Annotated in this window: 49 protein-coding genes and 2 pseudogenes (1 of these 51 running past the window's edge); 26 read left to right on the forward strand and 25 right to left on the reverse strand. The window is 62.2% G+C overall.

Features of this window, described 5'->3' with window-relative positions:
* Positions 1-28: 28 nt before the first annotated feature.
* On the reverse strand, positions 29-490 hold the full coding sequence (gene trmL / locus ACTJJN_RS00500; RefSeq protein ID WP_003249209.1) for a tRNA (uridine(34)/cytosine(34)/5-carboxymethylaminomethyluridine(34)-2'-O)-methyltransferase TrmL: 462 nt from the start codon (positions 488-490) through the stop codon (positions 29-31).
* Between trmL and ACTJJN_RS00505 the strand changes: the two genes are divergently transcribed.
* On the forward strand, positions 489-926 hold the full coding sequence (locus ACTJJN_RS00505; protein ID WP_003249211.1) for a hypothetical protein: 438 nt from the start codon (positions 489-491) through the stop codon (positions 924-926). The genes trmL and ACTJJN_RS00505 overlap by 2 nt on opposite strands.
* 416 nt (positions 927-1,342) lie before the next feature.
* On the opposite strand, the gene ntrC is transcribed toward ACTJJN_RS00505, so the two are convergent.
* The 4 genes from ntrC to glnA form a co-directional block, all read right to left on the reverse strand.
* The gene (gene ntrC, locus ACTJJN_RS00510) at positions 1,343-2,779 is read right to left on the reverse strand and encodes a nitrogen regulation protein NR(I) (RefSeq protein ID WP_003249213.1); all 1,437 of its coding nucleotides are present in this window, start codon (positions 2,777-2,779) and stop codon (positions 1,343-1,345) included.
* Positions 2,776-3,861: a nitrogen regulation protein NR(II) gene (gene glnL / locus ACTJJN_RS00515; RefSeq protein ID WP_003249215.1), complete on the reverse strand. Its 1,086-nt coding sequence runs from the start codon at positions 3,859-3,861 to the stop codon at positions 2,776-2,778. Before glnL ends, ntrC begins: the two co-directional genes overlap by 4 nt.
* A 267-nt stretch (positions 3,862-4,128) precedes the next feature.
* On the reverse strand, positions 4,129-4,671 hold the full coding sequence (gene aroQ / locus ACTJJN_RS00520) for a gamma subclass chorismate mutase AroQ (protein WP_012053934.1): 543 nt from the start codon (positions 4,669-4,671) through the stop codon (positions 4,129-4,131).
* A gap of 148 nt (positions 4,672-4,819) precedes the next feature.
* On the reverse strand, positions 4,820-6,226 hold the full coding sequence (glnA, locus tag ACTJJN_RS00525; protein ID WP_003249219.1) for a type I glutamate--ammonia ligase: 1,407 nt from the start codon (positions 6,224-6,226) through the stop codon (positions 4,820-4,822).
* Positions 6,227-6,653: 427 nt separating this feature from the next.
* Between glnA and thiI the strand changes: the two genes are divergently transcribed.
* The 3 genes from thiI to ACTJJN_RS00540 all read left to right on the forward strand — a co-directional run bounded on the left by thiI (position 6,654) and on the right by ACTJJN_RS00540 (position 11,664).
* Positions 6,654-8,108, forward strand: coding sequence for a tRNA uracil 4-sulfurtransferase ThiI (thiI, locus tag ACTJJN_RS00530; RefSeq protein ID WP_440780734.1), 1,455 nt, complete (start codon positions 6,654-6,656; stop codon positions 8,106-8,108).
* Positions 8,109-8,236: 128 nt separating this feature from the next.
* Positions 8,237-10,057, forward strand: a complete 1,821-nt coding sequence (gene typA / locus ACTJJN_RS00535; RefSeq protein ID WP_003249222.1) for a translational GTPase TypA — start codon at positions 8,237-8,239, stop codon at positions 10,055-10,057.
* Positions 10,058-10,242: 185 nt separating this feature from the next.
* Positions 10,243-11,664 (forward strand): PhoPQ-activated pathogenicity-related family protein, encoded by a 1,422-nt coding sequence (locus ACTJJN_RS00540; RefSeq protein WP_029611793.1) that lies wholly within the window; start codon positions 10,243-10,245, stop codon positions 11,662-11,664.
* A 98-nt stretch (positions 11,665-11,762) separates the two neighbouring features.
* On the opposite strand, the gene ACTJJN_RS00545 is transcribed toward ACTJJN_RS00540, so the two are convergent.
* Positions 11,763-12,167, reverse strand: coding sequence for a YkgJ family cysteine cluster protein (locus ACTJJN_RS00545; RefSeq protein WP_003249225.1), 405 nt, complete (start codon positions 12,165-12,167; stop codon positions 11,763-11,765).
* Between the two features lie 184 nt (positions 12,168-12,351).
* Between ACTJJN_RS00545 and ACTJJN_RS00550 the strand changes: the two genes are divergently transcribed.
* The 5 genes from ACTJJN_RS00550 to ACTJJN_RS00570 all read left to right on the forward strand — a co-directional run bounded on the left by ACTJJN_RS00550 (position 12,352) and on the right by ACTJJN_RS00570 (position 17,701).
* A complete protein-coding gene (locus ACTJJN_RS00550) occupies positions 12,352-14,802 on the forward strand; it encodes a glycogen/starch/alpha-glucan phosphorylase (RefSeq protein ID WP_012053932.1) in 2,451 nt (816 codons plus the stop codon).
* A 237-nt stretch (positions 14,803-15,039) separates the two neighbouring features.
* Positions 15,040-16,050 (forward strand): class 1 fructose-bisphosphatase, encoded by a 1,011-nt coding sequence (locus ACTJJN_RS00555; protein ID WP_003249230.1) that lies wholly within the window; start codon positions 15,040-15,042, stop codon positions 16,048-16,050.
* 3 nt (positions 16,051-16,053) lie between these two features.
* Entirely contained in the window at positions 16,054-16,650 is a 597-nt protein-coding gene (locus tag ACTJJN_RS00560) for a DUF924 family protein (RefSeq protein ID WP_012053931.1), read from the forward strand.
* Positions 16,651-16,877: 227 nt separating this feature from the next.
* Positions 16,878-17,132, forward strand: a complete 255-nt coding sequence (gene bamE, locus ACTJJN_RS00565) for an outer membrane protein assembly factor BamE domain-containing protein (RefSeq protein WP_003249234.1) — start codon at positions 16,878-16,880, stop codon at positions 17,130-17,132.
* Positions 17,129-17,701 carry a lipocalin family protein gene (locus ACTJJN_RS00570; protein WP_010955593.1) on the forward strand — a complete coding sequence of 191 codons (573 nt, stop codon included), beginning with the start codon at positions 17,129-17,131 and terminating at the stop codon, positions 17,699-17,701. The genes bamE and ACTJJN_RS00570 overlap by 4 nt, the downstream gene beginning before the upstream one ends.
* A 155-nt stretch (positions 17,702-17,856) precedes the next feature.
* Here ACTJJN_RS00570 and ACTJJN_RS00575 read toward each other — a convergent pair whose 3' ends face one another.
* A complete protein-coding gene (locus ACTJJN_RS00575) occupies positions 17,857-19,221 on the reverse strand; it encodes a formimidoylglutamate deiminase (RefSeq protein ID WP_012053930.1) in 1,365 nt (454 codons plus the stop codon).
* Positions 19,222-19,365: 144 nt separating this feature from the next.
* On the opposite strand from ACTJJN_RS00575, the gene hutC reads away from it, so the two are divergent.
* From hutC to ACTJJN_RS00645, 14 genes are all read left to right on the forward strand, one after another.
* Positions 19,366-20,076 carry a histidine utilization repressor gene (gene hutC, locus ACTJJN_RS00580; RefSeq protein ID WP_173881450.1) on the forward strand — a complete coding sequence of 237 codons (711 nt, stop codon included), beginning with the start codon at positions 19,366-19,368 and terminating at the stop codon, positions 20,074-20,076.
* Entirely contained in the window at positions 20,073-20,645 is a 573-nt protein-coding gene (locus ACTJJN_RS00585; protein WP_012053929.1) for a HutD/Ves family protein, read from the forward strand. Before hutC ends, ACTJJN_RS00585 begins: the two co-directional genes overlap by 4 nt.
* 244 nt (positions 20,646-20,889) lie before the next feature.
* Complete coding sequence (hutU, locus tag ACTJJN_RS00590; RefSeq protein WP_004577162.1) at positions 20,890-22,563, forward strand: urocanate hydratase; 1,674 nt, start codon at positions 20,890-20,892, stop codon at positions 22,561-22,563.
* Positions 22,564-22,671: 108 nt separating this feature from the next.
* Positions 22,672-24,204, forward strand: coding sequence for a histidine ammonia-lyase (hutH, locus tag ACTJJN_RS00595; protein WP_003249248.1), 1,533 nt, complete (start codon positions 22,672-22,674; stop codon positions 24,202-24,204).
* Positions 24,205-24,361: 157 nt separating this feature from the next.
* Complete coding sequence (locus ACTJJN_RS00600) at positions 24,362-25,765, forward strand: amino acid permease (protein ID WP_003249253.1); 1,404 nt, start codon at positions 24,362-24,364, stop codon at positions 25,763-25,765.
* 15 nt (positions 25,766-25,780) lie between these two features.
* Positions 25,781-26,986 (forward strand): imidazolonepropionase, encoded by a 1,206-nt coding sequence (hutI, locus tag ACTJJN_RS00605; RefSeq protein WP_012053928.1) that lies wholly within the window; start codon positions 25,781-25,783, stop codon positions 26,984-26,986.
* A 10-nt stretch (positions 26,987-26,996) separates the two neighbouring features.
* The gene (gene hutG, locus ACTJJN_RS00610) at positions 26,997-27,800 is read left to right on the forward strand and encodes an N-formylglutamate deformylase (RefSeq protein WP_003249258.1); all 804 of its coding nucleotides are present in this window, start codon (positions 26,997-26,999) and stop codon (positions 27,798-27,800) included.
* 169 nt (positions 27,801-27,969) lie between these two features.
* Positions 27,970-28,941, forward strand: coding sequence for a prolyl aminopeptidase (pip, locus tag ACTJJN_RS00615; protein WP_003249260.1), 972 nt, complete (start codon positions 27,970-27,972; stop codon positions 28,939-28,941).
* Positions 28,938-29,375, forward strand: coding sequence for a D-aminoacyl-tRNA deacylase (gene dtd / locus ACTJJN_RS00620; RefSeq protein WP_012053926.1), 438 nt, complete (start codon positions 28,938-28,940; stop codon positions 29,373-29,375). Before pip ends, dtd begins: the two co-directional genes overlap by 4 nt.
* A gap of 263 nt (positions 29,376-29,638) precedes the next feature.
* Entirely contained in the window at positions 29,639-31,378 is a 1,740-nt protein-coding gene (locus ACTJJN_RS00625; RefSeq protein WP_440780736.1) for a glucan biosynthesis protein G, read from the forward strand.
* Positions 31,371-33,944, forward strand: coding sequence for a glucans biosynthesis glucosyltransferase MdoH (gene mdoH / locus ACTJJN_RS00630; protein ID WP_012053925.1), 2,574 nt, complete (start codon positions 31,371-31,373; stop codon positions 33,942-33,944). The genes ACTJJN_RS00625 and mdoH overlap by 8 nt, the downstream gene beginning before the upstream one ends.
* 340 nt (positions 33,945-34,284) lie before the next feature.
* Positions 34,285-35,082, forward strand: a complete 798-nt coding sequence (locus tag ACTJJN_RS00635) for a transporter substrate-binding domain-containing protein (RefSeq protein WP_029380729.1) — start codon at positions 34,285-34,287, stop codon at positions 35,080-35,082.
* Positions 35,083-35,161: 79 nt separating this feature from the next.
* Complete coding sequence (locus tag ACTJJN_RS00640; RefSeq protein ID WP_003249268.1) at positions 35,162-36,124, forward strand: amino acid ABC transporter permease; 963 nt, start codon at positions 35,162-35,164, stop codon at positions 36,122-36,124.
* A complete protein-coding gene (locus ACTJJN_RS00645; RefSeq protein WP_003249271.1) occupies positions 36,117-36,851 on the forward strand; it encodes an amino acid ABC transporter ATP-binding protein in 735 nt (244 codons plus the stop codon). Before ACTJJN_RS00640 ends, ACTJJN_RS00645 begins: the two co-directional genes overlap by 8 nt.
* Positions 36,852-36,960: 109 nt before the next feature.
* Here ACTJJN_RS00645 and ACTJJN_RS00650 read toward each other — a convergent pair whose 3' ends face one another.
* From ACTJJN_RS00650 to ubiE, 13 genes and pseudogenes are all read right to left on the reverse strand, one after another.
* Positions 36,961-37,833 (reverse strand): methyl-accepting chemotaxis protein, encoded by an 873-nt coding sequence (locus ACTJJN_RS00650; protein ID WP_370626949.1) that lies wholly within the window; start codon positions 37,831-37,833, stop codon positions 36,961-36,963.
* Positions 37,816-39,180, reverse strand: a pseudogene (locus ACTJJN_RS00655) (methyl-accepting chemotaxis protein); the annotation flags it as partial. The pseudogene ACTJJN_RS00655 and the gene ACTJJN_RS00650, both read right to left, overlap by 18 nt.
* Positions 39,181-39,269: 89 nt before the next feature.
* The gene (locus ACTJJN_RS00660; protein ID WP_416383866.1) at positions 39,270-40,142 is read right to left on the reverse strand and encodes a methyl-accepting chemotaxis protein; all 873 of its coding nucleotides are present in this window, start codon (positions 40,140-40,142) and stop codon (positions 39,270-39,272) included.
* Positions 40,125-41,240 (reverse strand): annotated as a pseudogene (locus ACTJJN_RS00665) (methyl-accepting chemotaxis protein); the annotation flags it as partial. The pseudogene ACTJJN_RS00665 and the gene ACTJJN_RS00660, both read right to left, overlap by 18 nt.
* Before the next feature lie 46 nt (positions 41,241-41,286).
* Positions 41,287-41,994 (reverse strand): 16S rRNA (uracil(1498)-N(3))-methyltransferase, encoded by a 708-nt coding sequence (locus ACTJJN_RS00670; protein WP_012053922.1) that lies wholly within the window; start codon positions 41,992-41,994, stop codon positions 41,287-41,289.
* Entirely contained in the window at positions 41,991-42,779 is a 789-nt protein-coding gene (tatC, locus tag ACTJJN_RS00675; protein WP_010955577.1) for a twin-arginine translocase subunit TatC, read from the reverse strand. The genes ACTJJN_RS00670 and tatC overlap by 4 nt, the downstream gene beginning before the upstream one ends.
* Positions 42,776-43,153, reverse strand: a complete 378-nt coding sequence (gene tatB, locus ACTJJN_RS00680) for a Sec-independent protein translocase protein TatB (protein WP_003249280.1) — start codon at positions 43,151-43,153, stop codon at positions 42,776-42,778. The genes tatC and tatB overlap by 4 nt, the downstream gene beginning before the upstream one ends.
* 3 nt (positions 43,154-43,156) lie before the next feature.
* Positions 43,157-43,429, reverse strand: coding sequence for a twin-arginine translocase TatA/TatE family subunit (locus ACTJJN_RS00685; protein ID WP_003249282.1), 273 nt, complete (start codon positions 43,427-43,429; stop codon positions 43,157-43,159).
* Positions 43,430-43,454: 25 nt separating this feature from the next.
* Positions 43,455-43,790: a phosphoribosyl-ATP diphosphatase gene (locus ACTJJN_RS00690; RefSeq protein WP_324736822.1), complete on the reverse strand. Its 336-nt coding sequence runs from the start codon at positions 43,788-43,790 to the stop codon at positions 43,455-43,457.
* Between the two features lies 1 nt (position 43,791).
* On the reverse strand, positions 43,792-44,184 hold the full coding sequence (gene hisI / locus ACTJJN_RS00695; RefSeq protein WP_003249284.1) for a phosphoribosyl-AMP cyclohydrolase: 393 nt from the start codon (positions 44,182-44,184) through the stop codon (positions 43,792-43,794).
* A 72-nt stretch (positions 44,185-44,256) separates the two neighbouring features.
* Positions 44,257-45,879 carry a ubiquinone biosynthesis regulatory protein kinase UbiB gene (gene ubiB / locus ACTJJN_RS00700; RefSeq protein WP_004576731.1) on the reverse strand — a complete coding sequence of 541 codons (1,623 nt, stop codon included), beginning with the start codon at positions 45,877-45,879 and terminating at the stop codon, positions 44,257-44,259.
* On the reverse strand, positions 45,876-46,499 hold the full coding sequence (locus ACTJJN_RS00705) for a ubiquinone biosynthesis accessory factor UbiJ (RefSeq protein WP_003249286.1): 624 nt from the start codon (positions 46,497-46,499) through the stop codon (positions 45,876-45,878). The genes ubiB and ACTJJN_RS00705 overlap by 4 nt, the downstream gene beginning before the upstream one ends.
* Positions 46,499-47,269: a bifunctional demethylmenaquinone methyltransferase/2-methoxy-6-polyprenyl-1,4-benzoquinol methylase UbiE gene (gene ubiE / locus ACTJJN_RS00710; protein WP_004576729.1), complete on the reverse strand. Its 771-nt coding sequence runs from the start codon at positions 47,267-47,269 to the stop codon at positions 46,499-46,501. Before ubiE ends, ACTJJN_RS00705 begins: the two co-directional genes overlap by 1 nt.
* Positions 47,270-47,393: 124 nt before the next feature.
* On the opposite strand from ubiE, the gene ACTJJN_RS00715 reads away from it, so the two are divergent.
* Entirely contained in the window at positions 47,394-47,669 is a 276-nt protein-coding gene (locus ACTJJN_RS00715; protein WP_003249289.1) for a polyhydroxyalkanoic acid system family protein, read from the forward strand.
* 18 nt (positions 47,670-47,687) lie between these two features.
* Here ACTJJN_RS00715 and ACTJJN_RS00720 read toward each other — a convergent pair whose 3' ends face one another.
* The gene (locus ACTJJN_RS00720) at positions 47,688-52,448 is read right to left on the reverse strand and encodes a hypothetical protein (RefSeq protein ID WP_440780741.1); all 4,761 of its coding nucleotides are present in this window, start codon (positions 52,446-52,448) and stop codon (positions 47,688-47,690) included.
* 179 nt (positions 52,449-52,627) lie between these two features.
* Between ACTJJN_RS00720 and ACTJJN_RS00725 the strand changes: the two genes are divergently transcribed.
* Both ACTJJN_RS00725 and ACTJJN_RS00730 read left to right on the forward strand, forming a co-directional pair.
* The gene (locus ACTJJN_RS00725) at positions 52,628-53,047 is read left to right on the forward strand and encodes a phasin family protein (protein ID WP_010955571.1); all 420 of its coding nucleotides are present in this window, start codon (positions 52,628-52,630) and stop codon (positions 53,045-53,047) included.
* Positions 53,048-53,057: 10 nt separating this feature from the next.
* Entirely contained in the window at positions 53,058-53,843 is a 786-nt protein-coding gene (locus tag ACTJJN_RS00730) for a phasin family protein (protein ID WP_012053919.1), read from the forward strand.
* Between the two features lie 111 nt (positions 53,844-53,954).
* Here ACTJJN_RS00730 and ACTJJN_RS00735 read toward each other — a convergent pair whose 3' ends face one another.
* The 4 genes from ACTJJN_RS00735 to phaC (ACTJJN_RS00750) all read right to left on the reverse strand — a co-directional run.
* Positions 53,955-54,569, reverse strand: a complete 615-nt coding sequence (locus tag ACTJJN_RS00735) for a TetR/AcrR family transcriptional regulator (RefSeq protein WP_012053918.1) — start codon at positions 54,567-54,569, stop codon at positions 53,955-53,957.
* Between the two features lie 12 nt (positions 54,570-54,581).
* The gene (gene phaC / locus ACTJJN_RS00740; RefSeq protein WP_004576726.1) at positions 54,582-56,264 is read right to left on the reverse strand and encodes a class II poly(R)-hydroxyalkanoic acid synthase; all 1,683 of its coding nucleotides are present in this window, start codon (positions 56,262-56,264) and stop codon (positions 54,582-54,584) included.
* A 49-nt stretch (positions 56,265-56,313) separates the two neighbouring features.
* The gene (phaZ, locus tag ACTJJN_RS00745; protein ID WP_003249302.1) at positions 56,314-57,165 is read right to left on the reverse strand and encodes a poly(3-hydroxyalkanoate) depolymerase; all 852 of its coding nucleotides are present in this window, start codon (positions 57,163-57,165) and stop codon (positions 56,314-56,316) included.
* 62 nt (positions 57,166-57,227) lie between these two features.
* Positions 57,228-57,239, reverse strand: the 3' portion of a protein-coding gene (gene phaC, locus ACTJJN_RS00750) for a class II poly(R)-hydroxyalkanoic acid synthase (protein WP_440780742.1). Its footprint extends 1,668 nt past the window's final position; the window shows 12 of its 1,680 coding nt (coding positions 1,669-1,680); the start codon falls outside the window, past its right edge; its stop codon occupies positions 57,228-57,230.

Here is a 57,239-nt window from a genome sequence, read left to right on the forward strand (position 1 = left end):
CCGCGAAGAGGCCCGCACAGGCAACACATCAGCTCCCGGCAAACCCGTTCTGCCGCCACGCCTCATACACCGTCACCGCCACGGTATTGGACAGGTTCAGGCTACGGCACCCTGGCCGCATCGGTAGGCGCAGGCGATGCTCGGCCGGCAGGCTATCCAGCACCTCGGCCGGCAACCCGCGGCTCTCTGGCCCGAACAAGAAGGCGTCGCCCGGCTGGAAGGCCACTTCGTGGAACGGGTGCGAGCCCTTGGTGGTAAAGGCGAACAACCGTGGGTTGCCAAGGCTTTCCAGGCATCCGGCCAAGCTCTCGTGGCGCTTGAGCGTGGCATACTCGTGGTAGTCCAGCCCTGCGCGGCGCAGGCGCTTGTCATCCAGTTCGAAACTGATGGGTTCGATCAGGTGCAGGGCACAGCCGCTGTTGGCGCATAGACGAATGATGTTGCCGGTATTCGGCGGAATTTCTGGTTGAAAAAGGATGACGTGAAACATGCACGGCTCCAAACGTGAAGATGACGGGCATTCTACCCCTGAACCGGACGTGCGTTCGAAGGCCTTCCCACGGGTGATGCTGTCGTTGGCGATCGTTGGCTTGATGGTAGGGCTGATGATCGGTCGCCTGACTACGCCGGACGAGCGTGAGCTGCAGCAGGTGCAAGCGACGCAGGATGGCCTGGAGCTGTGGTTCAACGAAGAGCCCAAGCTGCATGGCGAGAACGTGGAAGGGACGGTGGCGTTGCTGTTTCAGGCCCAGGGCAAGGCTCAGCAAGGGCAGCTCAGCCTGCAGGGCAAGCCGGTGAGCTGGCGGGTACAGCACAGCAAGGAAGGTTTGTTGTTGACGGTGGTGGCCGCGCGCCCCCTGCACGGCGAATGGGCCGGTGCAGAGGACGCTGGGCGCTGGCGGGTGCAAGTGAAACTGCACGAATAAAAGAGGGGATATCCCGGCCTGCCTGTACCAGGGTCCCCAAAAGGGGTGCTGCGTATAAAGGGGGGATGTCCCGGCCTGCCTGTACCGAGGTCCCCAAAAGCGGCGGTGCTGCAAATAAAAGAGGGGTTCACCCGGCCTGCCTGTACCAGGGCCCCCGAAACTGGAGATGTATTGCTTATTGCAGGGGGCGTGCCAGTTTTGCAAAAGCCGTGAATACTGGGCTTAGCGGGTGATTTGGCCGGATTTTGAGGGGATTTGTGCCTTCGAGAGGTGCAGCCGGCACAGGAACGGTGCATTCAGAAGGCTGAAATGACTGGGGCCGCTTTGCGCCCCATCGCGACACNTCCTGTGGGAGCGGCCTTGTGTCGCGATGGGCTGCAAAGCAGCCCCAGCAATCTAAAAAGCTAATTCAGAGCTCAGTGGTCATCACCTTCCTCATCATCCCCCCCGGCCACATTCATCCCCAGCTCCTTGATCTTGCGCGTCAGGGTATTGCGCCCCCAACCCAGCAACAGCGCGGCATCGCGACGGCGGCCGGCGGTGTGCTTGAGTGCCGTTTCGATCATGATCCGTTCAAAGCTCGGCACTGCACTGTCCAGCAGGCTGGTCTGCCCGCGCGCCAATGCCTGGTCGGCCCACTGGCGCAGGGCCTGCTCCCAGTTGGTTACCGGCGCGGCGTCTTGTGGCAGGTTCAGCAGTTCGGGTGGCAGGTCGCCGATCAGCACTTCGCGGCTGGAGGCCATCACGGTGATCCAGCGGCAGGTGTTCTCCATCTGCCGCACATTGCCCGGCCATGGCAGGTTGCGGATGAACTCTTCAGTCTCCGGCTTGAGGATCTTCGGCTCGACTGCCAGCTCCTGGGCCGCCCGGGCAAGGAAGTGGCGGGCGAGGGCGGGGATATCCTCGCGGCGGTCGGCCAGGCGCGGAATATGGATACGGATCACGTTCAGGCGGTGGAACAAGTCCTCACGGAACTTACCGGCCTGCACCAGTGACTCCAGGTTCTGGTGGGTGGCGGCGATGATGCGCACGTCGACCTTGACCGGCACATGGCCGCCCACGCGGTAGAACTCGCCATCGGCGAGCACACGCAGCAGGCGGGTCTGGGTGTCGGCAGGCATGTCCCCGATTTCGTCGAGGAACAGCGTGCCACCATCGGCCTGCTCGAAACGGCCGCGACGCAAGTTGGCAGCACCTGTGAAGGCGCCTTTCTCATGGCCGAACAGCTCCGACTCCATCAAGTCCTTGGGGATGGCGGCCATGTTCAGGGCAATGAACGGCGATGCTGCGCGTGGGCTGTGCCGGTGCAGGGCGTGGGCCACCAGTTCTTTGCCGGTGCCGGACTCGCCATTGATCAGCACGGTGATGTTGGAGTGGCTGAGGCGGCCGATGGCGCGGAACACCTCCTGCATCGCCGGGGCTTCACCAATGATTTCCGGGGTGCGCGCCAGGTTCTGTGGCACATCCAGGCCTTGCTGCTCCTGGGCGTGCTGGTTGGCGCGCTTGACCAGCGATACCGCTTCGTCGACGTCGAATGGCTTGGGCAGGTACTCGAAGGCACCGCCTTGGTACGAGGCCACGGCGCTGTCCAGGTCGGAGTGGGCGGTCATGATGATGACCGGCAGGCGCGGGTGTTGCTCGCGGATCTGCGCCAGCAGGTCGAGGCCGCTGGTGCCAGGCATGCGAATGTCGGAAATGATCACGTCGGGTTGCTGGCGTGCCAGGCGTCCCATGACACCGTCTGCGCTGTCGAAGCTCTGGGTGGTCATGCCTTCCTGTTGCAGGGCTTTTTCCAGGACCCAGCGGATGGAGCGATCATCGTCGACGATCCATACGGTTTCACTTCGGCTCATGAGGCGGTGGCTCCTTGTTCCAGAGGCAGGTAAATCGAGAAGGCGGTATGGCCAGCGTGGCTTTCACACTCGATCAGGCCCTGGTGCTGGCTGATGATGTTCTGGGTAATGGCCAGGCCCAGCCCGGTACCGTCCGGGCGGCCACTGACCATGGGATAGAAGAGGGTGTCCTGCAGTTCCGGCGGGATGCCCGGGCCGTTGTCGATGATTTCTACCCGCGCTACCAGGCGGTGACGCACGTGACCGATGGTGAACTGGCGCAGGGCACGGCTGCGCAAGGTGATGCGACCCAGGCGCAGCTCATTCTGTGAGCTGATCGCCTGCATGGCGTTGCGCACGATGTTGAGTACGGCCTGAATCATCTGTTCTCGGTCGATCAGCACGTCCGGCAGGCTTGGGTCGTAATCGCGCACCAAAGTGATGCACCCTTGGCTTTCGGCATCGACCAGGCTGCACACCCGCTCCAGCACTTCGTGAATATTGGTCATGGCCAGCGACGGCAGCTTGTTGGAGCCCAGCATGCGGTCGACCAGGTTACGCAAGCGGTCGGCCTCTTCGATGATCACATTGGTGTAGTCGCGCAGCCCTTCCTCGGGCAGTTCGCGGGCCAGTAGCTGGGCCGCTCCGCGGATGCCGCCAAGGGGGTTCTTGATTTCGTGGGCCAGGCCGCGCACCAGCATCTTGGTGGTTTCCTGCTTGCTCAGTTGGGCCTCTTCCTTGGTGATGCGCAGCAGACGGTCCCGCGGGTGCACCTCGAGCAACAGCAGGGTCTGGCCTTGATGCAGTATCGGCGTTACCGCGTAGTCGACGGTGATGGTCTGCCCGGTCAGCGATGTAAGCTGCGCTTCACGCTTGGTGAACGGGTGCGCCTGCTCGACCGCCTGGCGCAGCGAACTGAGCGCCTCGGTCGATTCGGTGAACAGCTCGCTGATGAATTGCCCATGGCTGCGCTGGCCACTGACGGCCAGCAGCATTTCTGCGGCCGGGTTCATGTACTCCAGGCGCAGCTCGGCGTTGAGCAGCAACGTGGCGGTGGTCAGGTTGTCCAGAAGCAGACGGTGCTGTGCATCGCTGATGGTCATAAGGCGTCGTTGACCTCGTTTGGCGCTTGCCTGGCACTTGGGGCCAGAACCGGGCGTGCTGTGGATCCGCTGATGCGAGACTCTCTTCCTGCAAAAAATGCAAGAAACAAACCAAGGCTCCGAAAAGAAGCGGAAATAGCTGAGAAAGGCCTGGATTTGCGCTTAATCGGATCAAAATGTGCTGAGCGGGCGCTCCGCGCGACCTGTTTTGGGGTGCATGGCGGAGCGTTTGGCGTTGTTATGCACCAATATAGAGCATTGACGCATCTAGTGTTTCGGGCACAGCTGTGCGGTCGCCCGGACCAGGACAAGGTGGCGTATCGGGTCATTGGTGCGGGCGTGCAGGGCGTTGGCGAGTTTACGCGCGCAGTCCTTTGGAGGGTGCCGGTCGAAGCGCCCCAACTCGAACAGAAGCGTTGCCTGAAGCTTGTCCAGACGAGGTCGCAGTTGGTCGACCAAATCAAGGACGGCTGCTGATGGCCTCTGCTCTAGCGTGACCCAGCGATCGAGCAAGGTGTATTGCATCAGCTTGTTGGCCTCGATCTGGTCGCTGAAGAAAGCTGCGGCGCGTTCAGGGCTGAGGTCATGGTCGGCAGCCTGCTGGCGCACCAGGGCAAGGACTTCGCGCTCGCGCTCGGGCGCTGCTACGGCAAGGTTGTGTTCCCACTTGTGCAGTGCAACCGAGCTGGCCAGGTCCAGTCGGTACTCGATGTTGGATAGGAGTGGGTTGAATTCAGGCTGGGAGGCTTCAGGAGCGATACAGCCGATCAAGGCAAACGGCAAGCAAAGTGACGTGATGGCCAGGCGCATGGTGTTCTCCATACAGAGGGAGAATGGATTGTGCGCAGTTGACCAACTGCTGCTTGTAGGGGCGTTCTGATTCGCATGTATGAAAACAAAAACGGCCTCCCGAGGGAGGCCGTTGTGATCATGTCATCGGCGCGAGGCGCCAATCAGATCAGCAGCTGTAGTACAGCTCGTATTCCAGCGGGTGTACGAAGGTACGGACCTTGATTTCTTCTTCGCTCTTCAGCTCGATGAAGGCATCGATGAAGTCATCGGAGAACACGCCGCCCTTGGTCAGGAACGCACGGCCTTTATCCAGCTCTTCCAGAGCTTCTTTCAGGCTGCCGCACACTTGCGGGATGTTCTTGGCTTCTTCTGGCGGCAGGTCGTACAGGTTCTTGTCGGCCGCGTCGCCTGGGTGGATCTTGTTCTGGATGCCGTCCAGGCCAGCCATCAGCAGGGCCGCGAAGGCCAGGTACGGGTTGGCCGATGGGTCCGGGAAGCGTGCTTCGATACGGCGGGCTTTCGGGCTGCCAACGTAAGGAATACGGATCGAGGCGGAACGGTTGCGAGCCGAGTAGGCCAGCATTACCGGGGCTTCGAAGCCTGGGACCAGACGCTTGTACGAGTTGGTCGACGGGTTGGTGAAGCCGTTCAGGGCCTTACCGTGCTTGATGATACCGCCAATGAAGTACAGGGCGGTGTCGGACAGGCCGGCATAGCCTTCACCCGAGAAGGTGTTCTTGCCGTCTTTCCAGATCGACATGTGCACGTGCATGCCCGAGCCGTTGTCGCCGTAAAGTGGCTTCGGCATGAAGGTGGCGGTACGGCCGTAAGCGTCGGCAACGTTGTGCACGACGTATTTCAGCGCTTGTACTTCGTCAGCCTTCTTCACCAGGGTGTTGAACTTGACGCCGATTTCGTTCTGGCCGGCAGTCGCCACTTCGTGGTGGTGAACTTCAACGGTCTGGCCCATTTCTTCCAGAGCGTTGCACATGGCAGTACGGATTTCGTGGTCGTGGTCGAACGGCGGAACCGGGAAGTAGCCGCCTTTCACGCCCGGGCGGTGGCCTTTGTTGCCGCCTTCCACGTCAGCGCCGGTCATCCACGAGCCCTGCTCGGAGAAGATCTTGAACATCGAACCGGAGATGTCCGAGTGGAACTTCACTTCGTCGAAGATGAAGAACTCAGGCTCTGGGCCGGCGAATACGGTGTCACCGATGCCGGTGCTCTTCAGGTACTCTTCAGCGCGCTTGGCGATGGCGCGTGGGTCGCGATCGTAGCCCTGCATGCTCGACGGGTCGACGATGTCGCAGGTGATGATCAGGGTAGGTTCTTCGGTGAACGGGTCCAGAACGGCGGTTTCGTCGACCGGCATCAGGATCATGTCGGAAGCTTCGATGCCTTTCCAGCCAGCGATGGAGGAACCGTCGAACATCTTGCCGACTTCGAAGAAGTCTTCGTCCAGCGCATCACGCGACGGCATGGTCACGTGGTGCTGAATGCCTTTGGTGTCCGTGAAACGCAGATCAATCCACTTGACGTCATGATCTTTGATGAGTTGAACCGACTTCGACATGTTGTCCTCCGGATGGTCTAGAGCGCGGTGGGCCGCTGCCCTGGAAAAAGGGTGTTGCCGGGCGCGGATAGTCGGCCAAGCTTACCTGCCTCACAAGGGAGCAAATTGCATGCCAGTGCCCGAAAATGGCGAGGGTGGGATAAAAGGGGGCGTTTGCGGGCATTTGGCGTTGGGTTAGCGGGTAAAAGTGCACCCTTACGATGCGTTTTTTGATCATCTCGCACCAATAGGGTGCGTGGCGTGAGTGGTGTGCTAGCTTCTAGGGCCTCTTCGCGGGTNACCCGCGAAAGGGCCGTAACAGGCACTGCAGAACCTGGCCTCTGCATTTATCTCAAAGCTTCTGATCAAAAGTTGGTCAAATCCTGAGCAATTTCCGATATAATTCGCGCCCCTCATTTTCGGCAGGCCCTGCGCGCGCTGTTAACCAATGAAACTTATCGTCAAAGTCTTCCCAGAAATCACCATCAAAAGCCGGCCGGTGCGCAAGCGCTTCATCCGCCAGCTTGGCAAGAACATCCGCAACGTGCTCAAGGATCTCGACCCTGAGCTCGCGGTCGATGGTGTCTGGGACAATCTCGAGGTGGTCACCCGCGTCGAAGACGAAAAAGTCCAGCGCGAGATGATCGAACGCCTCACCTGCACCCCGGGTATCACCCACTTCCTGCAGGTAGAGGAATACCCGCTGGGTGACTTCGACGACATCGTCGCCAAGTGCAAGCACCACTTCGGCCAACTGCTGGCCGGCAAGCACTTCGCCGTGCGCTGCAAGCGCGGTGGCCACCATGACTTCACCTCGATGGACGTCGACCGTTACGTCGGCAGCCAGCTGCGCCAGCAGTGTGGCGCCGCCGGGATCGAGCTGAAAAAGCCTGAAGTGCTGGTGCGCATCGAAATCCGCGACCAGCGCCTGTACGTGATCCACAACCAGCACAACGGCATCGGCGGTTATCCGCTGGGCGCTCTGGAGCAGACCCTGGTGCTGATGTCCGGTGGTTTCGACTCCACCGTTGCGGCCTACCAGATGATGCGCCGCGGCCTGATGACCCACTTCTGCTTCTTCAACCTCGGCGGCCGTGCTCACGAGCTGGGCGTAATGGAAGTGGCCCATTACCTGTGGAAAAAGTACGGCAGCAGCCAACGCGTACTGTTCATCAGCGTGCCGTTCGAAGAAGTGGTTGGCGAGATCCTCAACAAGGTCGACAACAGCTACATGGGCGTGACCCTCAAGCGCATGATGCTGCGCGGCGCCGCCCATATGGCCGACCGTCTGCAGATCGACGCGCTGGTGACCGGCGAAGCGATTTCCCAGGTGTCCAGCCAGACCCTGCCGAACCTGTCGATCATCGACTCGGCCACCGACAAGCTGGTGCTGCGCCCGCTGCTGGCCAGCCACAAGCAGGACATCATCGACCAGGCCACCGAAATCGGCACCGCGGACTTTGCCAAGCACATGCCGGAATATTGCGGCGTGATCTCGGTAAACCCGACCACCCATGCCAAGCGTCACCGCATGGAGCACGAAGAAAAGCAGTTCGACATGGCCGTGCTGGAGCGCGCGCTCGAGCGCGCCAAGTTCATTTCCATCGACCATGTGATCGATGAGCTGGGCAAGGACATCGAAATCGAGGAAGTGGCCGAGGCGCTGCCAGGCCAGATCGTCATCGACATTCGCCACCCCGATGCCCAGGAAGACGAACCTCTGGTGCTGGAAGGCATCGAAGTCCAGGCCATGCCGTTCTACGCCATCAACAGCAAGTTCAAGCACCTGGACCCCACGCGCCAGTACTTGCTGTATTGCGACAAGGGTGTGATGAGCCGTTTGCACGCACACCACCTGCTCAGTGAGGGACATGCCAATGTGCGTGTTTATCGTCCGACATAAGACGCCGGGGCTGTATGGCGGCAGTATCCGCCATCGCCCTCCCGACCGCCGGGCCCGCTGAGCCTTAAACAGTACATATTGGCCGCCTACACTGGGCGGCAACCGAATCCTCTGATCGAGATACACTTGTGATCGAAAATCTGCGTAACATCGCCATCATCGCCCACGTTGACCATGGTAAAACCACTCTGGTCGACAAACTCCTGCGTCAGTCCGGCACTCTGGAGCGTAACGAGCTCAATGACGAGCGCGTCATGGACTCCAACGACCAGGAAAAAGAGCGCGGTATTACCATTCTGGCGAAAAACACCGCCATCAACTGGAACGGCTACCACATCAACATCGTCGACACCCCCGGCCACGCCGACTTCGGTGGCGAGGTTGAGCGTGTAATGTCGATGGTCGACTCCGTGCTGCTGCTGGTCGACGCCCAGGACGGCCCGATGCCGCAAACCCGCTTCGTGACCAAGAAGGCTTTCGAAGCCGGCCTGAAGCCAATCGTCGTGATCAACAAGGTTGACCGTCCGGGCGCACGTCCTGACTGGGTTCTGGACCAGATCTTCGACCTGTTCGACAACCTCGGTGCCACCGACGAACAGCTGGACTTCAAAGTGGTCTACGCCTCGGCCCTGAACGGCATTGCCGGCCTGGACCACACTGCCATGGCCGAAGACATGACCCCGCTGTACCAGTCGATCATCGACAACGTACCTGCACCGTCTGTTGACCGCGACGGTCCGTTCCAGATGCAGATCTCCGCACTGGACTACAACAGCTTCCTCGGCGTTATCGGTGTTGGCCGCATCGCCCGTGGCCGCGTCAAGCCGAACACCCCGGTTGTCGCCATCGACACCAACGGCAAGAAGCGTAACGGCCGTATCCTGAAGCTGATGGGTCACCACGGTCTGCACCGCGTTGACGTCGAAGAAGCCCAGGCTGGCGATATCGTCTGCATCAGCGGTTTCGATGAGCTGTTCATCTCCGACACCCTGTGCGCCCCGGATGCGGTAGAAGCGATGAAGCCGCTGACCGTTGACGAGCCGACCGTTTCGATGACCTTCCAGGTCAACGACTCGCCGTTCTGCGGTAAAGAAGGCAAGTTCGTCACCAGCCGTAACATCAAGGACCGTCTGGACAAGGAGCTGCTGTACAACGTTGCTCTGCGCGTTCAGGAGACCGACTCCCCTGACAAGTTCAAGGTTTCGGGCCGTGGTGAGCTGCACCTGTCGGTGCTGATCGAAACCATGCGTCGTGAAGGCTTCGAAATGGCCGTGGGCCGTCCTGAAGTGATCATCCGCGAAGTCGACGGCGTGAAGCAGGAGCCGTTCGAGAACGTCACCATCGACATCCCTGAAGAATCCCAGGGCAAGGTCATGGAAGAGATGGGTCTGCGTAAAGGCGACCTGACCAACATGGTTCCGGATGGCAAGGGCCGCGTTCGTCTGGAGTACAACATTCCAGCCCGTGGTCTGATCGGTTTCCGTAACCAGTTCCTGACCCTGACCAACGGTGCAGGCATCCTGACCTCGATCTTCGATCGCTACGACACCATGAAGTCGGGCCAGATGTCCGGCCGCCTCAACGGCGTACTGGTTTCGGTCGAGACCGGCAAGGCACTGACCTACTCGCTGGAAACCCTGCAGGCTCGCGGCAAGCTGTTCGTTGAACACGGCCAGGAGATCTACAACGGTCAGATCATCGGCCTGAACAGCCGTGACAACGACCTGGGCGTGAACCCGACCAAAGGCAAGAAGCTCGACAACATGCGTGCTTCGGGCAAAGACGAAGTCATCGCCCTGGTGCCACCAGTTCGCCACACCCTCGAGCAGGCCCTGGAATTCATCCAGGACGACGAGCTGTGCGAAGTGACGCCTAAGTCGATCCGTCTGCGCAAGAAGATCCTGGACGAAGGCGAGCGTACCCGCGCAGCCAAGAAAGCCAAGAACTGAGTTAGCTCAGGCTGAATGAAAACGCCCCCGGTCGAAAGGCCGGGGGCGTTTTTGTTTGCCTTGTGGAAAGCTCCAGTAGGAAGCGACTGTGTTTTGCAGGTGTTTGTTCGACGGCAAACCGAGGAGCCTTGTGACAATCAGAGGCCCTGCCTAGGTTGGCTGGCTCTTGCTTTGGAGCTTGGAACATGAATTGTCGTTACCTGTTGTTTATTCCGTGTCTCGCCGTCAGTTTTCAGGCCAGTGCCCAGCAGGCGTGTAGCGCGCTGCGACCGCAGGAATTAGCCCGCTGTCATGTCGAGAAGGTGAGACAGGCACCCTTGCAGTACCAGTTGGAGCAGAAGACACCCGCACAGGGCTATACGCTGTATCAATACCGGATGACCTCACAGACCTGGTCACCTGAGCCCGTTGTTGAGCCCCGCCTGTGGGAGCACCGCGTCGAACTGTTCGTGCCAGACGTGGCATTGGCGGAGAAAGCGTTGGTAGTGGTCAATAACGGTGTGAGGTTTGGTGAGGAACAACAAATCCCTGACTACTCGTCCGAGGCGTTGAGTGCCATTGCCGTGCAGACACAGACTGTTGTGGCGTCGATCAGCGATGTGCCCAACCAGTATGTGACCTTCCGTGATGCACAAGCGCCGATGCGCGAGGATGATGCCGTGGCCCACACCTGGGCGCATTGGCTGCGTAACGACGCGGCTGCCCCGGAGCTGCCGCTGCATGTGCCAATGGCCGCTGTCGCCAGCAGGGGCATGGACCTCATGGCTGACGCGTTGCCCGAGCTACGCCTCGAGCAGTTCATCATCACCGGTGCCTCGAAACGCGGTTGGAGTGCATGGCTGACGGCCATGGCCGATGATCGGGTAGTTGCCATCGTGCCCAGCGTCATCGATGTTGCCGACACTTCCAGCATGCTGGAGGGCTTGCGCAAGCGGTACGGTGGTTCATGGCCATTGGCGCTCTGGCCCTATCAGGCTGCGGAAGTCTTGCAGCAGTTGGGCAGCCCGGCCTTCGCTCGGTTGATGGCACTGATGGACCCGATGCAGTACCTGGATGAGCCGGGTGCTCGCCTGAAGATACCGAAATACCTGGTGTCCGCCAGCGGGGATGATTTCTTCGCCCCTGATCACGCCACGGACTACCTGCAGCGCCTGCCTGGCCAGACCAGCCTCAGGGTGCTGCCGAACTCGGACCATGGGGGCGTGCGTGCGCATGTTGTCACTACCCTCGTGCCGATGGTTCAGCGTATCCAGGCCAGCCTGCCCATGCCTCGCGTGCAAGTGGCTCCGGGCGAAGGAGCTGCGCATGTGCTGGTACGGCTTTCGGAAATGCCTGTAGCAGTGAAGGTGTGGACTGCGGCTAACCCCTTGGATCGGGACTTCCGCCATGCCTGTGGGGTACGCTACACATCGCAGACGATCATCCCCAGTGAGGCCTTCAGCCTTGACTGGGCGCCGCCGGCGCAAGGCTGGCAGGCGCGGTTCGTAGAGGCGCGGTTTGCTGATGGTTTCGTCGTCACCAGCCCGGTCAGCGTTTTGCCGCAGACTTATCCTGAGCATCCACCAGCGGATCAGGGGGGTGCTTGCCGGAGCTTCCCCGCTGGTTGAAATGGGAGCGGTGGGTTCAGTGCTTCATGCCCAACTCGGCATCGCCACAGAATCGAGCGCCGCCTGCGCGGCGCTCGATTTATGCCCCGGCGCAAGACTCAACGCCCAACCACCTTGGGCTTGTAGGCACAATACCCCGGCCGCGGCCCGACCTTGGGGTGGTTGCGGCAGGTATCCGGGCGCTTGTCATAAATGGTGCACAGCCGGCTTTTACGATCTAGGTACATGCAGTCGTCGTTGCTCATCCGGGTCAGGGTGAAGATCCCGGACTTCTGGTTGAAGCGCTCGATGATGCCTTCTTTTTGCAGGCGCTTGGCCACGTTCTTGGGGGGTTCGTCTTTTTCGAACTCGTCGACCACGCCGATACGGATCAGATCCTTGATCTTCACCTCCACCGGCAGGGTGCAGCAGGTCGAATGGCAGCCATGGCACATGTTGCTGGTATAGCGCTGCCAGGTCTCCAGGCGGTCGACTTCGGCCGCGGCGATCAGGGTCGTTTTCATCTTTATAGGGTGGATCACGGTCTTGGGGCGCGCGATGATACCGGAATTGTTCAATTTATGAACAACCTTTTGCCGGAATCGCAGAGTGGGCATGAAAACTGCGAACCGTAACTGTCGCTCTCTGTCGAAGGGTCTAGTCTCAACACTCTCCCTCCGCTTTCGTCAACTTGCCCGAGGATGCCGCATGTCCCAGGAACCCAAAGCACGTGACGCCGAAGTCGCGGATTTTCGCGCTGCTGTACTGAACAAGCTGACCTACGCGGTCGGCAAGGACCCCGAGCACGCCTTCGACCATGACTGGTTCGAAGCCATTGCCCTGGCCGCGCGCGATCACATGGTCGACCACTGGATGGATCACACCCGGCAGGCCTATCGGCGCAGCCAGAAGCGTGTCTACTACCTTTCCCTGGAGTTTCTCATCGGCCGCTTGCTGTACGACAGCCTGAGCAACCTGGGCCTGCTGGACGTCGCCCGCGATGCGCTGGAAGGGCTGAATGTGGACCTCGAACGCATTCGCCTGCTCGAGCCGGACGCCGCGCTGGGCAATGGTGGCCTTGGCCGTCTGGCTGCGTGCTTCATGGAGAGCATGTCTACCCTGGGTATCGCTGCCCATGGTTACGGCATCCGCTACGAGCACGGGCTGTTCCGTCAGGCCGTGGTCGATGGCTGGCAGCAGGAACAGACCGAGAACTGGCTGGATTTCGGCAACCCCTGGGAGTTCGAGCGCGCCGAGGTGATCTACCCGATCAGCTTTGGCGGCAGTGTCGAAACGGTGCACGATGCAAGCGGTAGCCAGCGCCAGGTATGGTGGCCTGGCGAGACGGTGCGGGCGGTGGCCTACGACACGCCGGTAGTCGGCTGGCGCGGATCCAGCGTCAACACCCTGCGCCTGTGGCGCGCGCGCGCGCTGGAAGAGCTGCACCTGGAGCGCTTCAACGCCGGTGACCATTTGGGGGCTGTGGCTGAAGTGGCGCGTGCCGAGAGCATTTCGCGTGTGCTTTACCCCGCCGACAGTACCGAGGCCGGTCAGGAACTGCGCCTTCGCCAGGAGTACTTTTTCGTCTCGGCTTCGCTGCAGGACTTGCTGCGGCGCCACCTGAACATGCACAAGGACCTGCTCAACCTGCCTGATGCAGCGGCCATCCAGCTAAACGACACCCATCCCTCGATTGCGGTGGCGGAGCTGATGCGGTTGCTGGTGGATCAGCACGAAGTGCCTTGGGAAAAGGCCTGGGAACTGACCGTCGGCACGCTCGCCTACACCAACCATACCCTGTTGCCAGAAGCCCTGGAAACCTGGCCGGTAGCGCTGATGGAGCGCATGCTGCCGCGGCACATGCAGATTATCTACCTGATCAATGCCTACCATATCGATGCGTTGCGGGCCAAAGGCCTGCACGACTTCGACGTGCTGCGCGCGGTTTCGCTGATTGAGGAAGACAACGGCCGACGGGTGCGCATGGGCAATCTGGCGTTTCTCGGCTCGCACAGCGTCAACGGCGTGTCGGCGCTGCACAGCAAGTTGATGAAAAGCACGGTGTTCTCCGAGCTGCACAAGCTCTACCCGCAACGGATCAACAACAAGACCAACGGCATTACCTTCCGCCGCTGGTTGTACCAGTCCAACCCTCAACTGACCGAGATGCTGGTCGAGGCGCTTGGGCCGGAACTCAAGGACGACCCACAGACGCGTCTGGCGGGCCTGGTGCCGTTCGCCGAAAAAGCCGGTTTCCGCAAGCAGTTCGCTGCCCAGCGGCTGCACAGCAAGCGCGCCCTGGCCAGCATCATTCAGGATCGTATCGGCGTCACGGTCAACCCCGAGGCGCTATTCGACGTTCAGGTCAAACGTATTCACGAATACAAGCGCCAGTTGCTCAACCTGCTGCACACCGTTGCACTGTACCAGGCCATACGCAACGACCCTGGCACCAACTGGGTGCCGCGGGTGAAGATCTTCGCTGGCAAGGCTGCGGCCAGTTACCACCAGGCCAAACTGATCATCAAGCTGGCCAACGACATCGCCCGTGTGGTGAACAACGACCCGACGGTGCGCGGCCTGCTGAAGGTGGTGTTCCTGCCCAACTACAACGTCAGCCTGGCCGAGAGCATCATCCCGGCGGCGGACCTTTCCGAGCAGATATCCACCGCAGGTTACGAAGCTTCCGGTACCAGTAACATGAAGTTCGGCCTCAATGGTGCGCTGACCATCGGCACCCTGGATGGTGCCAATGTGGAGATGTGCGAACAGGTGGGGGCCGACAACATGTTCATCTTTGGCCTGACCGCGCAGCAGGTTGAAGCGCGCAAGCGTGCCGGTGATTTTGGCGCCAATGCCGCCATAGCTGCTTCCAACCGCTTGACCGATGTGTTGCAGGCCATTCGCAGTGGTGTGTTCTCGCCAGACGACCCTTCTCGGTACACCGGGTTGATCGACGGCCTGGTGGCTTACGATCGCTTCCTGGTGTGTGCCGATTTCGATGCCTACTGGGATGCCCAGCGGCGGGTCGAGGATCTGTGGCACACACCGCAGGAGTGGTGGCGCAAGGCGGTGCTCAATACCGCGCGGATGGGCTGGTTCTCCTCGGATCGGACTATTCGCGAGTATGCGACCGAGATCTGGAAGGCGCTGGACTGAGGCGGGCCTGTGCTGGCTTGTTCGCGGGTAAACCCGCGCCTACAGGGCCCTTATCCACCTGTAGGCGCGGGCGCGTCCGCGAATGGCCCCACAACCAGACCACCGGCCTGGCGAAGGCTGAACTACCGACCTATTGTGCCGTCTGAGAGCCGTGGCGAGTCTCATCACTCGCTAGCCCGTCACTCTCCCTGTAAACTGCGGGGGTTTTTCATCCCCCCAATCCGTTCGGAGCCATACATGTCCCGCGTTACCCTGAGTCGCTATCTGATTGAGCAGACCCGCAGCAACAATACCCCTGCCGATCTGCGCTTCCTGATCGAAGTGGTAGCGCGTGCGTGCAAGGAAATCAGCCATCACGTGTCCAAAGGCGCCCTCGGCGGTGTGCTGGGCAGCATGGGCACTGAAAACGTGCAGGGCGAGGTCCAGAAGAAACTGGACGTGATTTCCAACGATATCCTGCTGGAAGCCAACGAGTGGGGCGGTCACCTGGCTGGCATGGCTTCCGAAGAAATGGACAACGCGTACCAGATCCCGGGCAAGTACCCGAAAGGCGCCTACCTGCTGGTCTTCGACCCGCTGGACGGTTCGTCGAACATCGACGTCAACGTGTCGGTCGGTACCATCTTCTCGGTTCTGCGTTGCCCTAACCAGTACCTGAGCCAGAACGAAAGCCTCAACGAAGAAGCGTTCCTGCAGCCAGGTACCGAGCAGGTTGCTGCCGGTTATGCCATCTACGGCCCGCAGACCATGCTGATCCTGACCCTGGGCAACGGCGTCAAGGGCTTCACCCTGGATCGCGAACTGGGCAGCTTCGTGCTGACTCACGAAAACATCCGCGTACCGGAGACCACCGCCGAGTTCGCCATCAACATGTCCAACCAGCGCCACTGGGAAGCCCCGGTACAGCGCTATGTGGGCGAACTGCTGGCAGGCGAGACCGGCCCGCTGAAGAAGAACTACAACATGCGCTGGATCGCCTCGATGGTGGCCGACGTGCACCGCATCCTGACCCGTGGCGGCCTGTTCATGTACCCACGTGACGCCCGCGAACCAAGCAAGCCGGGCAAGCTGCGCCTGATGTACGAAGCCAACCCGATGTCGTTCATCATCGAACAGGCCGGTGGCGCTTCCACCAACGGTTACGATCGCATCCTCGACATCAAGCCAGAAAGCCTGCACCAGCGCGTGTCGGTGATTCTCGGCTCGAAGGAAGAGGTCGAGCGCGTCACCGCCTACCACAAGGAGTAAGTCATGCTCGCACCTTGGCAGCCGTTGCTGGAGTGGTGGTTCGGTTGGGGCACCAGTGCCCAGGCCGTGGCTGACGAGAAGAGCACGCTGTGGTTCGGCAAGCATTACGATGCCGAGGCCCATGCGCTGTTTGGCGACCTGGTCGAGCATGCCCTGGCGGGTGGGCTCGAAGAGTGGCAGCAAAGCCCGCAGGGCTGGCTGGGCCTGCTGATTTTGCTCGACCAGCTGCCACGCATGATCTACCGCGACACGCCGCGCGCCTTCGAGGGCGACCGGCGTGCCCAGGTGGTCGCCATGCAGGGCCTGCAGAAGGGCTGGGACTACCAGCTGCTGCCGATCCAGCGCGTGTTCGTGCTGCTGGTACTGGAGCATGCCGAAGTGCTGGACTGGCAGAACCTGTGCGTGGAGCGTTATCGAATGCTGCTGGACGAACAGCCCGAGGCCAACCGCCGGCTGTTTGAAGGCTTCCTCGACTATGCCGAGCAGCACCAGCGGGTAATTGCCCGCTTCGGGCGCTTCCCGCACCGCAACCTGGTGCTGGAGCGGCCGAGCACCAGCGAAGAGATGGACTTTTTGCTGGAGCCTGGGTCCCGGTTCTGAGGCCCAAGGGGCCTGCTGTGCAGGCATCGCGACGCAAGGCCGCTCCCATTGGGGGCGGCCTTTTTTATTGGGCGCATGATTAATGCTTTGTGATTAATCGCACAGTAGTGGCCATCCGACCAATGGTGTAGGGACATAGGGGGTGGGGCAGGGAACCTGGGAGGGATTTTCACGTCGAAGGTCACTGCAGGCCACTCGCCTGTATCATCTTTCAGGAGTGTCCCTTCATGTCGTTGCGTTCCCTCGCCCTGTTGTCGCTGTGCGTCGTGCTGACTGCCTGCAGCAAGATCAATCAGGAAAACTATTCCAAGATCAAGGCCGGTATGAACAAGGCCGAGGTCGAGCAGTTGCTCGGCACGCCGACCGAGTGTTCTGGCGCGTTGGGCATGAGCAGCTGCACCTGGGGGGACGAGAAGAGCTTCATCAGCGTGCAGTACGCAGCTGACAAGGTGCTGATGTATTCCGGGCAGGGCCTCAAATGAGGCGTGCGTACCTGCTGATGGGGGTATGCCTGGCGTTGCTGCTGGGCGGTTGTGCAGGTTCCGTGCACGACCCGCTGGCGCCGAAAACCGCCGGCCATGTCGACCTCAAGCGCTACCAGGGCAAATGGTACGAGCTGGCGCGCCTGCCCATGCGCTTCCAGGAAGGCTGCGAGCAGTCCGAGGCCCATTACAACCTCAGGCCTGATGGCAGTTATGGCGTGCTCAACCGCTGCCGCACCATGGGTGATGAATGGCTTCGCGCCGAAGGGCATGCGAATATCCAGGAGCCGGGGCACACCGACAAGCTATGGGTCGAGTTCGATAACTGGTTCACCAGGCTGGTACCAGGCGTGGCGCGGGGTGAGTACTGGATTCTTTATGTGGACGAGCACTACCGTACGGCCATCGTCGGCAGCCCGGACCGCAAATACCTTTGGATTCTGTCGCGCACACCGACACTGCCGGCCTGGGAGCGTGAGAACCTGCTGTCCAGGGCGCGGCAGCAGGGGTATGACACCAGCCGCTTGATCTGGCGGGCGTCCGATCAGCAAATAGTAAAAATGCATTGAGTTTTTTTTTGGGGTTGCGTTGCAACCCTTCGCGGGCAAGCCCGCTCCTACAGGTTCTGCGCTGAACCCTGGGCTGCCCCCAAGACATTTTGTGGGCAGTCCAACCTGTGGGAGCGGGCAAGCCCGCGAAGGGCTGCAATGCAGCCCCGATACACTCAGCCCAAAAGCTGGCGCAACACCTCGGCAAACGCCCGCCCGCTTTCTTCTTCTTGCGCATGCCGCCCCTGGCGCACCACCCAGTGCCCATTCACCATCACATCGCGCACCTGGCGATCGCCGCCGGCAAACAGCCAACGGTTGAGAATGGCATCACCCTCCGCCATGGCGATGTAGGGGTCCTGCCCATCGAGCACCAGCCAGTCGGCACGCTTGCCCACCGCCAACTCGCCGACCGCCTGCCCCAGCGCCTGTGCACCACCGGCCAACGCCGCGTCATACAGCGTGCGCCCGACCATCGGTTGGTCGCCGCGATACAGGCGGTTGCGCCGCTGGTCCCGCAGGCGCTGGCCATATTCCAGCCAGCGCAGCTCCTCCACCACGCTCAACGACACATGGCTGTCCGAGCCAATGCCCATACGTCCGCCCTGTGCCAGGAAGTCCACTGCCGGGAAGATCCCATCGCCCAGGTTGGCTTCGGTGGTCAGGCACAACCCGGCCACTGCGCCGCTGCGGGCCATGGCAGTGACTTCGTCCGGTTCGGCATGGGTAGCGTGTACCAGGCACCAGCGGCGGTCCACGTCCACGTGCTCGTACAGCCACTGCAGCGGGCGCAGGCCGCTCCAGGCCAGGCAGTCGTCGACTTCCTTCTGCTGTTCGGCGATGTGGATATGCACCGGGCACTGCCTGTCGCTGGCCGCCAGCACTTCGGCGATCTGCCCAGGCGTTACCGCCCGCAGCGAGTGGAAGCACAGGCCCAGTTGCTGCGCCGGTTGCGCGGCCAGCAGCGGGGCGAGCTGGGCTTGCAGCTGCAGGTACTGCCCGGTGGAGTTGATGAAGCGCCGCTGCCCGTCGTTCGGCGCCTGGCCGCCAAAGCCTGCATGGCTGTACAGCACCGGCAGCAAGGTCAGGCCGATGCCGCTGTCGGCTGCGGCCGCGCTGATGCGTCGCGACAGCTCGGCCGGGTCGGCGTAGGGCTTGCCGGCCTGGTCGTGGTGCACGTAGTGGAACTCCGCCACCGAGGTATAACCGGCCTTGAGCATCTCGATGTACAGCTGGCGGGCGATGACCTGAAGCTGCTCTGGACTGATCTGCCCGACCAGGCGGTACATCAGGTCTCGCCAGGTCCAGAAACTGTCATTGGGGTTGCCGGCAACTTCCGCCAGGCCTGCCATGGCGCGCTGGAAGGCATGCGAGTGCAAGTTGGGCATGCCGGGCAGCAGCGGGCCGGCCAGGCGCTCGGCGCCTTCGGCCGAAGCGCCAGGCTCGATGCTGGCCACGCGGCCATCGCGGGCGACCTCGATACGCACATGGCTGGCCCAGCCCGTAGGTAGCAGGGCGCGTTCGGCGAAGTAGGCTGACATCGGTGGAATCCTGTTATTGTTAACTTGTATATACATATACAGGCGTTTGCCTGCCGGGTAAACTGCGGCAAGCTACCGCTCATTTCATTTGCACAAGGATCCATCGCCGTGCCGACACCTCCTGTCTCCGTGCTGGTTGCCCAGATGGGCGAGGGCCCGGCGCCGCTCTACGCCCGGGTCAAACAGATGATCATCCAGCAGATCGACAACGGCAGCTGGCCACCGCATCACCGGGTACCTTCCGAGAGCGAGTTGGTCAACGAGCTGGGTTTCAGCCGCATGACCATCAACCGCGCCCTGCGTGAACTCACCGCCGAGGGCCTGCTGGTGCGCATGCAAGGGGTCGGCACCTTCGTGGCCGAGCCCAAGGGCCGTTCGGCGCTGTTCGAGGTCAACAACATTGCCGATGAAATTGCCGCGCGCGGGCACCAGCATAGCTGCCAGGTGATCACGCTTGCCGAAGAAGCGGCCGGCTCCGAGCGGGCGCTGGCTCTGGACATGCGTGAAGGTCAGCGGGTGTTCCATTCGCTGATCGTGCATTTCGAGAACGGCGTGCCTGTGCAGATCGAGGACCGCTACGTTAACGCGGCCATCGCCCCCGACTACCTCAAGCAGGACTTTACTCGGCAGACGCCTTACGCCTACCTGTCCCAGGTGGCGCCGTTGACCGAAGGTGAGCATGTGGTCGAGGCGATCCTGGCCGAGCCGGAAGAATGCCGCCTGTTGCAGATCGAGCGGGGCGAGCCTTGCCTGCTGATTCGTCGTCGCACCTGGTCCGGCCGCCAGCCGGTGACCGCTGCACGGCTGATCCACCCCGGTTCCCGTCATCGCCTGGAAGGACGTTTCAGCAAATGAGTCAGCTGCAGTTGTTGCGTGCGCACGATTACCCGCGCATGCCGTGGAAGAACGGTGGCGGTTTCACCGAAGAGATTACCCGCGACAGTGGCGAGGGCCTGGACAGTTTTGGCTGGCGTCTGTCGATTGCCGATATCGAAGAGTCGGGCGGCTTTTCCACCTTCGCCGGCTACCAGCGGATCATCACTGTGCTGCAGGGCGACGGCATGCGCCTGCTGGTCGACGGCCAGGCCAGTCGGCCATTGCTGGCGTTCGATGCGTTTGCGTTCAGCGGCGAGAGCCAGGTCAGCTGCAAGTTGCTGGGCGGGGCGATCCGCGATTTCAACCTGATCTATGCACCTGAGCGTTATCGGGCGCGGCTGCAGTGGCTGGATGGCACCAGCCGGGTGTACAGCTCGGCGTCGACGGTGTTGTTGTTTGCTGCCAGCAGCCATGTTGAGGTGACCATCGTGGGGCGTGAAACGCAGCGGCTAGGGTTGTATGACTGCCTGCGGCTGGAGGGCAATGACGAATTGCTTGGGCTGGAGGTTCAGGGGCGGTTTTGCTTGATTGAGCTCATTTCTCGCTGATGGGCTTGGCGATACATTTTCATCGCCTGTGAGATCGAGCGCCGCCCGCGCGGCGCTCGATTTATGCGCCGCCGCAAAACTCAAGCCGGACCGACGCTCGCTTCACCCCCCCCCAAAAAAAAATCAAAGCAGGAACAACAGGTCCGAATATTTTGGTTGTCCATGCTTGTACATACAAGTAAAGGTGTGTTTGTATATTGACCACGACATACCCGCCCGCGGACGACCGCAGAGGACCTTTCCCGTGACCGACAACAACAAATACCGTGACGTTGAAATCCGTGCCCCACGTGGCAACAAGCTGACCGCCAAAAGCTGGCTGACCGAAGCGCCACTGCGCATGCTGATGAACAACCTCGATCCACAGGTCGCGGAAAACCCGAAAGAGCTGGTGGTATACGGCGGTATCGGCCGCGCCGCGCGCAACTGGGCCTGCTACGACAAGATCGTCGAAACCCTGACCCGCCTGGAAGACGACGAAACCCTGCTGGTGCAGTCGGGCAAGCCGGTCGGTGTGTTCAAGACCCACAGCAACGCACCGCGCGTGCTGATCGCCAACTCCAACCTGGTGCCACACTGGGCCAATTGGGAACACTTCAACGAACTGGACGCCAAAGGCCTGGCCATGTACGGCCAGATGACCGCCGGCAGCTGGATCTACATCGGCAGCCAGGGCATCGTCCAGGGCACCTATGAAACCTTCGTCGAAGCCGGTCGCCAGCACTACGGCGGCAGCCTGAAAGGCAAGTGGGTACTCACCGCTGGCCTGGGCGGCATGGGCGGCGCCCAGCCACTGGCCGCGACCCTGGCCGGGGCTTGCTCGCTGAATATCGAATGCCAGCAGAGCCGTATCGACTTCCGCCTGGAAACCCGCTACGTCGACGAGCAGGCCACTGACCTCGACGACGCCCTGGCACGCATCGCCAAGTACACCGCCGAAGGCAAGGCCATCTCCATCGCCCTGCATGGCAACGCCGCCGAAATCCTCCCAGAGCTGGTCAAACGTGGCGTGCGCCCGGACATGGTCACCGACCAGACCAGCGCCCACGACCCACTGAACGGCTACCTGCCTGCCGGCTGGACCTGGGAACAGTACCGCGACCGTGCGCAGACCGAACCGGCTGCAGTGGTCAAAGCTGCCAAGCAGTCGATGGCCGTGCACGTGCAGGCCATGCTGGACTTCCAGAAGCAGGGCATCCCGACCTTCGACTACGGCAACAACATCCGCCAGATGGCCAAGGAAGAGGGCGTGGCCAATGCCTTCGACTTCCCAGGCTTCGTCCCGGCCTACATCCGCCCACTGTTCTGCCGCGGAGTCGGCCCGTTCCGCTGGGCGGCGCTGTCCGGTGAAGCCGAGGACATCTACAAGACCGACGCCAAGGTCAAGGAACTGATCCCCGACGACGCCCACCTGCACCGCTGGCTGGACATGGCCCGCGAGCGCATCAGCTTCCAGGGCCTGCCGGCACGTATCTGCTGGGTAGGGCTGGGCCTTCGCGCCAAGCTGGGCCTGGCTTTCAACGAAATGGTCCGCAGCGGCGAGCTGTCGGCACCGGTGGTGATCGGCCGTGACCACCTCGACTCCGGCTCGGTATCCAGCCCGAACCGCGAAACCGAGGCCATGCGTGATGGTTCGGACGCTGTTTCCGACTGGCCGCTGCTCAACGCCCTGCTGAACACCGCAGGCGGCGCCACCTGGGTATCGCTGCACCACGGCGGTGGCGTGGGCATGGGCTTCTCGCAGCACTCGGGCATGGTCATCGTCTGCGACGGTACCGATGAGGCCGCCGAGCGCATCGCCCGGGTACTGACCAACGACCCAGGGACTGGCGTCATGCGTCACGCCGATGCCGGTTATGACATCGCCATCGACTGCGCCAAGGAGCAGGGCCTGGACCTGCCGATGATCACCGGCTGATCACCACGCTTTGGATCGCACCCTGCAAGGGGTGATACTGAACAACAAGAAGGAGCGCGCAGGCACCCACAAGCGGGCCTGCGGCTCCACGCGATTTGGAGTAGTAACGTGACCGAACTCACCCTCAAGCCTGGCACCCTGACCCTGGCCCAGCTGCGCGCGATCCATGCCGCGCCCGTGCGCCTGCAACTGGATGCCAGTGCCGCGCCGGCCATCGACGCCAGCGTCGCCTGTGTCGAGCAGATCATTGCCGAAGACCGTACTGCCTACGGCATCAACACGGGTTTCGGCCTGCTGGCCTCGACCCGCATCGCCAGCCATGACCTGGAGAACCTGCAGCGTTCGCTGGTGCTGTCCCACGCCGCCGGTATCGGCGCGCCGCTGGATGACGACCTGGTGCGGTTGATCATGGTGCTGAAGATCAACAGCCTCAGCCGTGGCTTCTCCGGCATCCGCCGCAAAGTCATCGACGCGCTGATTGCCCTGGTCAACGCCGAAGTCTACCCGCACATCCCGCTGAAAGGCTCGGTCGGCGCATCCGGTGACCTTGCGCCGCTTGCGCATATGTCGCTGGTGCTGCTGGGTGAAGGCAAGGCACGCTACAAGGGCCAGTGGCTGCCGGCCACCGAGGCCTTGGCGATTGCCGGCCTCGAGCCACTGACCCTGGCCGCCAAAGAGGGCCTGGCCCTGCTCAACGGTACCCAGGCCTCCACCGCCTATGCCTTGCGTGGCCTGTTCCAGGGCGAAGACCTGTATGCCGCTGCCATCGCCTGCGGTGGCCTGAGCGTCGAAGCTGCGCTGGGCTCGCGTTCGCCGTTCGATGCGCGTATCCACGAAGTGCGTGGCCAGCGTGGCCAGATCGACACCGCTGCCTGCTTCCGTGACCTGCTGGGCGACTCCAGCGAAGTGTCGCTGTCGCACAAGAACTGCGACAAGGTCCAGGACCCGTACTCGCTGCGCTGCCAGCCGCAGGTCATGGGTGCCTGCCTGACCCAGCTGCGCCAGGCCGCCGAGGTACTGGGCATCGAAGCCAACGCCGTGTCGGACAACCCGCTGGTGTTCGCTGCCGAAGGTGATGTGATCTCCGGCGGCAACTTCCACGCCGAACCGGTGGCCATGGCCGCCGACAACCTGGCCCTGGCCATCGCCGAAATCGGTTCGCTCAGCGAGCGCCGCATCTCGCTGATGATGGACAAGCACATGTCCCAATTGCCGCCGTTCCTGGTGGAAAACGGTGGGGTCAACTCTGGCTTCATGATCGCCCAGGTCACCGCTGCCGCCCTGGCAAGCGAGAACAAAGCGCTGTCGCACCCGCACAGCGTCGACAGCCTGCCAACTTCGGCCAACCAGGAAGACCACGTGTCGATGGCCCCGGCTGCCGGCAAGCGCCTGTGGGAAATGGCCGAAAACACCCGTGGCGTGCTGGCCATCGAATGGCTGGGCGCGTGCCAGGGCCTGGACCTGCGCAAAGGCCTGAAGACTTCGGCCAAGCTGGAGCAAGCGCGCCAGGCGCTGCGCAGCGAGGTGCCGCATTACGACCGTGACCGTTTCTTCGCGCCGGATATCGAAAAGGCCGTGGACCTGTTGGCCAAGGGTAGTCTGACCGGCTTGCTGCCGGCGGGTGTGCTGCCAAGCCTGTAATGCCCCTTGGGGCCGCTTGGCGGCCCTTCGCGGTCAAGCCTGCTCTACACAGCTTGCGATCTGCAAACGCTATCCATGTAGGAGCGGGCTTGCCCGCGAAGGGGCTGCGCAGCAGCCGCTCAATCTCACGACCACAAAAACAATTCAAGGACGTGACATGCAACAAGCTCAAGGTCTCAAGCGCGGGCTAAGTGCCCGCCACATCCGTTTCATGGCCCTCGGCTCCGCCATCGGCACCGGCCTGTTCTACGGTTCTGCCTCGGCCATCCAGATGGCAGGCCCGGCCGTGCTGCTGGCCTACCTGATCGGCGGCGCCGCCGTGTTCATGGTCATGCGCGCCCTTGGCGAAATGGCCGTGCACAACCCGGTGGCCGGCTCCTTCGGCCACTACGCCACGACCTACCTCGGCCCCATGGCCGGTTTCATCCTTGGCTGGACCTACGCTTTCGAGATGGTCATCGTCGCCATCGCCGACGTCACCGCGTTCGGTATCTACATGGGCTTCTGGTTCCCGGAGGTAGCCCGCTGGATCTGGGTGCTGGGCATCGTTTTCCTGATCGGCGGCCTCAACCTGTGCAACGTCAAGGTATTCGGCGAAATGGAATTCTGGCTGTCGCTGCTCAAGGTCGGCGCCATCGTGGCGATGATCCTGGCCGGCCTCGGCATCATGGCCTTCGGTTTCAGCCAGGTGGGTACCGGGCATGCCGTAGGCATGAGCAACCTGTTCGACCACGGCGGCTTCATGCCTAACGGCGTGGGGGGCTTGATTGCGTCGTTTGCCGTGGTGATGTTCGCCTTCGGTGGTATCGAGATCATCGGCGTCACCGCCGGTGAGGCAAAAGACCCGCAGCGCGTCATTCCCAAAGCGATCAACGCGGTGCCACTGCGTATCCTGCTGTTCTACGTGCTCACCCTGTTCGTGCTGATGTGCCTGTACCCATGGCCGCAGATCGGTAGCCAGGGCAGCCCGTTCGTGCAGATCTTCAGCAACCTGGGCATTGGCTCTGCCGCTGCCGTGCTGAACGTCGTGGTGATTTCCGCTGCCATCTCTGCCATCAACAGCGACATCTTTGGCGCTGGCCGCATGATGTATGGCCTGGCCCAGCAAGGCCACGCCCCGCGCGGCTTCAGCAAGTTGTCGAAACATGGCGTACCGTGGATGACCGTCGTGGTGATGGGGGCTGCGCTGCTGATCGGCGTATTGCTCAACTACCTGATCCCGGAAAATGTGTTCCTGCTGATTGCCTCGATCGCCACCTTCGCCACGGTGTGGGTGTGGCTGATGATCCTGCTCACCCAGGTAGCCATGCGCCGCAGCATGAGCCGCGAGGAAGTGGCCCAGCTCAAGTTCCCGGTACCGTTCTGGCCATACGGCCCGGCCATGGCCATTGCGTTCATGGTGTTCATCTTTGGCGTGCTCGGTTACTTCCCGGACACCCAGGCGGCATTGATCGTCGGCGTGATCTGGGTGGTGTTCCTGGTGGCGTCCTACCTGCTGTGGTGCAAGCCGCGCGCAGGGCAGGGCCAGCCGGTAGCGGAGCCGGCAGAGTTGCACCGCTAGCAAAGGAGATTGTGCATGAGAACCCTCTGGCAGCATTGCCATGTTGCAACCATGGCCGATGGCCGTTACTCGGCCATCGAGGACGCGGCGATCGTCACCAGCGCCGGGCTGATCGAGTGGATAGGCCCGCGCGCCGAACTGGCACCGGTCGAAGCTGACCGCACGGTTGACCTGGGGGGTGCCTGGGTCACCCCCGGGCTGATCGACTGCCACACCCATGCGGTGTTCGGTGGCAACCGCAGCGGCGAGTTCGAGCAGCGCCTGCAGGGCGTGAGCTATGCCGAAATCGCCGCGCAGGGCGGGGGTATCGCGAGTACCGTGCGGGCTACCCGGGCGGCAAGCGAAGACGAGCTGTTCGCCAGTGCTCGCCAGCGCGTTCAGGCATTGATGCGCGATGGCGTGACCACCCTCGAGGTCAAGTCCGGCTACGGCCTGGACTTGGCCAATGAGCGCAAGATGCTGCGAGTGGCCCGGCGCCTGGCCGACGAGCTGCCGCTGACGGTGCGTGCCACGTGCCTGGCGGCGCACGCTTTGCCCCCGGAGTACGCGGGTCGGGCCGACGACTACATCGCGCACATCTGTGACGAAATGTTGCCGGCCCTGGCCGGCGAAGGCCTGGTGGATGCGGTGGATGCCTTCTGCGAACACCTCGCGTTCTCGCCGGCCCAGGTCGAGCGGCTGTTCATCAAGGCGCGCGAACTGGGCCTGCCGGTCAAGCTGCATGCCGAACAGCTGTCATCGTTGCACGGCTCAAGCCTTGCCGCGCGTTACCAGGCACTGTCGGCTGACCACCTGGAGTTCATGACAGAGGAGGACGCCGTGGCCATGGCAAACGCCGGCACGGTCGCCGTGCTGTTACCGGGTGCTTTCTACTTCCTGCGTGAAACCCAGCTGCCGCCAATGGATGCATTGCGCCGCCACGGGGTAAAGATTGCCCTGGCCAGCGACCTCAACCCCGGCACCTCGCCAGGCTTGTCGCTGCGGTTGATGCTGAACATGGGCTGCACCTGCTTCCGCATGACACCGGAAGAGGCCCTGGCAGGCGTTACGGTGCACGCCGCCACGGCGCTGGGCCTGGGTGACAGTCACGGCTCGCTGCAAGTGGGCAAGGTGGCCGACTTCGTTGCCTGGCAAATCGAACGCCCCGCCGACCTGGCCTACTGGCTGGGTGGCGACCTGCCCAAGCGCGTAGTGCGCATGGGCCACGAAATCTCCAACTGAGCGAGGCACGATGGACAAGGTATTGAGTTTTCACCAAGGTCGCCTGCCGCTGCTGATCAGCATGCCGCACGCTGGCTTGCGTCTGACCGACGCCGTGCGCGACGGCCTGGTCGACCAGGCGCAAAGCTTGCCGGACACCGACTGGCACATCCCGCAGTTGTACGACTTTGCCCGTGACTTGGGTGCCAGCGTGGTAGCCGCAGAGTACTCACGCTTCGTCATCGACCTGAACCGTCCGGACGACGACAAGCCGCTGTACGCCGGCGCCACCACGGGCTTGTACCCGGCGACCTTGTTCGGCGGCGAACCCCTCTTCAAAGACGGGCTGGCGCCGTCTGGCGAAGAGCGCAAACGCTATCTGGAGCAAATCTGGCGCCCTTATCACGCGACCATTCGTCGTGAACTGGACCGCTTGCGTGAGCAGTTTGGCTATGCGCTGCTGTGGGATGCCCATTCGATCCGTTCGCTGATCCCGCACCTGTTCGACGGCAAGTTACCGGACTTCAACCTGGGTACTTTCAACGGCGCCAGTTGCGATCCGGCACTGGCTGAGCGGCTGCAGGGTGTGTGCGCCGAGGTGCAAGGTTACAGCCACGTGCTTAATGGTCGGTTCAAAGGCGGTCACATCACCCGGCATTATGGCGACCCGGCCAACCATATCCATGCTGTGCAACTGGAGCTGGCGCAAAGCACCTATATGGAGGAAGTCGAGCCGTTTGCCTACCGGGAAGACTTGGCGCAGCCGACGCAAGCGGTCTTGAGGCAGCTACTGCAAGCGCTGCTGGCCTGGGGCGACGCGCGTTACAAGCGTTGAGTGGAGGCGGCGACGCTATCGGCGTCGCCAGGCACCGTGGGAGGCAGTTGCCGGAAATCTGCGCAAGGGTCAATTCGCGCCATTCGAACGCGTCAGCAAGGACGGTGCTGAAAGCGCAATTCAGGTTTATGATGGCCCACGGCCGAATAATCCTCACACGGAGTGCGCAATGCAGACCCTCTACCCGCAGATCAAACCCTACGCCAGGCACGATCTGGCCGTGGAAGCGCCGCATGTGCTTTATGTCGACGAAAGCGGCTCGCCGGAAGGTCTGCCCGTGGTGTTCATCCACGGAGGCCCTGGCGCTGGCTGCGACGCCCAGAGCCGCTGCTACTTTGATCCCAACCTGTACCGCATCATCACCTTCGACCAGCGCGGCTGTGGCCGCTCCACGCCCCATGCGAGCCTGGAGAACAACACCACCTGGCACCTGGTCGAAGACCTGGAGCGCATTCGCGAACACCTTGGCATAGACAAGTGGGTGCTGTTTGGTGGCTCTTGGGGCTCGACCCTGGCCCTGGCCTACGCTCAGGCTCACCCAGAACGCGTGCACGGCCTGATCCTGCGCGGCATCTTCCTGTGCCGGCCGCAGGAAATCGAGTGGTTCTACCAGGAAGGCGCCAGCCGCCTGTTCCCCGACTACTGGCAGGACTACATCGCACCGATTCCACCGGAGGAACGCGGTGATCTGGTCAGGGCCTTCCACAAACGCCTGACCGGTAACGACCAGATCGCCCAGATGCACGCCGCCAAGGCGTGGTCTACCTGGGAAGGCCGTACCGCCACCCTGCGTCCCAACCCGCTGGTGGTCGACCGCTTTTCCGAACCGCAGCGGGCGCTGTCGATCGCCCGCATCGAATGCCACTACTTCATGAACAACGCCTTCCTCGAACCGGACCAGCTGATCCGCGATCTGCCCAAAATCGCCCACCTGCCGGCGGTGATCGTGCATGGGCGCTACGATGTGATCTGCCCCTTGGACAACGCCTGGGCGTTGCACCAGGCCTGGCCGAACAGTGAGTTGAAAGTGATCCGTGACGCCGGTCACGCGGCTTCCGAGCCTGGCATCACCGATGCCTTGGTGCGTGCCGCCGACCAGATGGCCCGGCGCCTGCTCGACCTGCCCCTGGAAGAAGCATGAGGGGCCTGCTGCAGCGCGTGCGCGGTGCGCGGGTTGAAGTGGCGGGGGAGGTGGTCGGCGCCATCGACCAAGGGTTGCTGGTGCTGGTCGCGGTCGAGCCTGAAGATTCCCGTGAACAGGCCGATAAGCTGTTGCACAAGCTGCTGAACTACCGTGTGTTCAGTGACGAGCAGGGCAAGATGAACCTGTCGCTCAAGGATGTCGGGGGTGGCCTGCTACTGGTGTCACAGTTCACCTTGGCGGCCGACACCCGCAACGGCATGCGCCCAAGCTTCTCGACCGCAGCGCCACCGGCCCTCGGCGCCGAGTTGTTCGACTATCTTTTGCAACAGGCAAAAGCTCAGCACGCCGACGTGGCCAGCGGCCGTTTCGGCGCGGATATGCAGGTGCACCTGGTCAATGATGGCCCCGTAACATTTATGTTACAAATATGACGTCAAAAAACCCGTTGTTCACAGGAAAACAAGGGGTTTTGTACGATAAATAGTTGCTCCAGCCTGATGCGTTGTCACGCAACCTGCTGGATAATCGCGCGCTGCATGGACCTGCGTTCGTAGGTCCGTTTCACTCTGACTCGAGCATTGTCTGGATCCGTTTGGGGAATCATTACGCCCTCGCGGGGTCCGAACAGTGCTCGCCAACCCGGCATTTGTCGCTGGCCGTTGGTTTCATGATCTGTTTTCGGCGAGGGTTGCTCGTGATTGTTAGTCCCCAAAAAGCATCAAGAATCCCCAGCGTCGGGCTACGCAAGGCGCTGATGGCCAGTGTGGCTCTGGTCGGCCTGATGAGCGCGGGCCAGCTGTGGGCATTCAATCTTGACGATGTTGCTGCCAAGGCAAAGGATCTGGCCGGCCAGAAGTACGAAGCGCCAAAAAGCAACCTGCCGGCCGTGTTCCGCGACATGAAGTTCGCGGACTACCAGAAAATCCGTTTCCTGCAGGAAAAGGCCGAGTGGGCCAAGGACAAGACCCCGTTCAAGCTGTCGTTCTATCATCAGGGCATGCACTTCGACACCCCGGTGAAAATCAACGAGGTCACCGCCACCAAGGTCGAGGAAATCAAGTACGACCCGGACCGCTTCGAGTTCGGTGACGTGCCGCACGACCCGGAAACCACCAAAAACCTCGGTTATGCCGGTTTCCGCGTGCTGTACCCGATCAACAAGGCCGACAAGCAGGACGAGATCATGACCCTGCTTGGCGCCAGCTATTTCCGCGTAGTCGGCAAGGGCCACGTGTACGGTCTGTCTGCCCGTGGCCTGGCCATCGACACCGCCCTGCCGTCGGGCGAAGAATTCCCGCGCTTCACCGAGTTCTGGGTTGAAAAACCCAAGCCAGCCGACAAGCACCTGGTGATCTACGCGCTGCTGGATTCGCCGCGCTCCACCGGCGCCTACAAGCTGACCCTGCGTCCCGGCAACGACACCGTGGTCGACGTGCAGTCCCGCGTGTTCCTGCGTGACCATGTCAGCCGCCTGGGCATTGCGCCGCTGACCAGCATGTACCTGTTCGGCCCCAACCAGCCGTCCAAGGTGCTCAACTACCGCCCGGCACTGCATGACTCCGAAGGCCTGTCGATCCATGCCGGCAACGGCGAGTGGCTGTGGCGCCCGCTGAACAACCCGAAACACCTAGCTGTAAGTAACTTCAGCGTCGAGAACCCGCGTGGTTTCGGCCTGATGCAGCGTCAGCGCGCTTTCAGCGACTACGAAGACCTCGACGACAACTACCAGAAGCGGCCAAGCGCCTGGATCGAGCCGAAGGGTGACTGGGGCAAGGGTAGCGTCGACCTGGTCGAAATCCCGACCGCCGATGAGACCAACGACAATATCGTGGCCTTCTGGAGCCCGGAGAAACTGCCGGAGCCAGGTAAGCCGTTCGAGTACGCCTACCGCCTGCACTGGACCATCGACGAGCCGAAGTTCCAGGCCCCTGACCTGGGCTCGGTCAAGCAGACCCTGCGTTCCACGGGTGACGTCAAGCAGTCCAACCTGATCCGCCAGCCAGATGGCAGCGTGGCATTCCTGGTCGACTTCGCCGGCCCGGCGCTTGCCGCCCTGCCGGAAGACACCGCCGTGCGCAGCCAGATCAGCGTGGGCGACAACGCCGAGGTGGTCGAGAACAATCTGCGCTATAACCCTGAGACCAAGGGCTGGCGCCTGACCCTGCGCCTGAAGGTCAAGGAAGCCAACAAGTCGACCGAAATGCGCGCCGCACTGGTGCGTGATGTACCGGTCGAGCCCGCCAAGCCTGCCCAGGACGCCAAGCAGGACAAGGCCGCAGCCAAGCATGCCAAGGCCGAGAAAGCCGTCAAGGCTGAGCAATCTGCCAAGGCCGAACAACCTGCCGCCGATGCGGCGCCCACCAACGGGGCCCCGGCCACCACCGAGAAGGTGCTGACCGAGACCTGGAGCTATCAGTTGCCTGCCGATGAGTAACTCAAGCGCAAGGCCGGAATCGCTTGGCGAGTACCTGGCCCACCTACCCCTGAGCGACGAGCAGCGGGCTGAACTTGCCAGCTGCACCTCGTTCAGTGAGCTACACCAACGCTTGGCGGCCAACCCGGCCGCCAGCTCTGCCGAGGCCGTGCAGGCCTCGGTGGGCCCGCGCCTGACCGTGGGCAGCGCCGCCGAGCTGGAAGACGCCGAAATGCTCGGCGTCGACGGCAGCGGTCGCCTGTGCCTGAAGATCGCCCCACCGATCAAGCGCACCAAGGTCGTGCCCGAGCCATGGCGCACCAATGTGCTGATCCGCATGTGGCGACGCATGACCGGCCGCCCCAACGCCCCGCAGCCGCCCAAGCGCGAGCTGCCGCCGGCCCGCTGGCGCACGGTTGGCTCGATCCGCCGTTACATCCTGCTGGCGCTGATGATCGGCCAGACCATCGTCGCTGGCTGGTACATGAAGGGCATCCTGCCGTACCAGGGCTGGTCGTTCGTGGACTTTGACGAAATCGTCAACCAGCCGCTGTGGGACACGGTGGTGCAGGTGTGGCCGTATGCCCTGCAAACTTCCATCCTGATCCTCTTCGGCATCCTGTTCTGCTGGGTGTCGGCGGGCTTCTGGACCGCGCTGATGGGCTTCCTCGAGCTGCTCACCGGGCGCGACAAATACAAGATTTCCGGTAGCAGCGCAGGCAACGAGCCGATCGCGCCCGAGGCGCGTACCGCGCTGGTGATGCCGATTTGCAACGAAGACGTGCCGCGGGTGTTCGCCGGCCTGCGCGCAACGTTCGAGTCGGTGGCTGCCAGCGGCAACCTCGACCGGTTCGACTTCTTTGTGCTCAGCGACACCAACGACACCGACATTGCCGTGGCCGAGCAACAGGCCTGGCTGGATGTGTGCCGCGAAACCAAAGGCTTTGGCCGCATCTTCTACCGCCGCCGTCGGCGCCGTGTGAAGCGCAAGAGCGGCAACCTCGACGACTTCTGCCGTCGCTGGGGTGGCGAGTACAAGTACATGGTTGTGCTCGACGCCGATAGCGTCATGAGTGGCGAGTGCCTGAGCAGCCTGGTGCGCCTGATGGAGGCCAACCCGGACGCCGGCATCATCCAGACCGGGCCGAAAGCCTCGGGCATGGACACCCTGTATGCACGCATGCAGCAGTTCGCTACCCGCGTGTACGGCCCACTGTTCACTGCCGGTCTGCACTTCTGGCAGTTGGGTGAGTCGCACTACTGGGGCCACAACGCGATCATCCGCATGAAGCCGTTCATCGAGCACTGCGCCCTGGCGCCGTTGCCGGGCAAGGGCGCGTTCGCCGGTGCCATCCTTTCCCACGACTTCGTCGAAGCTGCGCTGATGCGCCGTGCCGGCTGGGGTGTGTGGATTGCCTACGACTTGCCGGGCAGCTACGAAGAACTGCCGCCAAACCTGCTCGACGAGCTCAAGCGCGACCGCCGCTGGTGCCACGGCAACCTGATGAACTTCCGCCTGTTCCTGGTCAAAGGCATGCACCCGGTTCACCGTGCGGTGTTCCTCACCGGGGTGATGTCTTACCTGTCGGCGCCGCTGTGGTTCCTGTTCCTGGTGCTGTCGACCGCGCTGCTGGCGACCAACACGCTGATGGAGCCGCAGTATTTCATCGAGCCGTACCAGCTTTACCCGCTGTGGCCGCAGTGGCACCCGGAGAAGGCTGTGGCGCTGTTCTCCACCACCATTGTGCTGCTGTTCCTGCCCAAGCTGCTTAGCGTCATCCTGATCTGGGCCAAGGGCGCCGTCGAGTACGGTGGACGCGTCAAGGTCACCTTGTCGATGCTGATGGAGATGCTGTTCTCCATGTTGCTGGCACCGGTACGCATGATCTTCCACACCCGCTTCGTGCTGGCCGCGTTCCTCGGCTGGGCTGCGACCTGGAACTCGCCGCAGCGTGACGACGACTCCACGCCGTGGGGCGAAGCGGTGCGCCGGCATGGCCCGCAGACGCTGCTGGGCGTTGCCTGGGCCGCACTGGTGGCGTGGTTGAACCCGAGCTTCCTGTGGTGGCTGGCGCCTATCGTCGGTTCGCTGGTGCTGTCGATCCCGGTATCGGTGATTTCCAGCCGCACCCGCCTGGGCCTGGCGGCCAAGGATGAGAAGCTGTTCCTCATCCCAGAGGAATACGCCACGCCACAAGAACTGTTGGCTACCGACCAGTACACCCACGAAAACCGCTGGCATGCCTTGCATGATGGTTTCGTGCGGGCCGTGGTCGACCCGCGGCAGAACGCCCTGGCTTGCGCCATGGCCACTGCCCGCCATGGCCAGGCGGCACCGATCGAAGCGTTGCGTGCCGAGCGCGTTGCCAAGGCAATTGAAGTCGGGCCAAAAGGCCTGGACCTCAATACTCGCCTGGCTCTGCTCAGCGACCCGGTGGCACTGAGCCGCCTGCACGAGCAGGTGTGGGCCGAGCACAATGCGGCCTGGATCGATGTGTGGCGTGCGTCGATCAACAATGACCCGCATTCGCCGCTGTTGCCGTTGCACCCGGAAAACGCAGGCCAACCGGCACTCGTCGGCGCCTGATCGGGCCTGTTCGCGGCGGTTCGGCGCCCCGGTGGACCCGCCCCTACGGGGCGCCTGATAGGGCCTCTTCGCGGGTGAACCCGCTCCTACGGGGCGCCTGATCGGGGCTCTTCGCGGGTGAACGCGCTCCTACCAGGGATACACATTCCCTTGTAGGCGCGGGTTCACCCGCGAAGCTTTTTGGCCTAGCCCCCTCATTTTGGCCAACAAAGTCCCCCCGCGGCTCTAGGTCCACGGGCCGCCATGCGTTAGCATCCCTCTCCGATACGACGCTTCGGCCAGTACGGCCGTGCCAACACAATAAGATTCGCTACTTTTCTTGCTAGGGGACTTGGTGATGATCAAGAAATACCTTTCGCGACTGCTGGTCGGTGTGACCGCCCTGGTCGCCGTGACCGCGGCCCAGGCGGGCGCCATCGATGACGCGGTCAAGCGCGGCACCTTGCGGGTGGGCATGGACCCAACCTACATGCCGTTCCAGATGACCAACAAACGTGGCGAGATCATCGGCTTCGAAGTCGATATCCTCAAAGCCATGGCCAAGTCCATGGGCGTGAAGTTCGAGGCAGTGTCCACCGCCTATGACGGCATCATCCCGGCCTTGCTGACCGACAAGTTCGACATGATCGGCAGCGGCATGACCCTGACCCAGGAGCGCAACCTGCGCCTGAACTTCAGCGAACCCTTCATCGTGGTTGGCCAGACCCTGCTGATCCGCAAGGAACTGGCTGGCGAGATCAAGTCGTACAAGGACCTGAACAACGAGAAGTATCGCCTGACCTCCAAGCTTGGCACCACCGGCGAAATGGTGTCCAAGAAGCTGATCAGCAAAGCCAAGTACCACGGTTACGACAACGAGCAGGAAGCGGTGATGGACGTGGTCAATGGCAAGGCCGACGCCTTTGTCTATGACGCGCCGTACAACGTGGTGGCGGTAGAGAAAGCCGGCGCCGGCAAGCTGCTGTTCCTCGAAGAACCCTTCACCTACGAGCCGCTGGCCTTCGGCCTGAAGAAAGGCGACTACGACAGCATCAACTTCATCAACAACTTCCTGCACCAGATCAAGCACGACGGGACCTACGATCGTATTCACGACAAGTGGTTCAAGAACAAGGACTGGCTGAAGGAAATGGAATAAGGCTCAGGCCACAAGCCCGGCTTTATGACCCCGACGCGCAGGCAAACCCTGCGCGTTCGCATTTACGGAAGTACCCCACGTGATCAAACACAAGAAAGCCCAGTGGCCTTGGCATGGGTTGACTGCCCTGGTCCTGGTAGGCCTGGCGCTCAGCCTTTACATGGCCACCTCGATGATTTCCTACGAGTGGCGCTGGAACCGCGTACCGCAGTACTTCGCCTACAAGGCCGAGGAAACACAACGCGCTGCCGGCTACGGCACTGTGCAGGAAATCGTCATCTCCGGTGACAACGCCCGCGTCACGCTGAAGGACGAAAGTGGTGCCGAGCAAGTGCTCGATGTGGCCAAGGACAGCCTGCAACTGAGCCGCGGCGACGATGTTGCCGAAGGCGACCAGATTGGGGTAACCCGCCACTGGGCCGCTGGCCCGCTGGCATGGGGCCTGTGGACCACCTTGTGGATCTCGGTGGTGTCCGGGGCGCTGGGCCTGGTGATCGGCCTGTTCGCCGGATTGTGCCGGTTGTCGAACAACCCGACCCTGCGCGACCTGTCGACCGTCTATGTCGAACTGGTGCGCGGCACGCCGCTGCTGGTCCAGATCTTCATCTTCTACTTCTTCATCGGCACCGTGCTCAACCTGTCCCGCGAGTTTGCCGGGGTAGCGGCGCTGGCATTGTTTACTGGTGCTTACGTGGCCGAAATCGTCCGTGCTGGCGTGCAGTCGATCGCCAAGGGCCAGAACGAGGCTGCGCGGTCGCTGGGCCTGAACGCTGGCCAGTCGATGCGCCATGTGATCTTGCCGCAGGCGTTCAAGCGCGTGCTTCCGCCCCTGGCCGGCCAGTTCATCAGCCTGGTCAAGGACACCTCGCTGGTGTCGGTGATCGCCATCACCGAACTGACCAAGAGTGGCCGTGAGGCCATCACCACCTCGTTCTCTACCTTCGAGATCTGGTTCTGCGTGGCAGGCCTGTACCTGCTGATCAACCTGCCGCTGTCGCACATTGCCAGCCGGCTCGAGCGGAGGCTTGCGCAAAGTGATTGAAGTCCGTGATTTGCTGAAAGTCTTCGACACCCGTGGCCAGGTGGTAAGGGCTGTGGATAACGTCACCACTCAGGTCGCCAAGGGCGAAGTGGTGGTCGTGCTCGGCCCGTCGGGGTCGGGCAAATCGACGTTCCTGCGCTGCCTAAACGGCCTGGAGCATTTCGACCAAGGCCATGTGGCCATCGATGGCCTGCAACTGGCCGACCCTAAGACCGACATCAATGCCTACCGCCGCGAAGTTGGCATGGTGTTCCAGCACTTCAACCTGTTCCCGCACATGACTGTGCTGGAAAACCTGTGCCTGGCGCAGAAGGTGGTGCGCAAGCGCAACAAGGCTGACCGCGAGGCCAAGGCCCGGGCGCTGCTGGAAAAGGTCGGTATCGCGCAGAAGGCCAACGAATTCCCGTCCCGGCTTTCTGGCGGCCAGCAGCAGCGGGTCGCGATTGCCCGGGCCCTGGCGATGGACCCGAAAGTGATGCTGTTCGACGAGCCTACCTCGGCGCTCGACCCGGAAATGGTCGGTGAGGTGCTGGACGTGATGAAGACCCTGGCCCAGGAAGGCATGACCATGGTTTGTGTCACCCACGAAATGGGCTTCGCCCGCGAAGTGGCTGACCGCGTGCTGTTCTTCGACCACGGCAAACTGCTGGAAGATTCGGCCCCGGCCGCGTTCTTCGCTGCACCGAAAGACCCGCGTGCGCAGGCGTTCCTGCGCCAGGTGCTGTAACCGCGCTGGCTTCTTCGCGGGCAAGCTCGCTCCTGCATGTCCACCACTGCCTTGATGGGGGTGATGTACCTGTGTGAGCGGGCTTGCCCGCGAAGAGGGCGAGGCGAAATCAGAGGCTGAACCGCCCCACCATCCCCCGCAATTGCTGCCCCAGATGCTCCAGTTCTCCACTCGAGGCTGCCGTCTGCTCACTGGCCGCGCTGGTCTGATCCGAAACATCCCGCACATTGATCACACTTCGGTTGATCTGCTCGGCCACCACGCTCTGCTCTTCACTGGCGGTGGCGATCTGTTGGTTCATGCCCTGAATGCTCGATACCGTGTCGGTGATCTGGCTCAGTGCGTGCCCGGCCCTGCGGCTCAGCTCCACGCTCTGTTCGGTCAGGCTCTTGCTGCTGTCCAGCAAGCGGGTCACTTCGTCGGTACCGTTGTGCAGACTGTCGATCAGTTGGCCGATCTCTTCGGTCGCCGTCGACGTGCGCTGTGCCAGGCCACGCACCTCATCGGCCACCACGGCAAAGCCGCGCCCGGCTTCACCAGCCCGTGCCGCTTCGATCGCTGCGTTCAGCGCCAACAGGTTGGTCTGTTCGGACACCGACTTGATCACATCGAGAATGCTGCCAATCCGCTGGCTCTCGCCTGCCAGGTGCTGCATGGCCGCCAGGCAATGGTCCATCTGCCCGGCCAGCTGTTCGATACGGCCGATGGCTTCGGCGACGACCTGGTCACCCACCTGTGCCTGCTGGTCAGCGCTGGTCGCGGCCAGCGAGGCTTGCTCGGCGTTCTGTGCCACTTCCTGCACGGTGGCGCTCATCTGGTTCATGGCAGTCGCCACCTGGTCAGTTTCCTCGCGCTGCTGATTGATGCGCAGCTTGGTGTCTTCGCTACTGGCCGCCAACTGTGTGGCGGCCTGTGACAGCTGGCCGACACCCTGATCAATGCCACCGATCAGCTCGCGCAGGCTCAAGGTCATCTCGCGCATGCTGGTTTGCAGCTGGCCCATTTCGTCGCGACGTTGCACGCTGTCGACCTGGCTCAGGTCACCCTTGGCGATGCGGGCAGCCACGGCCAGTGTCTGGCGCAACGGCTGGGTGATCTGCAAGGTGATCAGCCAGGCGGCCAGCGCCCCTACCACCATGGCCAGCAGCGCCACACTGGTCAGCAGCGACCGGGCGGCCACGGCCTCACTGTCGCGTTGTTCGACCTTGCGTTTGCCCAGTTCGAGGCTCACCGTTCGCAGCTCGTTGCCCATGTTTTCCATGTTGTTCTGCAACTGCTCCACACGTACGGCGGCGCGGCGGTACTGATCCAGGCTGGTGCGGTACTTGCTCAGCTCGACACCCGGTTGCTCAGTGATGGCGCGTGGCAAGCCCAACGGCGCAAGGCCTTCAAGCAGTTGCGCAAGGCTATTGTCGGCGGCATCCAGGGCGTTATCACCGACTTTGGAAAAATCCTCGACCGGGGCGAAGGTGTAGGCTGGAACCAGGCTTTGCTGGTTGGCACCTTCGACATGCCGGCTGAGGGTATCCATCAGGCCCAGCACACCACTTTGCTGACTGTTGTCAGGCATTTTCAGCAAGGCCTGGGTCTGCAGTTGGTCAATCGCCTCGCTGAGTGCATGCTCCTGTGACTGCAGGGCTTCGCGCAGGGCTACACGGCTGGCGACGCTGCGCTGCAGTTCGCTGAAGGTGTCGCGCAGGCTCTGCAACAATGCCATTTTCTCTGTCAGCAACTGCCGTGACTCATCGACGTTGCTGCGTTGTTGCAGGGTGGTCAGCATGCTGTTGAGCTGGTCGAGGATATTGCTGATGCGTGCTCTGCTGGCATCGTCGTTGAGCACGCGGTAGGTGATGCGTTCCGCGCGCAGGTCTTTTGTCAGGTCGTTGATCAGGCCTATTTCGCTGAGTTGCTGTGAGCGCACGATGGCACCATCCAGGGCACGCCAGCCGCTGATGGTGGTGGCCAGGGTGAGCAGCAGGACCACGGCGAAGCCGAGGGCCAGCTTGGCGGCGACACTGATGTTGCCGAGCTTGCGGTTGAGGGAGCCAAGCATGGGGAATCTCCGAGCGAGTGAGAGAAAGGATGCAGGCGCATGGCTGGCATCACATCTCTGCCCATCGGCAGTGGAGCTGTAGGACTTGACCTGATAATCAGGTAGGAAAGTTCGCCGCGAACAGTAGGATATATTTCGTCCTGTGCCGTCCTCTTCGCGGGTAAACCCGCTCCTACGACAGCCTATGCATGTGTGTAGGCGCGGGTTTACCCGCGAATACGGTAGTGCCGGCAACGGTGAACGGCGGGTGGAAATTGGCCAGCAGGGCCGGCCCATTCGCGGGTGAACCCGCTCCTACGACGGCCTGTGCATGNAGGAGCGGGTTTACCCGCGAAGAGGCCCCACCGGGCGACCGCTGGTTCAGATCACAGCCGGAACCGCCCAACCAACCCTTGCAAATGGGTACCCAACCGCGCCAGTTCCACGCTGGAGCTGGCCGTCTCCTCACTCGCCGCCGAGGTCTGGTCGGAAATATCACGCACATTCATCACGCTGCGATTGATTTCTTCGGCCACCGCCGTCTGCTCCTCGGCCGCTGTGGCAATCTGCTGGTTCATTGCCTGAATCGACGACACCGTGCGGGTGATGGTTTCCAGCGAGCTGCCGGCGCGGCGGGTCAGCTCGACGCTGCTGTCGGTCAGTTGGCGGCTGTTGTCCATCACGCTGGCCACCCGTTGGGTGCCGCTTTGCAGGCCGGCAATCAACTCTTCGATCTCTTCGGTCGACTGCTGTGTGCGTTGGGCCAAGCTGCGCACTTCGTCGGCAACCACGGCAAAGCCACGCCCGGCCTCTCCGGCGCGGGCGGCTTCGATTGCTGCGTTGAGGGCCAGCAGGTTGGTTTGCTGGGCCACCGATTTGATTACGTCGAGTACGCTGCCGATCTTGTCGCTCTCGGTCTTGAGCAGGTTCATCGCTTCGCTGGAGTTGATCACTTCGCTTGCCAGGCGCTCGATCTGTGCCACTGCCTCGCCCACCACGCGATCGCCCTCGCGGGCCTGCTGGTCGGCCACCAAGGCGGCTTCCGAAGCCTGTTCGGCATTGCGTGCCACTTCGTGCACGGTGGCAGTCATCTGGTTCATCGCGGTCGCCACCTGGTCGGTTTCGACCTTTTGGTTGTTGACCCCGGCGCTGGTCTGCTCTGTGACCGCCGACAGCTCCTCGGCAGCGCTGGCGATCTGCGTCACGCCATCGCCAATACCGCCGATCAGTTCACGCAAACCTTGGGTCATACGATGCATGCTGGCCTGCAATTGGCCCAGTTCGTCGCGGCGTTGCATCTGCAGGCTCTGGGTCAGGTCTCCGCTGGCCACACGCTCTGCGGCGCGCAGTGTTTGGCGCAGAGGGATGATGATCTGCCGGGTAATGGCCCAGGCGGCCAGCAGGCCAAGGGCCAGTGCCAGCACGGTGGCAACTGCCAGCAGTGTTTTAGCCTGCGCGGCCGCGGCATCGCGCACCTCAGTTTGCGAGGTGGTCATCATCTGGCTGGCCTGCAGCAGTACCGTGCCTTGTTCAACCATGCGTTGCAGCGCTTGCTCACTGGCAAGCTGGGCATTGCCGAATTGGTTCACCGCATCGCGGTAGCCGCCCATGGCCGTGGCGGCATCATCCAGGCTGGCAGCATGTTCGGCTGGCACTTTGGCCGGCAGTGCACGCAGCTCGGCCAAGGCCTGGTCGATGGCCTTCAGTGCCGTTTGCTGGTAATCGGCATTGCCGCTGTAGGTGTAGCCACGCACCTGGAAACGCGCTTGTTGCAGCAGGGCGCTGACGTCCACCGCGTGCTGGTACTGGTTGATGTTTGCGCCTTGCAGCAGGCTACGCTGTACGCGGCCTATCAACTCCACGGCTTTATCGGCGCTGCTACCCAGTACATCACGGCTGGCTTCGCGGCGTTGGTCGGCTTGCTTAAGCTCGTTGAATGCCTGCTGGTAGGTGCGCACTGCCTCGCGTTGCTGTTCGAGGCGTTGGCGGTCGGCGGGTTGTTCGATCTGGCCAAGCATCCGCTGCACCTGGCGGTCGAGGTTGCTCAGGGCTTTTTCCAGTTCTGCCAGCGAAGCGTCGTCGCGGCGGCGATCGTAATGCTGTCGGGCGATGCGCAATTCCTGGGTGTATTGCTGGATGACAGAGATGTTTCCCAGCTTGTCGCCACGGTCGATGATGCTGTCCATGCCGTGCCAGCCGGTCAGGGTAATCGCCAGGGTAAACAGCAGCACCAGGCCGAAACCCAGCCCCAGTTTGCGATTGACGCTCACATCGCCCAGCGATTGGGCTAACCATTGATACATGTTCGACTCCCGGCGGCTTGGCAGCACAAATAATTGTATTGTTGCCAAGGCCATCGGCCCGGGAGAGGGAAACTTGATGGGCGGAAAAGTGGTGTTTGTGTCAGAAAATACGCGAAAGCAGCGCGGTGACGGCGGTCTCCACCCGCAAGATGCGATCACCCAGCTGTACCGGCGCCAGGCCTGCCTTGCCCAGCAGGTCGATCTCGTAGGGGATCCAGCCACCCTCGGGGCCAATGGCCAGGGTAACGGTTTGCTCTACGGCGCGTGGACAGGCTGGGTAGGGGCCGGGATGGCCGACCAGGCCCAGGGTGCCGGCGGCGATGGTGGGCAGGCGGTCTTCGACAAAAGGCTTGAAGCGTTTTTCAATGATCACCTCGGGCAACACGGTGTCGCGCGCCTGTTCCAGGCCCAGGATCAGGTTTTCGCGAATGCTCTCGGGCTGCAGAAAAGGTGTTTGCCAGAAGCTTTTCTCGACTTTGTAGCTGTTCAGCAGGATCAGCCGCGGCACGCCCAGCGTGGCCACGGTCTGGAACAGCCGTCGCAGCATTTTGGGGCGCGGCACCGCCAGCACCAGGGTCAGCGGCAGCTTGGCCGGTGGCTGCTGGTCGAAGGCCACTTCAAGTTCGGCTTCGTGCTTTTCCAGGCGCAGCACCGTGGCCTTGCCCATCAGGCCATTGATACGGCCCACGCGCAGGTTGTCGCCCACTGCCACGCGGTGGATTTCCTGCATATGGGTGAAGCGCCGATCAGCAAGAACGACACGGTTGGCCGAGACGAAGTCGGCCTCTTCAAGAAGCAGCAGGTTCACGGTTGGGTCGCTGGTGGCTGGTCGTTATGGTCATCGGCGGTTTCGTCGTGGGCGCTGCGCTTGCGGATAAGGCTGCCGCACAGCACGCCGATCTCGAACAGCAGCCACATGGGCACGGCCAGCAGGGTCTGGGAGAAGATGTCCGGTGGGGTGAGGACCATGCCGACCACGAAGCAGCCGATGATCACATAAGGGCGTACTTTCTTCAGGTACTTCACGTCGACCACGCCGATCCACACCAGCAGCACCACCGCCACCGGGATTTCGAAGGCCACGCCAAAGGCGAAGAACAGCGTCATCACGAAGTCGAGGTAGCTTGCGATGTCGGTCATCATCGAAACGCCTTCTGGCGTGGCGCTGGCGAAGAAACCGAAGATCAGCGGGAATACAAGGAAGTAGGCGAAGGCCATGCCGGCATAGAACAGGAAGATGCTCGACACCAACAGTGGAATGGCGATGCGCTTTTCATGGCGGTACAGCCCTGGCGCGATAAAACCCCAGATCTGCTGAAGGATGAACGGGATGGCCAGGAACAGCGAGACGATCATGGTCAGCTTGAACGGCGTGAGGAACGGCGAGGCCACATCGGTGGCGATCATCGTTGCGTTGGCCGGCAAGTGCTCGCGCAGCGGCGCGGAAACCAGTGTGTAGATCTGCTGGGCGAAGGAGAACAGCCCGGCAAAGATCAGGAAAATGACGGCAACACAGCGCAGCAGGCGGGTGCGCAGTTCGGTCAGGTGCGAAACCAGCGGCATCGGCTGGTCGTGTTCCGGATTCTCGCTCATGGGGCTCGCGGCGGTTGAGGCGGTTCAGACGGTGCGGCCGGGGCAGCAGGTGCTTCGACCGGCCTGGCTTCGAGCCCGGCAGGTGGCTGCACGCTGGCCGTGGTGACCGGCGGCTTCGCGGGTGGCGTCATTGGGTTGAGGATGCGCTTGGCTTCCTCTTCCATCTGCAGGATGTGCTCGTTATGCAGCTGGCGGCGGATGTCGTCGGCGCCAATTTCGCGCTCCACTTCCATCTTGATGCTGTTGAAGCTGCGCTTGAGCCGGCCGATCCACAGGCCTGCCGTGCGCGCGGCACCCGGCAGGCGCTCGGGACCGAGCACCAGCAGGGCGACCAGGCCGACGAGCAGGAGCTCGCTGAAACTGATGCCGAACATGGGTCAGTCTTTCCGCTGCGGCTCTTGGACCGGGTGGGCCTGGCCTTCGATGGTGTGGCCTTGCTGCGGCTGCGCGGTGTTTTGCACCGGTGGCACAGGTTGGGCAGGCGGCGGAGTCTGCTCGGCCGGCTTGCTCTCTTCTTCGTTCATGGCCTTGCGGAAGCCCTTGATCGACTCGCCCAGGTCGCTGCCGAAGTTCTTCAGCTTCTTGGTGCCGAATACCAGGACCACGACGACCAGCAGGACAATCCAGTGTTTCCAGTCAAAAATACCCATGGTGCTCTCCTAGAATGCGTTGTGCTCAAGCCGAAGGCTGGCGTGCGGCCTTTTCATCATGCCCGGAAAGCCCGAAGCGGCGTTCCAGCTCATCCAGCACGGTTTGCGGATGCTGGCCCAGCGCACTGAGCATCACCAGGCTATGAAACCACAGGTCGGCGGTTTCGTAGATGACATCGCTGTAATCCTTGCTGATCTGGGCATCCTTGGCAGCAATGATCGTTTCGACCGACTCTTCGCCGAGCTTTTCAAGGATCTTGTTCAGGCCCTTGTGGTACAGGCTGGCCACGTAGGAGCTGTCAGGCGCCGCTTGCTTGCGTTCTTCAAGCACTTCGGCCAGGCGGTTGAGGGTGTCGCTCATGTCAATGTCCTGCGCTGTAGATGGCATCCGGGTCCTTCAGGACCGGGTCGACGATTTTCCACTGGCCGTCTTCATAGACGCGGTAGAAGCAGCTTTCACGACCGGTATGGCAGGCGATATGGCCCAGTTGCTCGACCATCAGGATGATCACGTCGGCGTCACAGTCCAGGCGCAACTCATGCAGTTTTTGCACATGCCCGGACTCCTCGCCTTTACGCCACAGCTTGCCACGCGAACGCGACCAGTAGATGGCACGCTGCTCGGCGGCGGTCAGGGCCAGCGATTCACGGTTCATCCAGGCCATCATCAGCACGCGTCCGGTCTTGTGGTCCTGGGCGATCGCCGGTACCAGGCCATCGCTGTTCCACTTGATCTCGTCCAGCCAGTCTTTCATCGTCGACTCCAAAACGGGCCCGCTCCTGTGCCGGGCCCTTTGCGCTAGTGTGCCAGCCACAGGCGCGGCTGGCTATTGGCGCACGATCAGGTAAAGGCCCGCAGCCAGCATCAACCAGGCTGGCCAGGCGGCCGGGGCGGCCAGGCTGGCGGTTTCGGCAGCGCCTGCAGCCAAAACTGCGCCACCGCCAAGCAGGCCGGCGCCCAGCAGGCGCAGCGCCCAGCGGTCGCCCTGGCGGCGCCGTTCCGGCAGTTGTGGATCGTGCAGGTGAGGCTGCGACAGGCGCTCGAGCAGGTCGCGGGTCATGCCGGCCAGGTGCGGCAGTTGCTCTACCTGGCTGTGCAGGTTGCCGAACACGGCCTTGGGGCTATAGCGGTCGCGCATCCAGCGTTCGAGGTACGGCTTGGCGGTGCTCCACAGGTCCAGGTCGGGGTACAGCTGTCGGCCCAGGCCTTCGATGTTGAGCAGGGTTTTCTGCAGCAATACCAACTGTGGCTGCACTTCCATGTTGAAGCGCCGTGCGGTCTGGAACAGGCGCATCAGCACCTGGCCGAAGGAAATATCTTTTAACGGTTTTTCAAAGATCGGCTCGCACACGGTGCGAATCGCTGCTTCGAACTCGTTGACCTTGGTGTTTGCCGGCACCCAACCCGAGTCGATGTGCAACTGGGCGACGCGGCGGTAGTCACGCTTGAAGAAGGCAAACAGGTTGCGCGCCAGGTAGTCCTGGTCCTCGGCGGTGAGGCTGCCGACGATGCCGCAGTCGATGGCAATGTACTGTGGGCTCCACGGTTTGACCGTGCTGACGAAGATGTTGCCAGGGTGCATGTCGGCATGGAAGAAGCTGTCGCGGAACACCTGGGTGAAGAACACTTCCACGCCGCGCTCGGCCAGCAGCTTCATGTCGGTGCGCTGGTCGGCCAAGGTGGCCATGTCGGTCACCGGTACGCCGTAGATGCGCTCCATCACCAGCACCTTGGGGCGGCACAGGTCCCAGTACACCTGGGGCACGTACATCAGCTCGGAGTCTTCGAAGTTGCGCCGCAGCTGGCTGGCGTTGGCAGCCTCGCGCAGCAGGTCGAGCTCGTCGTAGATGGTTTTTTCGTAGTCGCCGACGATTTCCACCGGGTGCAGGCGACGGGCATCCGCCGAGGCGCGTTCGGCGGCCTTGGCGATCAGGAACAGCCAGGCCAGGTCCTGGGCGATGACCGGCTTCAGGCCCGGGCGCACCACCTTGACCACCACCTCTTCGCCGGTTTTCAGGCGTGCGGCGTGCACCTGGGCCACCGAGGCCGAGGCCAGAGGCTCGACGTCGAAGCGGCTGAACACCTCGCCGACCTTCGCACCGAGCTGTTCCTCGATCAAGGCCACGGCTTTTTTCGGGTCGAACGGTGGCACACGGTCCTGCAACAGCATCAGTTCGTCGGCGATATCGGGGGGCAGCAGGTCGCGGCGGGTGGACAGCAGTTGGCCGAACTTGATGAAGATCGGCCCCAGGTCCTGCAGTGCCAGGCGCAGGCGCGCGCCACGGCTGAGTTCGGTGGGCTTGCGTGGCAGCCAGCGCCACGGCATCAACAGGCGCAGGCTGGCCAGCCACCAGGGCAGCAAGGGCTGGTCGAACAGCAGGTCATCGAGGCGGTAGCGGATCACCACACGCTGGATGCGAAAAAGACGTCGGACGGCGAGCAGCTTCATGCGTTATCGCTGGTATCAAGGGATCGGGAGAGGCGCTTGAGGCGCGCTTCGAGGCGTTCTGTATCAAGCTTCAAGGCATCGAGCTCGCTGAAGGCGGCTTCGGCTTCGCGCTTGCCGACCAGGGTACGGGATTCTTCGGCCAGGTATTCGGACAGGTTCTGGCTGAACCGTGCCAGGCCTTGGCGAGTCCAGCGAGCGCGCAGGCGGATATGGCCGGCCAGCATTGCCGTGGCGACCGGGCCAAGCCAGCGTTGCAGCTCGTGCTCCCAGTCCAGCTCCAGGTCCTGCAGCACACCGAACAGGTCGAGCAGTACGGCGCTGTCGCCGTGCAGCTCGACCTGCGGGCTGTGCAGTACAGCGGTCTTGTCCTTGACCAAGGCCAGTTGCGCCAGGCTACCGGCGGGGGCGCGCAGGCGGCAGTCGACCTCGCCCTCCCAATGGGCGGCGAGCATCAAGCCTTCTTCATCGGGCAGGATAAACACCTGCAGGGCCGGTTGGCGGCAGTCGATCTCGATGACTTTGCCTTCCAGCGCGGCCAGCCGCGGCAGGGCCGTGCTGTCCAGGCGCAGGACGCGGTTCAGGCCATGTTCGACGCTGGCGAGCAGCCCGGCCAGCAACATCAGGGCTTGATTCCCCGGTGCACGGCAACGATGCCGCTGGTCATGTTGTGGTAGGTGACGCGGTCGAAACCAGCCTCGACCATCATGCTCTTCAGGGTTTCCTGGTCAGGGTGCATGCGGATCGACTCGGCGAGGTAACGGTAGCTCTCGGCGTCATTGGTGATCAGCTTGCCAGCCAGCGGCATGAAGGCGAACGAGTAGGCGTCGTAGGCCTTGGACATCAGCTTGTTGGTCGGCTTGGAGAACTCCAGGATCAACAGGCGGCCACCGGGCTTTAGCACGCGCAGCATCGAACGGATGGCGGCGTCCTTGTGGGTAACGTTGCGCAGGCCGAAAGCGATGGTCACGCAGTCGAAGTGGTTGTCCGGGAACGGCAGCTTTTCAGCGTCGGCCTGGACGAACTCGATGTTGCCGGCTACGCCACGGTCAAGCAGGCGGTCACGGCCAACCTTGAGCATCGAATCGTTGATGTCGGCCAGCACCACTTGCCCGGTCGGCCCGACAAGACGGGAGAACTTGGCCGCCAGGTCACCGGTACCGCCGGCGATGTCCAGTACGCGGTTGCCGCTGCGCACGCCCGACAGCTCGATGGTAAAGCGCTTCCACAGGCGGTGCATGCCGCCGGAAAGCACGTCGTTCATCAGGTCGTACTTGGCTGCCACCGAGTGGAACACTTCGGCGACTTTCTTCGCCTTCTGGCTTTCAGGCACGTCCTGGTAGCCGAAATGGGTGGTGGGTTCGGCGTGGTCGCCTTTGCGCTGGTCGTTCATATCGCTTCACCGGAAAAAATTACCGCCATTCTAGGGCGAACGGGCGGATTTGTCTTGGCGGGGTGTGCCAGTGGGCAGGGGCGGGCATAATGCTCATTATGTCTACATCTTCAGGAACGCCCGCATGACCCAGATCAGCGTCGAACGCAAACACTCCCTCGGCCGTGATGCCGCCCGCGCCAAGGCCGAAGCGCTGGTCGACAAGCTCAGCCGCGAGTACGACCTCAAGGCCACCTGGAACGGTGACCGCGTGGACGTTGCGCGCAGTGGCGCCAATGGCAGCGTGCACATTGGCGACGACAGCATCCGCGTCGAATTGAAGCTGGGCATGATGCTGTCGATGATGAGCGGCACCATCAAGGGTGAGATCGAGCGGGCGCTGGACAAGGCCCTGGCCTGAGCCGGCGCCGCTGTCTGGCTACTGCGGCGCGTCCGCCGGGAAAGGAATGATGCCAATCACCTGCTCCAGGCGCAGATCGCCGCGGTAGATCGCGATGCGCTCGCGTGCGTCTGCGGCCTGCTCGAGCATGGCCTTGCGGCCCCTTACACCTGCATCCCAGAACTTGAGGTGGCCCTTGACGAAGTCATGCCCTCTCGCTTCGAGGCTGGAATAATGAAAGTGCGCCTCCCACAGTAGCCGCTGTGGCGCTTGCACATCGCGAATCTCGTAGACGTCGAGGTAATCATTGGCGTGACGTAGCTGCCGGCGAATCACGGTCTGCCTGACACGAATCCGCTTCTGCTCAGCCAGGAAACGAAGGGCCTTGCCGTCGGGATGGCGGGTGTTCAGATACGCGTCGGTGAGCAGCCGAAGCCTTTCGTGATGGACGCGGTCTACGGCTGCCCGAAGGAGGTCGACCAAGCTGGAATCCAGTGGGTTGTTCAGCTCGGTCAGTTGCTGCTGAACTTCGCGCATGTCACCGGCCGGCCATTCCAGGAAGTCGCTCAGGCTGTTGGGCTCATCGGCATAGTGAGCGGCGAAGGCGATTTTTCCATCCACCTCTGCCAGCAGGCGGTTTGCTCGCTGGCGAAGCTGTGCCCGGTCGCGCGGGGCCGGCCGCGCTTGCTCAGGCACGGCATGCCACACCCCGTCGCGTTGAGCGAAGCTGCCCGCAGGCTCCTGATTGAATGCACTGCGCTGGATGGCCCGGTTGCCCATTTGGTCGATTTCCACCAGCAACGGTCGACCTCGGTCGACACGGATGACCCGGCGCCTGATCGTTGCCGGGCGATGGTAGGGCGCTGGCGAGGGGGGACTGATGCCGCTGTCGAGGTTGGTCAAGCTCGCGCTCAGTTGCTGCTCCGTGATCTGGGTGATCGTGGACAGTTCGCGTATGTATTCGTCCAGCATTTCACTCACCAGCGCAGGGGAGTCCAACGTCTTCATGTATTGGGCGCGGTCCAGCACGGTACGGTATTTCTGAAGGATATCCTCAAGCAGTTCGGCTTTGACCTGGGCCGTCTCTTCGGTGGCTGCCAGGCCGTCGTGGCTCCATACCGTGCGGCTGAATTCGATGCCGCTGAGCGGTGCGCGCATTGCAAGCAAATGCTCGGCCGTGTCCGCAGAGAGCCGAGACTTGTCCACGGCGAGGTAGGCCAGGTCACTGAGCAGTTGGGCCCGAATGACCAGCGTCGAATACGTCCTGCGTTGAATGGTCTGAGCAAGTTTCGTGGCTTTATTGGCAAAATCGATCTTGGGGTCCTGCAGTGTTTCCGCCAGGATCCGATCCAGCCGCTGGCTGACGACAAGCAGGCGGCGGCTGGCCTGGCAGGAATCGCGTACCCGTTCACGATGATCGAGGTATTGCTGAATCTGCTCGGCTGTCTCTGGAAAGCGGGGCAGCCCGATGGCCTGTGCGCTCAGTGCCTGATGGTCGACCTGCTCCAGCAGGCGGCGGCACAGCAGCATGTCGTTTTCGATGGCTGCACCGTACCAATTGCCGTATCGCCGTCGGTTCGGGGCTCGGGTGTCGAATTTGCTGAACCTGGGTTCGGCCATCTCCTTGAATACTTCGATGTTTCCATGCAGCAGCGTGCTCTGCCGTTCCAGGTAGAGCGCGGATGCCCGGATTTCCGGCAAATGGCGCAGGCGTTGGGCTTTGAGTGCCTGCCTCTGAAGCTGCAATGCTGGCGGCGGTGAAGCGCGCTCATGTGCAGGCAGTGCGTCGATAGCCATGCTGTACTCCAGAGCGAGGTCGTCATAAGCCTGCAGTTGCACTTGGCTGCGTTCCATAAGTGGCGCCATCTGATTAAGCATTTGTTGATTCGCCGTGGCGGTTGCGCTCAACGTGTCGAACCGTTGGCGGTTTTCAGCGTTGATGGTGTGCCTGTCCTTTGGCATGCCGCCAAAGAGGCTCACGTTCAAAGTCCATTGTTCATGCCAGCGCGTAAGCCATGGCCCTTTTTGCCGTTCACGACCCACGATGTGATAACCGTCCGGGTCGCCATTCCATTGCGACACCCATTCGCTGCTGCTCGGCTCGGGCCCGATGATCTGCATGCCGTTCCAGGTCTCGATGACCTCATAGGCGTCATCGCCGAGCTTGACGTAGTAACGGCCGGCGATGCTGTACAGCCCCCGCAGACGGCCCTTAGCCAGTGGCACGTGCCCTTCCAGCGGCTGCGAAGCCTGCAGTTGGGCCATTGACTGACGCACCTGGGGCGACAGCTTGCTCAGGCTCTGCTCCTCACGCCAGGCATTTACCCGCATGATCCTGGGCGGCGGCGGCTCGACGGGGGCCTGCCAGGGTTTCTCCAGTGGCTGCTCGAGCGCTGGCGGCGGGGAATCTTCCTTCGGCGCAGGGCCTGAAAAACGGAGCGTAGCGGCCTCTTCGCTGTTGGTGGGTGGCGTTGCAGGGCGGTGGGCAAGGAGCAAGGCCAGGTTGGTGATCAGGTCTATGGCTGCGACGATCTTGTTGTCACCGCTGCGCTTGATCAGCGCCTCCACGTCTTCCTTGGCTGCCGACAGCGCCACCACCAGCCACACCAGCGTGGTCATCGGGCCATGCCAAAGTTGGGTGACGGTATTGAAGATCGCCCACGCAGCCTCCTTCACCAAAGCCCGCACTTCTTGAGCATTGGAGACGCTGTTGCTGGCTGAGGCCAATAACATGGTCTCGATACGCGCGTTGAACAGGTAGGTGTCCAGATCTTCCGTCCACGCCTGGAACGAGACCTGGACCGGGCGTCTGAGGCGTTGCAAAAGGCCGTCCAGTAGCTCGACCGGCACATTGAGCAGGTGCGTCAGCGCTTTAATGTTCGGGTGCAAGTGCGGGTGCTTGAACCCGTCGTTCTGGTAAATCGGGCGCGCGTCATCGTCGAGCCAGGCCAATACGCTCTCTTGCAGTTCGCCCCTGCTGCGGATTGCGTCCATTAGCAATTCGAGGGTCGGAAATTCCTGCAACGCTCTGCCGGCATAGAATGGGCGGTACAAGACCCAGGTGCCGCTTGCCGGTATTTCGATAATGAACATCCCCTGCGCCACATCGCTTGCCGAAGCGCCAGGTGCGCAAAGAAACGCCAGGGGGGCGATGCGCAGAAGGTCCACGCCATTGTCCATGCCCTGGCAGAACCTGAGAATTGCCTGGCTTGCCGTTTCGCCAAGCTGTTGCTCGATCTTGGCCTTCAGGGTGCTGAACCGAAGGGCGTAACGCCATTCCCTGGCATGCTGTCGGATTCGCTCGGCCCTGCGCGGTTGGGTGTTGACTTGGTCCTTCAGGTAGGAGGGGTAGTGACCGCCGATGTCGACCTGATGAATCAGGCCCCTGATCTGGTCGATGCTCAGCCAGTCGGTCACAGGCGAGCCGTCCTCGAAATTCATCCCGCTCATCACCTCGCCAGCCTCCAGCCGCAGGCGTGAAACTGCCAAGTCGGTCAGGGGTACCGTGCGCAAGAACAGTGACTGCCCTTGTGTGCCGGAGCCGATGATGGCCTGGGAAATGCGGATGTGCACCTCGTTCGGGTCGTGCACCGCCTTGTCTGGGTAGCTGGTCTGCAGGGTCTCACGCAAGCGGCGAGCGGCGTAATCACGGATATCCTCGACATCGCCCAGCGATGTGCGACCCTTCGACCGACCTTGGTTCGCCGCCAGATCGAGCAGTGCAGTGTGGTAGGCATAGCGGTCCTCAGCGCTGGCATTGAGCAGCCATCGCGGCGGACTGACGGCGGGTGCAGTTCGTTCCTGCGAAGGCAGGTCGAGGAAGTAAGCTGACGGGTCGCTCACCTGGCGCAGTTGTCGCTCCAACTCGTCGACGGTTGCCAGGCCAGCAAGACGCAGGCGTCCGATGTCGTCAAGGATATCGTTCAGCAGCTGCCTGGCCTGGAAGGCGAAAGGCCGTCCGATCACCGGCGTGTGCGCCCAGGACAATGCCTCGAAGCGATAGCGTTGCGCTAGCTGCCGTTGCAGCGCAGTGGCAAAGCTGGGCAGGTCAACATGGCGACGAACCGAACCGCAGGGCTTGCATTGCAGAACCAGGTTGCGGTTGCCGCTTGTGGTGATGAGCAACAGATCCGGTAGGGTAACGGTGTGTGCCCCGCCATCCGTTCCGAGCGTGACTTGTATCGCCTCGACAGCCAGGCTGTCGTGTACCCCGTCGAGCAGGGCGTACATTGCAGCTTTTGCATCATCTGCCAGACCTTGGCGAGGGAGGTTCTCGAGCAATGCAGCCTTGATGGTGTGCTCCAGCCAGAGCATGCGCGAGACTTGGCTGTCTTCGTCGAGCCCGTTCCAGAAGCCGATCTGGGCTTGCTGGAAGGCGGGTATCAACGCGCCAAGCACTGTATCGAAGTCATCGTTGAGCTTCGACAGGTCCGGCATGATTTCGGGTTGGCGGATGTTGTCCTGGCTTTGCTCCTGAATTTGAAACACATGGGGAGGGCTGATGCTCAGCCTGTCTGCGGCGCCCAGTTGCACACGTTCCTTGGCCAGAAAATGCTTGAGAAGCTCGTCCACCAGCCCGCTCTGACGTGAGAGGTCATCGGTGCTGGCCGGTGCATGCAGGATGACGAAAGGATCGAGCGATGTGATGTGAGGGTGGTTGCGGTGCACCCATGGATACCGGTCGCTGAAAACCTGGAATGCTTCTTTTGATAAAACGTCCCGCAGGCTGGGTCGTTTGGAGAAACAGGCTGCCACGCGTTGCTTGAACGTCAGCCTGGGTGGGTTTGCTACAGCAGTCATGGCGTCGATGTCCGTGAGGTGAGGCCTGCGACGCTAGCGCTATGGTGAACGGGGCTTGCGGTATATAGATGCGACAACGAAGACCTTAGGGTGAGGTTTCTAATTTTCTTCCCTACCTTATGCACAAGCCCAGCCTCCATGGGCGGTTTTCCACCACTCATGAGCATGAGGTACACAGCATGGCCAAAGTGATTGCGAAGAAAAAAGACGAAGCCCTGGACACGCTTGGCGAGGTGCGCGGCTATGCGCGCAAGATCTGGCTGGCCGGTATCGGCGCCTACGCCCGCGTCGGTCAGGAAGGCGCTGACTACTTCAAAGAGCTGGTCAGGGCGGGTGAAGGTGTCGAGAAGCGCGGCAAGAAGCGCATCGATAAAGAACTCGATGCCGCCAACCATCAGCTCGACGAAGTCGGTGAAGAAGTGAGCCGCGTACGCGGCAAGGTAGAAATTCAACTCGACAAGATCGAAAAAGCTTTCGACGCACGGGTCGGTCGCGCCTTGAATCGCCTGGGTATTCCGTCTAAACATGACGTTGAGGCGTTGTCGATCAAGCTTGAACAGTTGCATGAGCTGCTTGAGCGCGTCGCGCACAAACCATAAGGAGAGCAGGATGGCTGGCAAGAAGAACACCGAAAAAGAAAGCAGCTCCTGGGTCGGCGGGATCGAGAAATACTCCCGCAAGATCTGGCTGGCGGGGCTGGGTATCTATTCGAAGATCGACCAGGACGGCCCGAAGCTGTTCGACTCGCTGGTGAAGGATGGCGAGAAGGCCGAGAAGCAGGCGAAAAAGACGGCTGAAGATGTTGCCGAGACTGCCAAGTCTTCGACCACTTCGCGGGTGTCGGGCGTGAAGGACCGTGCGCTGGGCAAGTGGAGCGAACTTGAAGAAGCCTTCGACAAGCGCCTTAACAGCGCCATCTCGCGCCTGGGTGTGCCGAGCCGCAACGAGATCAAGGCACTGCACCAGCAGGTGGACAGCCTGACCAAGCAGATCGAGAAGCTGACCGGTGCTTCGGTTACGCCGATTTCGTCGCGCACTGCAGCAACCAAGCCGGCTGCGAGCAAGGCTGCGGCCAAGCCACTGGCCAAGGCAGCAGCCAAGCCTGCGGCGAAAACGGCGGCGGCCAAACCTGCTGCTAAAACCGCAGCGGCAAAACCCGCAGCCAAAACCGCAGCGGCAAAACCTGCAGCCAAGCCTGCAGCAGCCAAGCCTGCGGCGAAGCCGGCAGCGGCCAAGAAACCTGCGGTGAAGAAGGCGCCGGCCAAACCGGCAGCCGCCAAGCCGGCGGCCCCAGCGGCCAGCGCTGCGCCTGCTGCGACCACTGCACCGGCACCTGCCGCTACCCCGGCCAGCAGCACGCCATCGGCACCTACCGGCACCGGTACCCTGATCTGATACCGCGTCGCCTTCTTCGCGGGTAAACCCGCTCCCACAAGATGCGCCAAACCTTGTAGGAGCGGGTTTACCCGCGAATGCGTCGGCTGCAACACCACATCTCCAGCAGGCCTACCCCTCCAGGTACTTCACTGCCAGCTGCTCCGCCGCCGCCCGGGCCTGGGCCTGCAGATGCGGCGCCACCAGCATCATCACCTGATACACCACGATCCCCACATCCCCCTCGCGCCCCAGCACACGCTGATAATCCAGCGAGAACATCAGCGTCAGTGTGATCTGCTCAACCAGTTGCCCCAGCGCCTGGGTATCACTCTCCACCAGCCCCTGGCGCTTCAGGCTGGCCAACAGCGCCGCCAGCGTGCGTTTGATTGCATTGATCAGGCTGCGCATGCCTCGGGCGAGCTTGGGCAGGCGCCCGGTCAGGTTGGACAGGTCCTGGAACAGGAAGCGGTACTGAGCCATGCGCTCGACGATCAAGTGCAGAAACAGCCAGTAGTCCTCTGCGTCCAGGCGCACCTCCAGCGGCGGGTCCAGCAACGGCATCAACGCTTCTTCAAAACGCTCGAACAAGCCCAGTACCAAGGGCTCCTTGCCATGGAAGTGGTAGTACAGGTTGCCTGGGCTGATGCCGAGTTCGTTGGCAATTTCCAGGGTGGATACGTTGGGTTCGCCCTGCTGGTTGAACAACTGCAGGGCGCATTCAAGGATACGGTCGCGGGTTTTCATCCAGTCAGCAGCTCATCGGGTCAGCACGTAGGTGCCTGGCGCGGGGCCTAGCGGTGGGTAAGTGGCGTTGCCCAGTTCAGTGCGCGGTGCCTTGAGAAGGCCGGAGCGTGCGGTGATCCACTCCAGCCACAACGGCCACCAGCTGCCTTCACTGCGCTTGGCGTCGTGGAACCAGGCGCGTGGGTCGCTGCTCAGCTTGGGGTTGGCCAGGTAGTAGGCCTTGGGGTTGCCTGGCGGGTTGATGATGCTCTGGATATGCCCGCTGTTGGCCAGCACGAAGCGCCGTTCGCCACCCAGCAGCAAGGCCGAGCGGTACACCGCGTCCCATGGCGTGATGTGGTCGTTACTGCCGGCCACGGTAAAGCTGTCGATATTGACCTGCTGCAGGTCAATCGGGGTACCGCACACCTCCAGCCCGGACGCGTAGGTCAAGGGGTTGAGCTTGAAAAACTCCAGCAGGTCGCCATGCAGCGCGGCGGGCAGGCGCGTGCTGTCGGCATTCCAGTACAGGATGTCGAACGCCGGCGGTGTCTTGCCGAGCAGGTAGTTGTTGACCCAGTAGTTCCAGATCAGGTCGTTGGGCCGCATCCAGGCGAAGATCCGCGCCACTTCGCCACCGTCCAGCACGCCGCGCTGATAAGAGCGGCGCTTGGCCGCTTCGATGGTCTGCTCATCGGCGAACAGGCTGGCCGGGCTTTCGAACTTGCTGTCCAGCAAGCTGACCAGGTAGGTGGCACTGCGTACCCGGCGCAATTGCTGCTTGGCTTGCAGGTGGCCTTGCAGTGCGGCCATGGTCAGGCCACCGGCACAGGCGCCCATCAGGTTGGGGTCGCGGTTGCCGCTGATACTGCGGCAGGCATTAAGCGCTTCCTCCAGGGCTTGCACGTAGCTGGAAAGGCCCCATTCACGGTGGCGTGGGTCGGGGTTGCGCCAGCTGACCATGAACACCTGCAAGCCGCTTTTGAGCATGTACTGGACAAAGCTGTTGGTAGCGCTGAGGTCGAAGATGTAGAACTTGTTGATCTGAGGCGGCACGACCAGCAGTGGGCGTGCGTGCTGCTTTTCGCTCATCGGCGAGTACTGGATCAGCTCCAGCAGCTCGTTGCGAAATACCACTGCGCCAGGGGTCGCCGCCAGGTTGGCGCCTACTTCGAAGGCGCGCTCGTCCACCTGACGCGGCAGCCCATCGTTGTGACGCAGGTCGTCGAGCAGGTGGGCCACGCCGCGCACCAGGCTCTGGCCGCCGGTGTTGAACAGCTCCTTGACCGCCAGCGGATTGAGCAGTGAGTTGCTGGGCGCCAGCGCATCGTTGATCAGGTTGAACAGGAAGTGGGCGCGGGCTCGATCATCGTCGTTTAAATGGCTTTCATCGATCCACTGGCGTGTCTGCTTCTGCCAGGCCAGATAGGCCTGCAGGCCGCGGCGGTAGAACGGGTTCTGGCTCCAGGTCGGGTCACTGAAGCGTGCGTCACGCGGGTTCGGCTGGTAGGGCGTGTCCCCCAGCATCACCCGCCCCAACTGCCCGCCAAGCGCCAGCAGATGATGCGCGGTATGCAGCGGGTGGCGCAGGCCGTGGCGGCCGACGTTGCGCAGCGTGGAAAGCAGGTCGCGGCCGCGCAGGCCGAGGATGGCGTTCTGCACGTTCATGCGGGTGGCGGGGAGCGTTGTCGATCCTTTGGCCGGTTTGTCTTTCATGGCAACACTCCCTCGTCTGATCCATTTCCCCTGTCAGGCCGCAGCTGTTTCACCCCCCCGAGGCCGGACGGGGATGCATGACCGCACGCTGACGTTCTTCCTGCAGGAACTTCATGATGATCGGGGCGACGGCTTCGGCACGGGTGATCAGGAACAGATGGCCGTCGTCGATAATGTGTAGCTGGGCATTGGGAATCCGCCAGGCCAGCAGGCGCATGTTGATCAGCGGGATCAACGGGTCGTCGTCACCGGCCAGTACCAGGGTGGGCTGCTGGATCTTGTGCAGCCAGTGGATGCTGGTCCAGCCGAGCCCTGCGAACAGCTGCCAGTAGTAGCCCAGCTTGCCGCCGGAGCGCACTTTGGCAGCATGGTGCATGGCCAGGTCGGGGTCACGTCGGAAGCCGCCGCCATAGATCATCGGTGCAATGCGGATGACATGCGACGGCTGCACGTAACGCCGGGGGCTGGCCATCATCCACAGCACCTTGGGCTTGCCTGGCACCATTACCGCACCGGCAGCGGTGGCGGCCAGCACCAGTTTCTTGCAGCGCTCGGGGTAATCGTGAGCAAACTGCTGGGCCAGGGCGCCGCCCCAGGACACGCCGATGACGTTGACCTGGCCGTAGTCGAGGTAGTCGAGCATGCGTGCGGTCAGCTTGGCCAGCCCAGGGAAGCGATACGGGTGGCGTGGTGTGGACGAGCCGCCGACCCCAGGCACATCGAAGGCGATGACTTCCAGGTCCGGGTCAAGTGCATCGATGAACGGGAACACCAGCTCGAGGTTGGCGCCGATGCCGTTGAAGATCAGCAACGGCGTCAGGTGCGGTTTGCCAGGGCGAACAGCGGTGCGGATGGACTGGTGGTCCAGCTCGACGGTCCTGAAAATATAGGGTTGCGGCATGCACGTGACTCTTGGGTGAAGTAAACACCGTGGCGCCCCGCGGGCCACCACGGCGCTGTAACTCAACGCTCGTG

This window comes from Pseudomonas sp. 22515 (assembly GCF_052044625.1).
In the GTDB taxonomy this organism is placed as follows: domain Bacteria; phylum Pseudomonadota; class Gammaproteobacteria; order Pseudomonadales; family Pseudomonadaceae; genus Aquipseudomonas; species Aquipseudomonas alloputida.

What these genes read in the sequence shown, in the direction of transcription:
- trmL (WP_003249209.1), bottom strand. Translation starts at nt 490, where the DNA reads ATGTTTCACGTCATCCTTTTTCAACCAGAAATTCCGCCGAATACCGGC.
- ntrC (WP_003249213.1), bottom strand. Translation starts at nt 2,779, where the DNA reads ATGAGCCGAAGTGAAACCGTATGGATCGTCGACGATGATCGCTCCATC.
- bamE (WP_003249234.1), top strand. Translation starts at nt 16,878, where the DNA reads ATGTCGTTGCGTTCCCTCGCCCTGTTGTCGCTGTGCGTCGTGCTGACT.
- mdoH (WP_012053925.1), top strand. Translation starts at nt 31,371, where the DNA reads ATGAGTAACTCAAGCGCAAGGCCGGAATCGCTTGGCGAGTACCTGGCC.
- ubiB (WP_004576731.1), bottom strand. Translation starts at nt 45,879, where the DNA reads ATGAAGCTGCTCGCCGTCCGACGTCTTTTTCGCATCCAGCGTGTGGTG.
- tatC (WP_010955577.1), bottom strand. Translation starts at nt 42,779, where the DNA reads ATGAGCGAGAATCCGGAACACGACCAGCCGATGCCGCTGGTTTCGCAC.
- ACTJJN_RS00555 (WP_003249230.1), top strand. Translation starts at nt 15,040, where the DNA reads ATGTCCCGCGTTACCCTGAGTCGCTATCTGATTGAGCAGACCCGCAGC.
- ACTJJN_RS00720 (WP_440780741.1), bottom strand. Translation starts at nt 52,448, where the DNA reads ATGACTGCTGTAGCAAACCCACCCAGGCTGACGTTCAAGCAACGCGTG.
- hutI (WP_012053928.1), top strand. Translation starts at nt 25,781, where the DNA reads ATGAGAACCCTCTGGCAGCATTGCCATGTTGCAACCATGGCCGATGGC.
- ACTJJN_RS00735 (WP_012053918.1), bottom strand. Translation starts at nt 54,569, where the DNA reads ATGAAAACCCGCGACCGTATCCTTGAATGCGCCCTGCAGTTGTTCAAC.
- hutG (WP_003249258.1), top strand. Translation starts at nt 26,997, where the DNA reads ATGGACAAGGTATTGAGTTTTCACCAAGGTCGCCTGCCGCTGCTGATC.
- phaZ (WP_003249302.1), bottom strand. Translation starts at nt 57,165, where the DNA reads ATGCCGCAACCCTATATTTTCAGGACCGTCGAGCTGGACCACCAGTCC.
- ACTJJN_RS00560 (WP_012053931.1), top strand. Translation starts at nt 16,054, where the DNA reads ATGCTCGCACCTTGGCAGCCGTTGCTGGAGTGGTGGTTCGGTTGGGGC.
- ACTJJN_RS00545 (WP_003249225.1), bottom strand. Translation starts at nt 12,167, where the DNA reads ATGAAAACGACCCTGATCGCCGCGGCCGAAGTCGACCGCCTGGAGACC.
- ACTJJN_RS00725 (WP_010955571.1), top strand. Translation starts at nt 52,628, where the DNA reads ATGGCCAAAGTGATTGCGAAGAAAAAAGACGAAGCCCTGGACACGCTT.
- glnA (WP_003249219.1), bottom strand. Translation starts at nt 6,226, where the DNA reads ATGTCGAAGTCGGTTCAACTCATCAAAGATCATGACGTCAAGTGGATT.
- dtd (WP_012053926.1), top strand. Translation starts at nt 28,938, where the DNA reads ATGAGGGGCCTGCTGCAGCGCGTGCGCGGTGCGCGGGTTGAAGTGGCG.
- phaC (WP_004576726.1), bottom strand. Translation starts at nt 56,264, where the DNA reads ATGAAAGACAAACCGGCCAAAGGATCGACAACGCTCCCCGCCACCCGC.
- ACTJJN_RS00685 (WP_003249282.1), bottom strand. Translation starts at nt 43,429, where the DNA reads ATGGGTATTTTTGACTGGAAACACTGGATTGTCCTGCTGGTCGTCGTG.
- glnL (WP_003249215.1), bottom strand. Translation starts at nt 3,861, where the DNA reads ATGACCATCAGCGATGCACAGCACCGTCTGCTTCTGGACAACCTGACC.
- ACTJJN_RS00550 (WP_012053932.1), top strand. Translation starts at nt 12,352, where the DNA reads ATGTCCCAGGAACCCAAAGCACGTGACGCCGAAGTCGCGGATTTTCGC.
- ACTJJN_RS00575 (WP_012053930.1), bottom strand. Translation starts at nt 19,221, where the DNA reads ATGTCAGCCTACTTCGCCGAACGCGCCCTGCTACCTACGGGCTGGGCC.
- pip (WP_003249260.1), top strand. Translation starts at nt 27,970, where the DNA reads ATGCAGACCCTCTACCCGCAGATCAAACCCTACGCCAGGCACGATCTG.
- ACTJJN_RS00505 (WP_003249211.1), top strand. Translation starts at nt 489, where the DNA reads ATGCACGGCTCCAAACGTGAAGATGACGGGCATTCTACCCCTGAACCG.
- ACTJJN_RS00705 (WP_003249286.1), bottom strand. Translation starts at nt 46,499, where the DNA reads ATGTTGCTGGCCGGGCTGCTCGCCAGCGTCGAACATGGCCTGAACCGC.
- ACTJJN_RS00540 (WP_029611793.1), top strand. Translation starts at nt 10,243, where the DNA reads ATGAATTGTCGTTACCTGTTGTTTATTCCGTGTCTCGCCGTCAGTTTT.
- ACTJJN_RS00730 (WP_012053919.1), top strand. Translation starts at nt 53,058, where the DNA reads ATGGCTGGCAAGAAGAACACCGAAAAAGAAAGCAGCTCCTGGGTCGGC.
- aroQ (WP_012053934.1), bottom strand. Translation starts at nt 4,671, where the DNA reads ATGCGCCTGGCCATCACGTCACTTTGCTTGCCGTTTGCCTTGATCGGC.
- ACTJJN_RS00570 (WP_010955593.1), top strand. Translation starts at nt 17,129, where the DNA reads ATGAGGCGTGCGTACCTGCTGATGGGGGTATGCCTGGCGTTGCTGCTG.
- hisI (WP_003249284.1), bottom strand. Translation starts at nt 44,184, where the DNA reads ATGAAAGACTGGCTGGACGAGATCAAGTGGAACAGCGATGGCCTGGTA.
- ACTJJN_RS00690 (WP_324736822.1), bottom strand. Translation starts at nt 43,790, where the DNA reads ATGAGCGACACCCTCAACCGCCTGGCCGAAGTGCTTGAAGAACGCAAG.
- ACTJJN_RS00585 (WP_012053929.1), top strand. Translation starts at nt 20,073, where the DNA reads ATGAGTCAGCTGCAGTTGTTGCGTGCGCACGATTACCCGCGCATGCCG.
- hutC (WP_173881450.1), top strand. Translation starts at nt 19,366, where the DNA reads ATGGGCGAGGGCCCGGCGCCGCTCTACGCCCGGGTCAAACAGATGATC.
- thiI (WP_440780734.1), top strand. Translation starts at nt 6,654, where the DNA reads ATGAAACTTATCGTCAAAGTCTTCCCAGAAATCACCATCAAAAGCCGG.
- ACTJJN_RS00650 (WP_370626949.1), bottom strand. Translation starts at nt 37,833, where the DNA reads ATGCGCGAGATGACCTTGAGCCTGCGCGAGCTGATCGGTGGCATTGAT.
- tatB (WP_003249280.1), bottom strand. Translation starts at nt 43,153, where the DNA reads ATGTTCGGCATCAGTTTCAGCGAGCTCCTGCTCGTCGGCCTGGTCGCC.
- ACTJJN_RS00715 (WP_003249289.1), top strand. Translation starts at nt 47,394, where the DNA reads ATGACCCAGATCAGCGTCGAACGCAAACACTCCCTCGGCCGTGATGCC.
- ACTJJN_RS00660 (WP_416383866.1), bottom strand. Translation starts at nt 40,142, where the DNA reads ATGCATCGTATGACCCAAGGTTTGCGTGAACTGATCGGCGGTATTGGC.
- ubiE (WP_004576729.1), bottom strand. Translation starts at nt 47,269, where the DNA reads ATGAACGACCAGCGCAAAGGCGACCACGCCGAACCCACCACCCATTTC.
- ACTJJN_RS00600 (WP_003249253.1), top strand. Translation starts at nt 24,362, where the DNA reads ATGCAACAAGCTCAAGGTCTCAAGCGCGGGCTAAGTGCCCGCCACATC.